The 57,671-nt window shown below is 40.0% G+C and carries 48 protein-coding genes and 1 riboswitch (1 of these 49 running past the window's edge); of the genes, 37 read left to right on the top strand and 11 right to left on the bottom strand.

Annotation, left to right across the window (positions count from 1 at the left end):
- The 3 genes from PL9631_RS04595 to PL9631_RS04585 all read left to right on the top strand — a co-directional run.
- Positions 1-361, top strand: partial view of a ribulose bisphosphate carboxylase small subunit gene (locus PL9631_RS04595; RefSeq protein ID WP_083617520.1) — the end only. The gene continues 1,586 nt to the left of window position 1, outside the view; only the last 361 of its 1,947 coding nucleotides appear in the window; its start codon lies off the left edge, out of view; the stop codon is at positions 359-361.
- A gap of 57 nt (positions 362-418) precedes the next feature.
- The gene (locus tag PL9631_RS04590; RefSeq protein ID WP_083617518.1) at positions 419-1,138 is read left to right on the top strand and encodes an LbetaH domain-containing protein; all 720 of its coding nucleotides are present in this window, start codon (positions 419-421) and stop codon (positions 1,136-1,138) included.
- 281 nt (positions 1,139-1,419) lie between these two features.
- Positions 1,420-2,184 (top strand): carbon dioxide-concentrating mechanism protein, encoded by a 765-nt coding sequence (locus tag PL9631_RS04585; protein WP_083617517.1) that lies wholly within the window; start codon positions 1,420-1,422, stop codon positions 2,182-2,184.
- A gap of 142 nt (positions 2,185-2,326) precedes the next feature.
- Here the strand turns inward: PL9631_RS04585 and PL9631_RS04580 are convergent, their stop codons facing one another.
- The 3 genes from PL9631_RS04580 to PL9631_RS04570 form a co-directional block, all read right to left on the bottom strand.
- Positions 2,327-2,500, bottom strand: a complete 174-nt coding sequence (locus PL9631_RS04580; RefSeq protein WP_083617515.1) for a 2-oxoisovalerate dehydrogenase E1 subunit beta — start codon at positions 2,498-2,500, stop codon at positions 2,327-2,329.
- A 65-nt stretch (positions 2,501-2,565) separates the two neighbouring features.
- Complete coding sequence (locus PL9631_RS04575) at positions 2,566-2,979, bottom strand: type II toxin-antitoxin system VapC family toxin (RefSeq protein WP_083617514.1); 414 nt, start codon at positions 2,977-2,979, stop codon at positions 2,566-2,568.
- Complete coding sequence (locus tag PL9631_RS04570) at positions 2,972-3,205, bottom strand: hypothetical protein (RefSeq protein WP_083617513.1); 234 nt, start codon at positions 3,203-3,205, stop codon at positions 2,972-2,974. The genes PL9631_RS04575 and PL9631_RS04570 overlap by 8 nt, the downstream gene beginning before the upstream one ends.
- Positions 3,206-3,641: 436 nt before the next feature.
- Between PL9631_RS04570 and PL9631_RS04565 the strand changes: the two genes are divergently transcribed.
- From PL9631_RS04565 to PL9631_RS04545, 5 genes are all read left to right on the top strand, one after another.
- Entirely contained in the window at positions 3,642-6,785 is a 3,144-nt protein-coding gene (locus tag PL9631_RS04565) for an nSTAND1 domain-containing NTPase (RefSeq protein ID WP_083617511.1), read from the top strand.
- Between the two features lie 119 nt (positions 6,786-6,904).
- Positions 6,905-7,258 carry a hypothetical protein gene (locus tag PL9631_RS04560; protein ID WP_083617509.1) on the top strand — a complete coding sequence of 118 codons (354 nt, stop codon included), beginning with the start codon at positions 6,905-6,907 and terminating at the stop codon, positions 7,256-7,258.
- A 75-nt stretch (positions 7,259-7,333) separates the two neighbouring features.
- Entirely contained in the window at positions 7,334-7,855 is a 522-nt protein-coding gene (locus PL9631_RS04555; RefSeq protein WP_083617507.1) for a hypothetical protein, read from the top strand.
- Positions 7,852-9,336, top strand: coding sequence for a hypothetical protein (locus PL9631_RS04550; RefSeq protein ID WP_083617505.1), 1,485 nt, complete (start codon positions 7,852-7,854; stop codon positions 9,334-9,336). Before PL9631_RS04555 ends, PL9631_RS04550 begins: the two co-directional genes overlap by 4 nt.
- A 55-nt stretch (positions 9,337-9,391) precedes the next feature.
- On the top strand, positions 9,392-11,089 hold the full coding sequence (locus PL9631_RS04545; protein WP_083617504.1) for an NAD+ synthase: 1,698 nt from the start codon (positions 9,392-9,394) through the stop codon (positions 11,087-11,089).
- A 119-nt stretch (positions 11,090-11,208) separates the two neighbouring features.
- Here PL9631_RS04545 and PL9631_RS04540 read toward each other — a convergent pair whose 3' ends face one another.
- The gene (locus PL9631_RS04540) at positions 11,209-12,144 is read right to left on the bottom strand and encodes a LysR family transcriptional regulator (protein WP_083617501.1); all 936 of its coding nucleotides are present in this window, start codon (positions 12,142-12,144) and stop codon (positions 11,209-11,211) included.
- A gap of 83 nt (positions 12,145-12,227) precedes the next feature.
- Between PL9631_RS04540 and PL9631_RS04535 the strand changes: the two genes are divergently transcribed.
- The 14 genes from PL9631_RS04535 to PL9631_RS04470 all read left to right on the top strand — a co-directional run bounded on the left by PL9631_RS04535 (position 12,228) and on the right by PL9631_RS04470 (position 29,246).
- Positions 12,228-12,617 (top strand): hypothetical protein, encoded by a 390-nt coding sequence (locus PL9631_RS04535; RefSeq protein ID WP_083617499.1) that lies wholly within the window; start codon positions 12,228-12,230, stop codon positions 12,615-12,617.
- A 522-nt stretch (positions 12,618-13,139) separates the two neighbouring features.
- Entirely contained in the window at positions 13,140-13,538 is a 399-nt protein-coding gene (crcB, locus tag PL9631_RS04530) for a fluoride efflux transporter CrcB (protein ID WP_083617497.1), read from the top strand.
- A gap of 59 nt (positions 13,539-13,597) precedes the next feature.
- The gene (crcB, locus tag PL9631_RS04525) at positions 13,598-14,005 is read left to right on the top strand and encodes a fluoride efflux transporter CrcB (RefSeq protein WP_083617495.1); all 408 of its coding nucleotides are present in this window, start codon (positions 13,598-13,600) and stop codon (positions 14,003-14,005) included.
- Positions 14,006-14,332: 327 nt separating this feature from the next.
- Positions 14,333-15,142, top strand: a complete 810-nt coding sequence (locus PL9631_RS04520; RefSeq protein WP_231516641.1) for a ligand-gated ion channel — start codon at positions 14,333-14,335, stop codon at positions 15,140-15,142.
- 6 nt (positions 15,143-15,148) lie between these two features.
- On the top strand, positions 15,149-15,607 hold the full coding sequence (locus PL9631_RS04515) for a chemotaxis protein CheW (protein WP_083617493.1): 459 nt from the start codon (positions 15,149-15,151) through the stop codon (positions 15,605-15,607).
- Positions 15,608-15,681: 74 nt separating this feature from the next.
- Positions 15,682-17,280, top strand: a complete 1,599-nt coding sequence (locus PL9631_RS04510; RefSeq protein WP_083617491.1) for a methyl-accepting chemotaxis protein — start codon at positions 15,682-15,684, stop codon at positions 17,278-17,280.
- Positions 17,281-17,421: 141 nt separating this feature from the next.
- Positions 17,422-18,726: a CheR family methyltransferase gene (locus tag PL9631_RS04505; RefSeq protein ID WP_083617489.1), complete on the top strand. Its 1,305-nt coding sequence runs from the start codon at positions 17,422-17,424 to the stop codon at positions 18,724-18,726.
- A gap of 1 nt (position 18,727) precedes the next feature.
- The gene (locus PL9631_RS04500; protein ID WP_083617487.1) at positions 18,728-20,437 is read left to right on the top strand and encodes a HAMP domain-containing methyl-accepting chemotaxis protein; all 1,710 of its coding nucleotides are present in this window, start codon (positions 18,728-18,730) and stop codon (positions 20,435-20,437) included.
- A 17-nt stretch (positions 20,438-20,454) separates the two neighbouring features.
- Positions 20,455-21,195, top strand: a complete 741-nt coding sequence (locus tag PL9631_RS04495; RefSeq protein ID WP_083617486.1) for a chemotaxis protein CheW — start codon at positions 20,455-20,457, stop codon at positions 21,193-21,195.
- Positions 21,196-21,508: 313 nt separating this feature from the next.
- The gene (locus PL9631_RS04490; RefSeq protein WP_083617482.1) at positions 21,509-23,767 is read left to right on the top strand and encodes a hybrid sensor histidine kinase/response regulator; all 2,259 of its coding nucleotides are present in this window, start codon (positions 21,509-21,511) and stop codon (positions 23,765-23,767) included.
- Between the two features lie 94 nt (positions 23,768-23,861).
- Positions 23,862-24,896, top strand: coding sequence for a chemotaxis response regulator protein-glutamate methylesterase (gene cheB, locus PL9631_RS04485; protein ID WP_083617480.1), 1,035 nt, complete (start codon positions 23,862-23,864; stop codon positions 24,894-24,896).
- 231 nt (positions 24,897-25,127) lie between these two features.
- Positions 25,128-25,472: a hypothetical protein gene (locus PL9631_RS04480; protein WP_083617477.1), complete on the top strand. Its 345-nt coding sequence runs from the start codon at positions 25,128-25,130 to the stop codon at positions 25,470-25,472.
- Between the two features lie 112 nt (positions 25,473-25,584).
- A complete protein-coding gene (locus PL9631_RS04475; RefSeq protein WP_083617475.1) occupies positions 25,585-26,946 on the top strand; it encodes a hypothetical protein in 1,362 nt (453 codons plus the stop codon).
- 134 nt (positions 26,947-27,080) lie between these two features.
- Positions 27,081-29,246 (top strand): EF-hand domain-containing protein, encoded by a 2,166-nt coding sequence (locus PL9631_RS04470; RefSeq protein ID WP_083617474.1) that lies wholly within the window; start codon positions 27,081-27,083, stop codon positions 29,244-29,246.
- Positions 29,247-29,444: 198 nt separating this feature from the next.
- Here the strand turns inward: PL9631_RS04470 and PL9631_RS04465 are convergent, their stop codons facing one another.
- Together PL9631_RS04465 and PL9631_RS04460 are read right to left on the bottom strand one after the other, a co-directional pair.
- On the bottom strand, positions 29,445-30,176 hold the full coding sequence (locus tag PL9631_RS04465) for a hypothetical protein (protein WP_083617472.1): 732 nt from the start codon (positions 30,174-30,176) through the stop codon (positions 29,445-29,447).
- Between the two features lie 464 nt (positions 30,177-30,640).
- On the bottom strand, positions 30,641-31,135 hold the full coding sequence (locus PL9631_RS04460) for a hypothetical protein (RefSeq protein ID WP_083617469.1): 495 nt from the start codon (positions 31,133-31,135) through the stop codon (positions 30,641-30,643).
- 131 nt (positions 31,136-31,266) lie between these two features.
- Here PL9631_RS04460 and PL9631_RS04455 point away from each other — a divergent pair, with 131 nt between their 5' ends.
- The 4 genes from PL9631_RS04455 (at position 31,267) to PL9631_RS04440 (ending at position 35,460) form a co-directional block, all read left to right on the top strand.
- Positions 31,267-32,154 carry a LysR family transcriptional regulator gene (locus PL9631_RS04455; RefSeq protein WP_083617467.1) on the top strand — a complete coding sequence of 296 codons (888 nt, stop codon included), beginning with the start codon at positions 31,267-31,269 and terminating at the stop codon, positions 32,152-32,154.
- Positions 32,155-32,202: 48 nt separating this feature from the next.
- Positions 32,203-33,141, top strand: a complete 939-nt coding sequence (locus tag PL9631_RS04450; protein WP_083617465.1) for a bestrophin family protein — start codon at positions 32,203-32,205, stop codon at positions 33,139-33,141.
- Positions 33,142-33,234: 93 nt separating this feature from the next.
- Positions 33,235-35,082: a pentapeptide repeat-containing protein gene (locus PL9631_RS04445; RefSeq protein WP_083617732.1), complete on the top strand. Its 1,848-nt coding sequence runs from the start codon at positions 33,235-33,237 to the stop codon at positions 35,080-35,082.
- A gap of 60 nt (positions 35,083-35,142) precedes the next feature.
- Positions 35,143-35,460 (top strand): hypothetical protein, encoded by a 318-nt coding sequence (locus tag PL9631_RS04440; protein WP_083617462.1) that lies wholly within the window; start codon positions 35,143-35,145, stop codon positions 35,458-35,460.
- A gap of 118 nt (positions 35,461-35,578) precedes the next feature.
- Here PL9631_RS04440 and PL9631_RS04435 read toward each other — a convergent pair whose 3' ends face one another.
- Positions 35,579-36,718 (bottom strand): RusA family crossover junction endodeoxyribonuclease, encoded by a 1,140-nt coding sequence (locus PL9631_RS04435; RefSeq protein ID WP_231516640.1) that lies wholly within the window; start codon positions 36,716-36,718, stop codon positions 35,579-35,581.
- 75 nt (positions 36,719-36,793) lie between these two features.
- On the bottom strand, positions 36,794-37,540 hold the full coding sequence (locus PL9631_RS04430) for a 2-phosphosulfolactate phosphatase family protein (protein ID WP_083617460.1): 747 nt from the start codon (positions 37,538-37,540) through the stop codon (positions 36,794-36,796).
- A gap of 124 nt (positions 37,541-37,664) precedes the next feature.
- Between PL9631_RS04430 and PL9631_RS04425 the strand changes: the two genes are divergently transcribed.
- The 8 genes from PL9631_RS04425 (at position 37,665) to PL9631_RS04390 (ending at position 47,885) form a co-directional block, all read left to right on the top strand.
- Positions 37,665-38,870 (top strand): lipid-A-disaccharide synthase-related protein, encoded by a 1,206-nt coding sequence (locus PL9631_RS04425; RefSeq protein ID WP_083617458.1) that lies wholly within the window; start codon positions 37,665-37,667, stop codon positions 38,868-38,870.
- 16 nt (positions 38,871-38,886) lie between these two features.
- Positions 38,887-40,317 (top strand): D-alanyl-D-alanine carboxypeptidase/D-alanyl-D-alanine endopeptidase, encoded by a 1,431-nt coding sequence (dacB, locus tag PL9631_RS04420; protein ID WP_083617456.1) that lies wholly within the window; start codon positions 38,887-38,889, stop codon positions 40,315-40,317.
- 120 nt (positions 40,318-40,437) lie between these two features.
- Positions 40,438-41,292 carry a formyltetrahydrofolate deformylase gene (gene purU, locus PL9631_RS04415; protein WP_083617454.1) on the top strand — a complete coding sequence of 285 codons (855 nt, stop codon included), beginning with the start codon at positions 40,438-40,440 and terminating at the stop codon, positions 41,290-41,292.
- Between the two features lie 29 nt (positions 41,293-41,321).
- Entirely contained in the window at positions 41,322-41,867 is a 546-nt protein-coding gene (locus tag PL9631_RS04410) for a hypothetical protein (RefSeq protein WP_083617452.1), read from the top strand.
- Positions 41,864-42,922, top strand: a complete 1,059-nt coding sequence (locus PL9631_RS04405; protein ID WP_083617449.1) for a M20/M25/M40 family metallo-hydrolase — start codon at positions 41,864-41,866, stop codon at positions 42,920-42,922. Before PL9631_RS04410 ends, PL9631_RS04405 begins: the two co-directional genes overlap by 4 nt.
- Before the next feature lie 10 nt (positions 42,923-42,932).
- Positions 42,933-44,744, top strand: coding sequence for an ABC-ATPase domain-containing protein (locus PL9631_RS04400; RefSeq protein ID WP_083617447.1), 1,812 nt, complete (start codon positions 42,933-42,935; stop codon positions 44,742-44,744).
- Between the two features lie 76 nt (positions 44,745-44,820).
- Entirely contained in the window at positions 44,821-45,945 is a 1,125-nt protein-coding gene (gene wecB / locus PL9631_RS04395) for a non-hydrolyzing UDP-N-acetylglucosamine 2-epimerase (RefSeq protein ID WP_083617728.1), read from the top strand.
- A gap of 139 nt (positions 45,946-46,084) precedes the next feature.
- A riboswitch (cyclic di-AMP (ydaO/yuaA leader) is annotated at positions 46,085-46,235 on the top strand.
- A 321-nt stretch (positions 46,236-46,556) separates the two neighbouring features.
- The gene (locus tag PL9631_RS04390) at positions 46,557-47,885 is read left to right on the top strand and encodes an ArsB/NhaD family transporter (RefSeq protein WP_231516639.1); all 1,329 of its coding nucleotides are present in this window, start codon (positions 46,557-46,559) and stop codon (positions 47,883-47,885) included.
- On the opposite strand, the gene PL9631_RS04385 is transcribed toward PL9631_RS04390, so the two are convergent.
- Positions 47,882-49,927, bottom strand: coding sequence for an adenylate/guanylate cyclase domain-containing protein (locus PL9631_RS04385; protein ID WP_083617444.1), 2,046 nt, complete (start codon positions 49,925-49,927; stop codon positions 47,882-47,884). The genes PL9631_RS04390 and PL9631_RS04385 overlap by 4 nt on opposite strands.
- Before the next feature lie 403 nt (positions 49,928-50,330).
- Between PL9631_RS04385 and PL9631_RS04380 the strand changes: the two genes are divergently transcribed.
- Both PL9631_RS04380 and PL9631_RS04375 read left to right on the top strand, forming a co-directional pair.
- Complete coding sequence (locus PL9631_RS04380; RefSeq protein WP_083617442.1) at positions 50,331-51,554, top strand: peptidoglycan-binding protein; 1,224 nt, start codon at positions 50,331-50,333, stop codon at positions 51,552-51,554.
- A 14-nt stretch (positions 51,555-51,568) separates the two neighbouring features.
- Complete coding sequence (locus PL9631_RS04375) at positions 51,569-52,888, top strand: dicarboxylate/amino acid:cation symporter (protein ID WP_083617440.1); 1,320 nt, start codon at positions 51,569-51,571, stop codon at positions 52,886-52,888.
- Here PL9631_RS04375 and PL9631_RS04370 read toward each other — a convergent pair.
- Both PL9631_RS04370 and pckA read right to left on the bottom strand, forming a co-directional pair.
- Positions 52,839-53,642, bottom strand: coding sequence for an aspartate/glutamate racemase family protein (locus tag PL9631_RS04370; RefSeq protein ID WP_083617437.1), 804 nt, complete (start codon positions 53,640-53,642; stop codon positions 52,839-52,841). The two genes, PL9631_RS04375 and PL9631_RS04370, sit on opposite strands and share 50 nt — an antisense overlap.
- A 156-nt stretch (positions 53,643-53,798) precedes the next feature.
- On the bottom strand, positions 53,799-55,526 hold the full coding sequence (gene pckA, locus PL9631_RS04365) for a phosphoenolpyruvate carboxykinase (ATP) (protein ID WP_083617436.1): 1,728 nt from the start codon (positions 55,524-55,526) through the stop codon (positions 53,799-53,801).
- Positions 55,527-56,120: 594 nt separating this feature from the next.
- On the opposite strand from pckA, the gene PL9631_RS04360 reads away from it, so the two are divergent.
- Positions 56,121-57,545 (top strand): NADP-dependent isocitrate dehydrogenase, encoded by a 1,425-nt coding sequence (locus tag PL9631_RS04360; RefSeq protein ID WP_083617434.1) that lies wholly within the window; start codon positions 56,121-56,123, stop codon positions 57,543-57,545.
- Positions 57,546-57,671: the final 126 nt, after the last annotated feature.

Below are 57,671 nucleotides of genomic sequence, written 5' to 3'. Positions count from 1 at the left end.
AGAAATTATTCAGCGTCCCGATGGCAAAGTAGCGCCAACGGCTTCGGCTTCGGCTCCGGCTTCCACCAGTCGTCCTAGTCCGGCAACGGTCAGCAGTGGCAAACTAGATAATAGCGTTGCGGATCACGTTCGGGGTCTATTAGCCAAAGGCTACAAAGTTGGCACAGAACACGCGGATGCTCGTCGCTTCCGTACCGGATCTTGGAACAGTTGTGCTCCGATTCAATCTAACAATATCTCCGAAGTGATGGCAGCTTTAGACGGTTGCTTGAACGAACATCAAGGTGAATATGTCCGGTTAATCGGGATTGACTCAAAAGCCAAGCGTCGGGTACTGGAGGAAATTATCCAACGTCCCTAACATTCCTCTATAAAGGGGATTGAGAATTAAAACGCAACGCTAGAGGTTCGAGTAAAGATGAACATATCGCCACCGCAACTCCTAAACCCAGATGTTTATGTGAGTGGCGATGTCACAATTGATCCCGGGGCTACCCTAGCACCCGGGGTGATCCTACAAGCGGCAGCCGATGGTCAGCTTCGGATCGCTGCGGGGGTTTGTATCGGTCGGGGGGTGATTATTCAGGTTTACCAAGGTATCCTAGAGATAGAGACAGGTGTAGTCTTGGGTTCGGGGGTGTTGATTCTGGGGGCGGGAACCCTGGGGGAAAATGCCTGTATTGGTTCAGAGACAACGATCTTGGAGAGTTCTATTGCATCTCAACAAGTTGTTGCCGCGGGATCTTTAATTGGGGATCGCTCTCGTGTATTAGAACCCCAACAGGTATCTCCGCCAGTGCAATCTGCTCCTGAACCCGCGATCATGTCTCCCTGGTTTGAGGAGCCTGCTCCAGTTTTAGACTGGGTATCCCCTACCTCTGTACCAGAGATTACCCCGGTATTGGACGAGATCCCGGCTCAACCGTCGGATATTCCGCCCAGTCCTGCTGAACCGGAAACGGTTGTCCCCTCTAACCCAGAAAAATCGGAGGAAACGGCTCTGGTTCCCCAGTCCCCAGCATCCTCGGAACTGTCATCTGGGCCCCTTCCTCCGGTCATCTATGGAAAAGAACATCTGAGTCATTTATTAGATACCTTGCTTCCCCATCGCAAAGCCTTCAATCAATCCCAGAGTTGAATTACAGGGGAGTAGGGGAGTAGGGGAGGCAGGGGGAGCAGGGGGCACTTCGACAGGCTCAGTGGCCGCAGGGGAGGCAGGGGAGGCAGGGGAGGCAGGGGAGGCAGGGGAGGTAGGGAAAGTCAACCATTACCTATTAACTATTACCTATTACCCATTACCCATTACCCATTACCCATTACCCAAAACCAATTCGTAATTCGTAATTCGTAATTCGTAATTCGTAATTCGTAATTACCCATAACCCATACGCCACATCCGATCTATCGGAATGATTAAAAATGGACGCAAACAGACGAAATTCCGGCCCTTCTGAACGGTCAAACCAGACCGATTTTAGAGATATGGCTTTGGGTTTAGTTTCCACCCAGAGCTTCCCGGCAATTGTGGGAACGGCGGATATGATGTTAAAGTCCGCCGGGGTTCATTTAGTGGGCTATGAAAAAATTGGTGGGGGACACTGCACAGCAATTGTCCGGGGGAAAATTTCCGAAGTGCGTTTGGCGGTGGAAACCGGAGCGCAAACGGCTAAACAGTTTGGTCAATTTATTTCTAGCTTAGTAATTCCTCGACCCTTTCCAAATTTAGAACTGGTGCTTCCGATTAGTTCCCGTTTATCTAATCTAACCAATGGGGCGGGTCATCGTTTAAGTAATCAGGCCGTGGGGTTACTTGAAACTAGGGGATTTCCGGCGATGGTGGGGGCGGCGGATGCCATGTTAAAGGCGGCGGATGTGAGTTTGATGTCTTATGAACGGATTGGGGCGGGGTTGTGTACGGTGATTATTCGGGGCCCGGTGTCCGATGTGGCGATGGCGATAGAGGCGGGAATGTTTGAAGCTGAACGGATTGGGGAATTAAACGCTGTAATGGTGATTCCTCGACCTTTGGAAGATTTGGATCAAACCTTACCTTTAGCCAGTTGTTGGCTAGAACAGCGTCAACCTTTGAGAGTACCAATTAGTGTGAAGGAACAGGAGAAAGAACTGGTAGAAATCCCCGATTTCCAAAAGTTACCGACTCCGGCTCAAGAAGAATATCTGTGACTATCTTGGTAAATCGAATATAGCTTTCGGTTTGATGGCTAACTTCATAACCCAACCTTCTGAGGGCTTTTACTAAATCTTGACCTTGATCAATCTCTAGGTAATTTCACGAAGCAATTACCTTTTACTGAACAATATGCAGTTAAATTATTTTAGGACGTAATATTTGATCAGGAAAATGACAGTGAACAGCATCTTTTATTTCTTGTTTTAAGATTTCTAAATCATCAGCTTTGGTAATAATTGATTCCCCTAATTCCTGGGCAATATAACCCCCTTCAATATCAGATTCTACTAGGAAAATGATTTCCGTCATGGCTTAAATAACCTTTAGGTGCAGGATGATCGCAGTTTCCCTAATTCTATCACTCAAGGCATGATCTAGTTTTTTAGTAATGCTCGAAATCCGGCTTGCTGGAAATGAGTATCAGCAGTTAGAGCATCAGTAATTCCTCGATTCCGCATGACGATAAATGACAGACAATCTACTAAACCCCATTCTTTATCTTTGCGCTGTTTAAACAAATCGAATCCAGCCATATACAAATCATTGGTCAACAATACAATTTCCACATGGGGATCGGCTTCGAGGGATTCTAACAGTTGGATGGCACCCATTCGGTATTTAGATTTAGAAAGTGCATTACCAATTTCTAGTAAAATAGCTTGAGTAGTGACTAAACGGGCTTGACTAGCTTGCAGTTGATCAGCCAATTGAACAGCCCGTGCATGATTTTGATCTGTAATTGAAGAAAGCGCGATGGCAAAGGAAGTATCTAAAAAAACTTCATTCATGATCAGAAACAGTTTCCCCATATAAATACTGATCAATTTTCTCAGACCAATCTGGATTGCCTTGTAGCTGTAGGGACTGAGCGGTTTCAAGAAATGTTTTAGGGGGCTGTTTTTGGGGTAATATTGTTTCAACAATAATTTTAACCCTTGTACCGATATCTAGGTTTAAGGGAGATTCCAGTTGCAGAGATTTACCATCAAATATGGCATTGATTTCTTGAATCATAATGATTAAAATGCTCTCAAGCAAGTTTTTTGCTGATTTAGATTAATCCCATCATAGCATTTTAATTCCTGGGCAATATACCCCCCTTCAACATCAGATTCTACTAGGAAAATGATTTCCGTCATGGCTTAAATAACCTTTAGGTGCAGGATGATCGCAGTTTCCTTAATTCTATCACTCAAGGCATGAAAAGCAACGATTAAACGATTGAAATTTAGCAATTAATCAAACTAACTCGACTCGATAATTCTCGACAACCCACAAGCGATATAGAAACCGGGTTTCTGCGTAAATTTATTGTTTACCACCGACAATCTTGTAGAGAAACTGGGTTTCTCCTCTCAAATCTGGTACTTAAGGTTGATTATTTTATCTAGGGATGGTTTAGGGTATACTTGATATCAAAATCTTTCAGCCTGAGTAGCTTTAATCATACATGAACCGACAGGCGTTGGTAGTCGGCATTAACCGATATCCTGATCTGGAAAATTTGAAAAGACCGGCTTTCGATGCGGAGGCGATCGCCCATCTTCTCGAAACCTACGGCGGTTTTAAGGTACGCCGATTACCTGCTGGTGTTGCTGATCAGAAATTCAAGGTAAATCCTAAACCTGGTTCTGTAGAAGAAATAGTTAATATTAAGGTATTAGAAGAAGAAATTCTCCAACTGTTCGCCATAGGAGAAAAAGATTGCCCTGATACAGCCTTGCTGTTTTTTGCTGGACACGGTTTGCGAAAACCGAGAGGTTTAAAAGAAGGATTTTTAGCTAGCAGTGATACTAATCCTGAGCAAGAATTATATGGTTTGGCTTTAAATTCACTGCGAGATATTTTACTAGAAAGTGATGTTAAACAGCAGATTATCTGGCTGGATTGTTGTCATGGCGGCCAATTTATCGACGTATTAAATAAAGCCGATCCAGGAAATGCAGGCAAGGTGCGCGATCGCTGTTTTATTGCTGCCTGTAGTGCTTCGGAAACTGCTTACGCCACTGGCAAACATGGCGTACTAACTAGCCTTCTTTTACAAGGACTCGATCCGCAGCCGCGTCAAGTTGGTAAGTGGATAAACAACCTTTTTTTAGCAGATTTCGTTAACCAACAAATACAAACGAATGAATACTGGCGAAACTTTCCTCAGCGTCCAGTTTTTAACAATTCTGGCGGAGCAATTCAACTCATCCAGGGAGTAAAAATTGATAATATAGAAGCAGTTAGTAACCAACAACCTGATATTTGTCCCTACAAAGGTTTGCAAGCGTTTGATTTTAACGATACTGATCCTAAGTATTTTTACGGTCGCACGGCATTAACTGGCGAGTTAATTGAAAAAGTAAGAACCGGGAATTTTTTAGCAGTTCTCGGCCCTTCGGGAAGCGGTAAATCTTCTGTTGTGAGGGCGGGATTGCTTTATCAATTAAAATTAGGACAGCGACTTTTACAGAGCAAACAATGGAAAATCTTGCCCGTGATTCGACCCGGAGAATATCCACTGCAAAGTTTAGCAGAAGCCTTTGCCGAAGGCAATAAAACTGCCTTACGTTGGCTTAAGGATGCACTCAATCAAAATGGGGCTGTAGCACTACAAGAGTTTGTAGCAGATGTTGAAGCAGAACGGGTATTTTTGGTAATCGACCAATTTGAAGAAGCGTTTACTCTGTGTCAAGGAACTGCGAAACAAGAGGCAGAACGTCAACAGTTTTTTGAGTGTTTATTAGGAGCCTTAGATAGCACTGAAAATAAACTTTGTGTTGTTATTACCATGCGGGCAGATTTCTTGGGTAAGTGTGCCGAACAGGAATATGCCGGACTTGCCAAAAAGATTCAAGAGCATTTGGTAACAGTTACACCGATGACTTTTGAGGAGTTAGATGAGGCGATTTGTGAACCAGCAAAGCAGGTAGGTTTAGAAGTAGAACGTCGGTTAGTCACCCAGATGATTGTAGATGTGAAAGATTCTGCGGGTAGTTTGCCACTATTGCAATTTTCTCTTACAGCACTCTGGCAGCAGTGGCATCAACAATGGCAACAGGGAAAACCAGGATTATCTAATCAGCTTACTCTTAATTCTTATAACGAATTAGGGGGTTTAAAGGGAACGCTAGAAGAACAAGCTAATAAAGTTTTTAAGAACTTATCGACAGCGCAAAAGGAGATAGCCAGGTGGATTTTTATCGAGTTAACACAGTTGGGAGAAGATACGGAGGATACTCGTCGCCAAGTCACGAAATATCAATTAGTAGAAACTTTGGGAAGGGGGGAATATTCAGAGGATCTGGTTGAGGAGGTGATCGGGATTTTAAATGATGAAAAAGCCCGGTTAATTGTTACCAGTGAAGAAAATGGAGTGCCAGTGGTTGATATTGCCCATGAAGCGTTGATTAGACATTGGGATAAGTTGTGCGAGTGGGTGAATGCGGAGAGAGAAGCGATTAAAGTTAAACGAGATATAGAGAAAGCAGCGAAGGAATGGGAAAGTAATGATTGCCGTACTGAAGACTTATCTTTATTCTGGTTGGGGCGGAAGTTAGAAAGAGCTAATAATTTTTTGTGGAGGCTTCCTCTTTCTTCTCTTTGTGAGCAATTTATTGAAGTCAGCGAAACTATTCAGGACTTATTGTTTAATATAGACTATTCCGAGCTAGAAAAACCTTTCTATGTAAGAAAGCTAAAATACTGGAGAATTGTTGAGGAAGTCGCTCATTTAGGTTTAATTACTACTGTTCGTTCTTCAATTTTGGATGTCCCAAGATTTCGACTGGGACTTTTACTTTGGGATTCAGATAGCATAGAATCAGAAGTTTTGAATTCTGACAGAAATTACGAATCTAAAATACTTCAGTATCAAAGAGCCATTTTACAGGTTGTTTCACAGGAGTTTCCTCTGCTTATGACAACTCAAAAAGAATTTCAATTATTGCAAAATATTTTAAGAATTGATCAGGAAGATATCGCCCAAATAGAGCAAAGGATTTATTCTAATAAACGCAATTTTATACCTGGCAATGACTTTATTGATGTTACTGTTAAAAGAATAGACGGTTGTTTTAGAAAAACTGTTGATATCCCGGCTGATATGATAGTTTCAGAATTTATATCAGCGGCGCAAGAAGTAGCAAATTTAGAGGGTGTACCGTGTCATTTAATTTTGGAGTATAATAATTTAATACTTTCTCCTTCAATGACTTTTAAAGCTCTCGGTGTACTGTCAGGTGACGTTCTTATTCTCAGTCGAATCGTAGGAGGGGGTGGCGGAATCCAGATTGATTCCCATGAGCAATTTGAGCCTGAAATTTTACATTATCCTACAATTGAACAAATTACCATCACAGTGATGACTTATGATGGGTTAAGAAAAGCTGAAACAGATGTGCCTATTAATTTTATAGTAGAAGATTTGATGCTATCAGCATCAGATCATTTTAATCTTTCACGCGATCTCCTTGACTGTATAGTTTTAAAGCGCACTAATATCCCTTTAAATGGTTTTATGACTCTTAAAGATGCGGGTGTACAGTCAGGTGACATTCTTACGCTCATTCCAATATTAGCAGCGGATGGTGATCCCGCTTTTTTATGATTCAGAGAACGCGATCGCCCTTGATCCTTTTTCCGAAACGCGATCGCGCTCTTCTGCTCAGAATCAGCATCGGATAAAAGAAAGGTTATAATTAATAATTAACTAACTTTGAACCAGATATGACTACAGTTGCGATCGTGCCTGTATTTAATACCAACGGTGAGAAATCTTATCGCGCTATTGCCGGAGATCAACAGTCTGTTGGCACAACTGCGGGTCAATCTTTAGATGGTTTGACTACTTTATTAGGCGAAACAAACTTCAGTGCCTTACTAATTATTCAAAGATTTAACCCCGATGAATTGTTTACTGCCGAACAACAAAAACAATTATCGGAATTAATGAATTTGTGGCGTGCCGCACGCGATCGCGGACAAACCCTTTCTTCCAAACAACAAGCAGAATTAGAAACTCTTGTCGAAGCCGAACTTAAAGCGGCTACATTTCGGACATCGGCTCTTGTAAAACAATGATAAATAATAACAAGAATGCGATCGCGTCTGATTCTACTATAATTAAGAGCAATTCTAACTGACTTTACTCCCATCATGAGCCAACCACCTGCTCTCCCTACTCTCCTGGCCCTGCTTCTGGCAATTAGAGATCCAGATGTCACCCTTAACTCTGACCAGCAAGAGGAACTTTTTACAATAGGAGAACAGCTTCAACTCAATCCTGAAATGAGGGACAAAACCCACGCTAAGTTAATGTCTGTGATTGACTCAAACCCTAAATTAAATGAAAGTTTTACCAAGTATCAAACAGCATTAATTAGTTTTCTAGCAACAGAAAATAGTGAAAATTTAGATTACTTGCCAACTTCAGAAGAAGTGTTAGAGGCACTTCAGACTGGTAATGAATCCAGCCAAATAGAAAGGCGAGGTGTCAAACCTAAAAAATCACAACGCTCTCCAAGTCTCACAATTATTAATGATATTGTTGTTCCGATTCTCAAAAGCGATAATCCGCCGGAAGTTAGCAAAAGTCTGTTTCAGCGTCTATTAGAAAAGTTGTCACAATCTTCTACTGATTCAGATACTCAACCACCAACATTACTTCCTCTAATATGAAAGATCATCTGATTTACCCCACAATTGACCTCTATCTCTACGATTTGCGTCAGGGACTAGGGCAGGATTTGGCTACTCGGAAAGAGAATGAGCTAGTATCTTTAAATAAATTGCCTCCCTCTTTACAAAACAAGATTAAGGCATCTCCCCCGCATGAAAAAATGGAGTGGGAAACAGAATTTGTACGGTTATTAACAGAAGAATGCGAATTTATAGAACCGCTCAACCTTCCGTCTGAATATAAAGCTAAATATGAAGGATATTACTATCCGGTGCAACTGAGTGATACTGATGCGCTGATGGTTGACTGTTCGGTGAGCGATCGCACTTCTAATACTTCTATTCAAGAAATAACAACGCTTAAAAAAATTATAGTTAATCAGGTTATCAAAAATCAAGGGGGTAGCTTAGGGCAAACTTGGTTAATTAGTGGTCAAATCCCCTCAACTATTAAAATAGAAGATGTTGAAAACTTGGCTCAAAAATGTTATAATTTGCTAGTAGAAAAAGAAGCAGATTCTCAAGGAAAACCCCAAGGTGAGGGAAAGTTATTAGGGGGAAGATTCTTTGAATGGAATCCCCATAATTTAAACGATACTCCTCAAAAAGCACTCGATGATTTACAGCAAAAAAATCCTCATGTAATCATTATATTATATCCCGACTTAAAGGCAATAGAAAATGCAGCAGAATTAATTGATCACTGGATGCAATTGTTTTGCCATCGCCATAAAATTCTTTGGGCTTATGTACAAAGTCGGCTCGTTAAACGACAGTTAGAAGCTGAATTTGTAGAGGTTCAAAATTACGTCAAAGAGTTTAAAACTCAAGGATACGAAGGATTTAATCTGAACGAACTTAGTCAAAAAGTCAGTGATGCTGATAATCTATTTTCTGATTATGCCATCAATCTCAGTTATTTAGAATTTCAGAGAAGTACGATTGAAGTTAATCTGGATAGCTACCGCCAACAGCTTAAAGAATTAGTTGCTAAAGTATGTGAAAAAAACCCAGAATATGAAGTAAAATGCTTAGAGCAGTTTCATTCCTACGCTCGAAATAAATACTTAAAACAAGTTAATAAAGACTCGGAAAATCTGAGTGCGGGGTTAAAGATGCTAGAAGTTGCAGTCAACTTAATTCGAGTTAACTTGCAAGTCAGAGAAGCAAAGAGCGATCGCACATTTCAAAATACACTGGGTATTGTGGGTGCGGGTTTAGCTGCGGCTTCTGTAACGGCTTCAATTTCTGGACAATTCCCCTATGTTGTTGAACCTGCTACTATTATCAATTCAGGGGAAGTAAAAGCGACTGTAGAGCAGAATTTAGGGCAAGTTTTGAGGAGTTTGACAATTCCAGAATCTTGGTTAATGCCCTCTATTTCACTGGTTTTGAGCCTGATCATAGGCTTGATCGTAGCGGGGTTAACGGGGTTAGTTATCGGGTTGCTGGGATTAGGGAATCATGTTAAGAAGAAATAAGCTATTGAACAGGTTAATAAACTCATCTGAGTGAATATCTTACTTAAATTTGACTATGAAAATTGCGATCGCTCAACTTAACCCCACCGTTGGAGACTTAACCGGAAACGCCCAACGGATATTAGAAGCAGCCGAAAAAGCCTTTACCGCCGGATGTGATTTGTTATTAACTACGGAATTATCTTTGACGGGATATCCCCCGCGAGATTTATTGATTCGTCCTAGTTTTATTCAAGCAGCAACGGAAAAGTTAGAGCAATTAGCAAGAGATTTACCGTCAGCAATTGCGGTATTAGTAGGAACAGTTCAACAAAATTTAGACTATCAAAAAAATGGGGGAAACCCGATTTATAATAGTGCAGCGTTATTAGAACAGGGTGAAATTAAACAATATTTTCAAAAGCGATTATTACCAACCTATGATGTTTTTGATGAAGATCGATATTTTGAACCGGGGTTAGAAAGTAATTTTTTTGTTTTAGAAAATTCTGGAGATAGAATTAAAATTGGGGTGACAATCTGTGAGGATTTATGGAATGATGAATCATTCTGGGGTAAACGGAATTATGCTTGTAATCCTTTAGCAGAATTAGCCGAGAAAAATATAGATTTAGTGGTTAATTTATCGGCTTCTCCCTATCAAGTGGGAAAACAGAAATTCAGACAATCTTTAATTAGTCATAGTGCAAAACGGTATAATATTCCGATTCTATATGCGAATCAAGTGGGGGGAAATGATGATTTAATTTTTGATGGTTGTAGTTTTGCATTTAATAGAAATGGCGATAAAATATTAAGTTTAAAAGATTTTGATACGGATTTTGAGATTATAGAATTTGATTCAAATATACAAGATTTAACTGCTATTTCTGCCCAAAACCAGGAAATAAACTTAACTGAAAGTGAGGATCAAGAAATTTGGTTAGCGTTGGTTTTGGGGGTAAAAGATTATGTGCAAAAGTGTGGATTTTCTCAAGTTATTTTAGGGTTAAGTGGGGGAATAGATTCGGCTTTAGTGGCTGCGATCGCAACGCAAGCATTAGGCAAAGAAAAGGTTTTAGGGGTGTTAATGCCCTCTCCCTATAGTTCCGATCATTCGATTCAAGATGCCTTAGAATTAGCGAATAATTTAGGAATACAAACCCAAACTTTACCCATTGGGGATTTAATGCAAACCTTTGATCAAACCCTAGAACCCATGTTTGCAGAAACCCCATTTGGGTTAGCAGAAGAAAACCTGCAATCGCGCATCCGAGGCACATTATTAATGGCGGTTTCTAATAAATTCGGACATTTGCTATTAACCACAGGAAATAAATCAGAAATGGCAGTGGGATATTGTACCTTATATGGCGATATGAATGGGGGATTAGCGGTAATTGCCGATGTGCCGAAAACCCGGGTTTATTCCTTATGTTCTTGGTTTAATCAATATCATGGGAAAAACATTATTCCTGAGCATATTTTAACAAAACCGCCGAGTGCAGAACTCAAACCTGGACAGGTCGATCAGGATTCTTTACCCCCCTATGAAATTTTAGATGATATTCTATATCGTTTAATTGAAAAACATCAATCCTTAGCTGAAATTGTGGAAGCAGGACATCAAGAATCGGTGGTTCAGAAAGTGATTAAATTAGTAATGATTGCGGAATTTAAACGCCGTCAAGCTGCCCCAGGATTAAAAATTAGCGATCGCGCTTTTGGAACCGGATGGAGAATGCCTATTGCTAAAATATTGAGTGAATTCTAATAATTTTATATTGTTTTTTATTAGGACTTACGCAGAATACCCAATTATACACCATCTGTAGGGGCGAACGGCTGTTCGCCCCTACTAGATATGGTTGTTTTGCGTAAGTCCTGTTTATATTAGATATCTTGAGTTTGGATTCTGATTAAATCCCGTAGCCACATTTGAAAGGGAACATGATCAGAATTCTTAGACCAAATTTGCATATAGTTGTACTGACCCAAATCAATTGGGGGATCAAATATGGTGATCTTAGCTATACTGGCAAATATTAAAGCAATCCGACGGGGTAAAGTCAAAATCATATCGGTTTGACCCACAATTAGAGCCGCAGATAGGAAATGGGGTAACTTTAACCTGACTCGACGTTCGACTCCCAATTCTTCTAAAATGCGATCAACATGACTTTTAGATGATTTCTTAATTGAGTTAATGGGTAAGCCTGTAATCGTAATTAAAGCGTGGGGCCAAGCAATGTAGGATTCCAGAGTAATCCCTTTTTTAATAATAGGATGTTCTACCCTAACAATCGAGACAAAATCCTCCGTAAATAAATTTTCATATCCAAATTCATTAGTTTTATCTAGGTCTACTATCCCCAAACCGAGATCAAGCTCTCCATTTTTGATCCGATCCAAAGTTTCAGGATGCCAGTCATAACATTCGATATCAATATAAGGATTCTTCAAAGAAAGTTCTCTCAAAACTGAAGGCAAGATCACAGTAGTGGCGTAATCTGAAGCGGCGATCCGAATCGTCCCCCGAGCTAATTCCGGGATGAAAATTGGTTCTGTAACTAACTTTTCGATATCAAACAGGATGCTTTCTAGGGATAGTTTCAAAGCTAAAGCCCTAGGCGTAGCCCGCATTCCCGCAGATGAGCGCTCTAGCAAGGGATCGTTAAACATTTTTCGGAGTCTTTTTAAAGCATGGCTAGTTGCGGATTGACTTAAATTCAATTTTTGGCTGGCTTTAGTAACGCTATTTTCCTCCAGTAGAACTTTTAAAATTGTTAACAAATTTAGGTCTATTTGCTTAATATCGATTTGCTGCATACCTATAATTAAAAATATTCATTTTACAAAAGAACCAAGTTAACCTGATAATTCAACTTGTATTTACAAATAGGAATTTTTTTATGACTGAATTTAACAATGGCAGCCTCAAAGGTGGCTTCGGATTTCAAGATCAAGGTACTCGTAAAACTACCAATCCTGATGGCACTGTTTCTACTGTATCCTATTCTGCTTTGAGAACAGCTAATTTTGATGGTAATGGAGCTCATACAGGTAAGGGTTTTGTTAGCATTGACGGGCAGGAAGTAGGTTATAGCGTGACAGGGACTTACAAAGTTGACAATGATGGCACATTCTCTCTGGATGCTACCCAGTCTTATGAAGATGGAAGACCATCTCAACCATACAAACAGTTTGGTGTAGTGATTCGCGGTGGTAATGAAATCCTTGTAATCCAAACAACTGATGGTAAAAACCAAAGCGGAAAATATCAGAGCCAGACTAATTATTAAGAGAAATAAAGAGAATTTTTAAGTCAAAAGATTAAATTTATCCTTACCTCCGTCAATCTTATAGCAACCGCCAAGGCAGTTAGGACACCAGACGGATCTTGGAACCCAGACAGTGAAGTATTTTCCCGCCTGTTCCCTGCTATAAAGTTGCTTTGACGGAGATTTTTCAATTCACAGAAACCTGATTTTGTATCCAAACACTAAAAATTTAGATTGACAAATTTAGGTCTATTTGCTCAATATCGATTCGCTGCATATCTATAATTAAAAATATTCATGTAGCTAAAATAAAAATTTCTAAATTTCATGGGACAATGGCAAAGTACAGGTGAAAGTTGTTTGAATTTCAAAAACAAACAACTTTTTTGGGAATAATGAAATAAATGAAACTGATGTTGATAAAGATAGAGGATTCTTGGTTCTCTAAAAACAACATTTTGTGCTTCCAGCTACGTTTATATCATAAACCCAAAATCTCCCCAAAAAACGGAAACTTACTTAGTATAGGGTGAATATTAACCAATGTCAGACATAACTAATGTTTTAGCGATCGCAGCCGGGGCAGTTCCTGGGGCAATATCTCGGTATCAAATTACCGAATGGACAAAAACCAAATTTGGAACCAAATTTCCCTACGGAACATTTGTGATTAATTTAACTGGATGTTTGGCGATGGGTTTCTTCTTCACCATTTCCAAAGGAATTACAGGCTATCCTAAAGAATTAGATTTACTGATTAGAACGGGATTTTTAGGCTCTTACACCACATTTTCAACCTATGGCTTTGACACCCTAAGTTTATGGCGGAATAAAGAAACCTTTCCCACGGCTTTTTATTGGGCTGGGAGTGCAATTTTAGGGTTAGGAGCAGTCATGGTAGGAGTAGCACTTGCCAATATTGTTGTAGTCCCAACCTCATAAATAGGTTGAAATTTAGCTGACAAAAAACCGCAAATCCTCAATATTTTAGGCAAAAAACAATGGAATTTTTGAAAGGACGTTATTCCCTGGCTATAGCCATCGGGGCGATTTTTGGTGCATTGAGTCGTTTCTATTTCACCGAAGCCGCCAAAGCAATTTTTGGCAAAGATTTTGGCTTTTATGGAACATTCTTTATTAACGTCACCGGCTGTTTATTGATTGCTTATATTTTGACTTTAGCGATCGAGAATATTCGGTTGATCTCCCCGGAATTCCGACTAATGACGACAACGGGTTTCTGTGGTGCCTATACAACCTTTTCGACTTATGGGTTAGAAACCAATGGTTTTTTAACCAAAGGCGATACCACGACGATGTTACTTTATTTTGTTGGCAGTGCGGTAGTGGGAATGATTTGTGTCCAAATCGGTGTTTTATTAGCAAGAGCAAGTCTGCAAAAGACTTAAATTGCGGCGGTTTGTAGTCAAATGAGGCAGGCTGACAGTGGCTGTAATCCTAATTAGTAAAGGAGTTGATGGTTGAGGGAAAATATTTCTAAACTTCAGCATTCTGCTGTTAAAGCAGTGATCAATAAATTATATCTAATTAGTTGCTTGCTGACCGTTAGTTTTAGTTGCTGGATCTATCAAATTTTGCCAGTTCATGCGGAGGCTTTGACCCCGCCCAAAACCTGTCAAATTGGAGTTTATTTGACATCATTGCGAGATTTTAATCCAGCAGAGAACTCATTTGCTGCAAATTTCTGGATCTGGAGTGTCTGTCCTTTTGAGAATATGAAACCTTTAGAAACCCTGAAGGTTTTAGATAGTAAGGAAGTTAGCAAAAATTACGACAGGTTTTCGCGGAATGAAAATCTGTCCGATCTATTTGGATCGAGTACAAATGTCTTCTGGTCTGGACAGGAAATTAGTACAACTCTCTATTACAACTGGGACACAAATAACTATCCATTTGATCGCCATGTATTGCAAATTATACTGGAGGAAACCCAGTTAGATGCTTCTAGTTTCGTTCATACCCCAGATTATGCTGGCTCCAGCTATCAGAAAGATATGAATTTGGCGGGTTGGAGAATTACAGATTTTAGGATTTCTCAAGTTAATTTTCCTTATCAAACTAGCTTTGGTAATCCGTCCATTCAAAAAGATCCCAATTACCGTCGTTCGCGCATCGTGGTTTCAGTTACGATTAATCGGGAGAGCAAAGTTAGCTTCTTTAAACTTTCTTTGGGGGTTTATGCCGCGGTAGCACTGTCAATTATCACATTGCTGCTGGATGAAGATTTTGGGGATCGAATGGGTATTTTTGTCGGAACTTTGTTTGCCGTTTTAGTTAATATGCAAACAGCAACATCCGAGTTAGGAAGTAGTAATTCCGTCACCCTGATTGATTTCATTCACATCATGGCAATTATTTACATTTTCATCACAGCCAGTCTGCTAGTTTATACACGATTTTTAAGCGAATCAGAACAGGAACAATTGTCACGGGATTTAATGCGACGTTTTGCTGTTCCAATCCTGTCCGGTTCATTTGTTGTTCTTAATATTGTTGTTATTGCTCACGCAGCAATCGTGGGTTAAATAAAAATGCTAATTCTACTTTTCTACGCTGGAAAAGACCTGTTTGCGATTAGTAGTTCCTATATTGTTGAGGTAATTCCGCGAGTTAGTTTCAGGAAAGTACATCATGTACCCGAATATGTGGCGGGTTTATTTAATTACCGAGGAGTAATTCTTCCCGTGATTGACATAAGCCAATTAATCCAAGGAACTCCAGGGCGATCGCACCTCAGTACCCGAATTATTATTGTTAAATATCCTAACCAGAAAGGAGTACCACAATATTTAGGTCTGATGGCCGAGCGGGTAACGGAGACTCTAAATATATCAAGTACAGACATTAAAGATTCCAGTATTCGAGTTGATGAAGCACCCTACTTAAGTGGCACAATCATTGATGAAAAACGGATTATTCAATGTCTTCAGCTTGAGAAACTTTTCAGCGATGAACAACACGCTTACCTGCTTATGGGTGAAAAAACTTAATTAAACAGGAGTTCTAATTAATTCGTAATTCCCAATTCGTAATTCGTAATTCATAATTCCCCATTCCTAATACCATGTTTAACAATATTACTAACCGCCTGATCCTAGGCTTCTCTGTGCCGATTCTGTTTCTAATTATCCTAGGCTCCATGCTGTTTTCCGGCATCGGAAACCTAGTCCAATTGCAGTTAGACTCAAAGCAAGCAGGTGATCACATCAGCAGTACAGATGCCTATGCTTACGATGTCGCCAGGATTATCGCCAGTATCCGAGGATATGCTCTTTATCCGAAAGATCCTTACTATCGCGGGACTTATGATAAAGCCAGAGAAAGTATGCTGGCGAACAAGCAGGAATTGGCAACAATTGCCGATCCACAGACGCGAGAAGCTATAAACGCCATGATCCAGATTGGTGATGAGTACGATAGCGTTGCAGCAGGTGTTTATACCCTAGTCGATGCCGATAAACTGAACGAAGCCAAACAACAAATTTTAATTCCTCGGATTGCCAGACTAGCTGAAGCCAGCGAGCGGGCGCATACAATTCTTGAAGCTAAACTAAATGATAATTTACTCCAAGCCCAAAAAGCCAAGCAGTTTCAGACTTTGCTAATCATTTTAGGAACCCTAGTAACGATTGTGGCAAGTCTGGCGGCAGCCTTTATGATCACATTGCCCATCCGACGAGATCTACCCAAGGTGGTGAAAGCAGCAGAGCAGATTGCTGAAGGAGATTTACAACAAACCCTTGAAGTCAGCAACGATACTACCGAAATTGGTAAGTTGATGGCCGCGTTTCACTATATGTCCAAAAAACTGAATACACTGATTCTCCAGATGCAAAAGTCAGGAGTCCAGATCAGTACATCTTCCACTCAAATCGCCGCCGCCGGAAAAGAATTAGAAGCCACCGTTGTCGAGCAACTGGCTTCCACCAATGAAGTCAGCGCCACCTCCCAGCAGATTGCCGCCACCTCCAAAGAATTGGTCAGAGTCATGGAGCAGGTGACACAGATGGCACAGTCCACCGCCACCTCCGCCGGAGCCAGTCATAATGACCTAAATCGCATGGAAACCGTCATGCGCGAACTTTCCGGTGCCACCACCAGCATTACTAGCAAACTAGGGGTAATGAATGAAAAGGCAAATAATATTAATAGTGTGGTGACTACTATTAATAAAGTGGCTGACCAGACTAACCTGCTTTCGCTGAATGCCGCGATCGAAGCCGAAAAAGCCGGGGAATATGGGGCGGGGTTTGCGGTGGTCGCTAGGGAAATCCGTCGCTTGGCCGATCAAACCGCCGTCGCCACCTTAGAAATTGCTCAGATGATTAAAGAGATGCAATCAGCCGTTTCTTCCGGTGTGATGGAAATGGATAAATTCAGTAAATCCGTGGTTGATAGCGTTGCCGATGTCAGCAAAATTAGCGAGCGGGTGACTCAGGTAATTGAGCAAGTACAAGGATTGACCCCCCGCTTCGAGCGAGTGAGTCAGAGCATTGAGGAACAATCCCAGGGAGCGCAACAGATTAGTGAAGCCATGGGGCAACTCAGTCAAGCATCCCAGCAGACAGTAGACTCTTTACGAGAGACAAACAGTGCCGTAGAAAGGCTTGACGAGGCAGCAAATGGATTGCGCAGAGAAATTGCTAAGTTCAAAACCGCCTAGGCTGGGATATAGACACTCTTGCAATAGGGAAGAAATAATTTATTCTTCCTACTCCCCTACCTCCTCTACGGCCACTGAGCCTGTCGAAGTGCCCCCCGCCTCCCCTGCTTCTTCTGTTCCCCGTTCCCTGTTCCCTGCTATATGGTATTAGATAAAATCGCCAGATTGTTAAGCCAAACCATCGGCTTAGATCCCGATATCGCCAGCCCTAGCCAGATTGCCAGATCTGCCGAGACTCGTCGAGTCAGATGTAAATTACCGGATCTGGAAAGCTATTGGGCAAGGTTACAAACCTCCGCGACCGAATTAGAGGAACTGATCGAAATTCTGATCGTTCCCGAAACTTGGTTTTTCCGAGATGGTAAACCCTTTGATTACCTCAAAACATACATCACCTCAGAATGGCGACCGTCGCCAAACCGCAATATTTTGCAAGTGCTGAGTGTGCCATCTTCTACAGGGGAAGAACCTTACTCCATAGCGATCGCTTTACTCGAAGCGGGTCTGCATCCCAAACAGTTCCAGATCGATGCCATCGATATTAGCCATCGATCACTGGCAAAAGCAAGGCGGGGAGTCTACACTAAAAATTCCTTTCGGGGCGAGGACTGGAAATTACGAGCACATTACTTTCAGCAAACGGAGCAGGGTTATGAACTCCCTGAATCTATTCGTAAGCTCGTTAATTTTCAGCAGGGGAATGTCTTAACCGCCCTTGCTCTGACTCAAAAGCAATACAACATTATCTTCTGTCGTAACTTATTAATCTATTTGAAATCCGAAGTTTGCGAACAAGTATTAGCAGCCCTTGATCGCTTGCTAATCCCCTCTGGACTAATGTTTGTGGGAGCGTCTGAAACGGGAAAAATTGTCGCAGACCCCTATAAATCCATCCGTCAGCCCTTCACCTTTGCCTATCGCAAGCAAGAGGGAACAGGGGGAGCAAGGGGAGCAGGGGAGGTAAGGGGCACTTCGATAGGCTCAGTGGCCGCAGGGGGAGCAGGGGGAGTATGGGAGAAGGGGAGAAGGGGCGAAATAATTAACACCCCGACACCCGACAGCCGACACCCGACACCTATTAACAGTCAACAGTCAACAGTCAACAGTCAACCCTCTATTAATTTACAAGCCGTGAGACAAATGGCGGATGAAGGGCGACTAGCAGAGGCAACTACCCTTTGTCAGAGCTATTTGAGTGATCATCCCACCAGTGCGGACGCTTATGTTCTTTTAGGGGAACTCTATCAAGCTAACCAACAAAATAGGCAAGCGGAACAGTGCTTTCAACGGGCTATCTATCTCGATCCCAATTCCTATCCCGCTTTAGTTCACTTAGCATTGTTGAAAGAAAATCAAGGCGATCCAGTTGGAGCAAACCTTATTCAGCAGCGAATTTCAGCCCTGGGATCACGGTTTCAGAACAGACGTTTAGAAGGGGAAACCTAATATGTTCAAAAATCAATCCATGCAGGCTCGCCTGATTGTCGCTTTCATCTTTATGGGGCTTCTGGTGCTAATTGTCGCCTTGGTCGGTCTGAGTGGCAGTTCTCGCTTGAGTAAGCACATTAATACCTTAGCCAAGAATAATGTTCCTAGTATTTCTGGGCTGTGGAAAATTAACGAAGGAAAAACCCAGATTCAATCATCAGAAAGGGGTTTGCTGGATATCAATTTGACCAAAGAAGGGCGACAAGATGAAATCGGTCGCATGGATAACGCTTGGAAGCAAATTCAAGAGGGATTTCATCAATACGAAGCGGCTCCTAAGTCAAGCGAGGAAGAAAAGAAAGTCTATCAAGAATTTTTGAATCAGTGGGATGTGTGGAAGAAAGCCCATGATCAGTTCTTGAGATTGAATCTTCGGTTCGAGAGTCAGGGAAGTGTCAATGTATTGGACAATTTTACTGGAGGATTTCAGCCCGTAGACTCTGGATTAAAAGCCCTGGAAAACCAAGTTGAGGCAAACCGTCAACCATCTCAAGCGGTAACGAATCTGCTATTGACATTGTTAAAAATTAATGAAGACTTGGCATCCCAAACCGAAAAAATCTCAGAACAAGATGTTTCTCAAGTCGGATTTTGGGCTTTTGTGGCGATTATTATTGGGCCGGGAACCGCTATTTTATTTGGAATTTTCTTTAGTAATACCATCGCTAAACCACTTGGGGCAAAGATTGCCGGGGTCGTTGATATTGCTCACCGGATTTCATCGGGAGACTTAACCAGTGAAATTTCCCTAGCCGAGCAGCAAGATGAAGTTGGGCAATTACAGAATGTTTTTTACACCATGAATAAAGACCTGAATGCCCTAGTTAATCGCATTCAACGCTCAGGAAATCAAATCACCAGTTCTACCGACCGAATTACAGCTTCTGGCAAAAACCTTGAAGCAACCGTAGCAGAACAGGTGGCTTCAACCAATGAAGTCACAGCAACGGCCCATCAAATTGCCACGACCTCAAAGCAATTAGTGAAAACAATGGAGCAGGTGGCTGTCATGGCAGAACAGACAACCATAGCCGCAGGTAACAGTAAAGACAATCTGCATCACATTGATTCCGTGATGCGCCAGTTGTTAGAAGGGACTAAGGTAATTTCTTCTAAGCTGGAAGTTATGCACCAACGGGCTAATAATATCAGCCAGGTGGTGACAACGATTACAGTTGTAGCCGATCAAACTAACTTACTGTCCCTGAACGCCGCCCTCGAAGCGGAGAGAGCCGGAGAATATGGGGCGGGGTTTGCGGTGGTGGCCAGGGAGATTCGGCGATTAGCTGACCGCACCGCCGTTGCCACTTTAGAAATTGAGCAGATGATTAAGGAGATGCAATTAGCCGTGTCTATTGGTGTCGCTGAGATGGATAAGTTTACGAAATCCGTCGTTAACAGTGTCGAAGACGTAGACCGCATTAGCGACCAAGTGGCGGAAGTGATTCAACAGGTACAGGGATTAACCCCTCGCTTTGAGCAGGTGAGTCAGAGCGTTGATGAACAATCTCAGGGAGCGCAACAAATTAGTGAAGCAATGGAACATCTGAGTCAAGCATCTCAACAGACGGCCGACTCGTTACGAGAAACCAGTCATGCCTTAGAACAGCTTGACGAAGCAAGTCATAGCTTAAAAACAGAGATTTCACGATTTAAAGTAATAGTATAAAAATAAGGAATTAAATCATGGAAAGTTATATTGATACGGTATCTATCATACCTGATAATTCTGACCCTCCAACTCTCAATGATTGTTGGAATAAAATTGGGGTGATGGGCGATCGCTCCTGTGGCGAACTCAAGACCGTGATCCACTGCCGAAATTGTAAGGTTTACTCTGCCGCGGGACGCAGCTTATTAGAGCGTGAGGCTCCACCCGAATATCTCCAAGAATGGACGGATATCTTATCAGAAGCTTCCACCCAGGAAACCGAAGTCGGAGAAGGCACGTTAGTTCGGGCGACAGACACCCTTTCCGTGATCATTTTTCGTCTGGGTAACGAACGATTAGCATTGCCCGTTAATATCCTCCAAGAAGTCACTCCTCTCTACACGATTCATACCGTCCCTCACCGCAGAAACTCGGTATTTTTGGGATTAATCAATATTCGCGGTGAAACCCTGCTCTGTATTTCGATCAGAGACTTGCTGGGCTTAGAACCCGTCACCGAATCCGTAGATTTCTCGAATTCGATTAATCCCCAACGGATGATTGTAGCGGGGAAAAATGAGAACAAGTGGGTTTTTCCTGTGGATGAAGTTCATGGAACCTATCGCTTCCATCTCAATGAGTTTAAAGACGCTCCCGTTGTCATTTCCAAGGCATCAGAAGCTTACACCAAAGGAGTCGTGACCTGGCAAGGCAAGAAGATCAATTTTTTGGACTCCGAACTCTTGTTCTACACCCTAAGTCATAAGGTTTTTTGATGGAGCAGGGGAGGCAGGGGGGTCATCGGTGTCAACTTAATGCTAAAAGCCTTGAACTAAATTTCAGGCTCAAAGCTAAAACCCGTTAAAACGGGTTAGGAAAGACAGTTTTAGTCATCTTTAGATGACTTTAGCTTTTAGCCCGAACTTTAGTTCAGGGCATCGGGAGCTTAAATTGACACCAATAACCCCCCTGCTTCTCCTCCTGCTCCCCCTGCTCCGCCCTGCTTCTCCTCCTACTCCCCCTGCTCCCCCTGCCTCCCCTGCTCCTCCTCTCCTCCCTGTTCCCTGTTCCCTCTTTTAGGAGTTCTGTATGAGTGATGATTCGATGATCGAGCTATTTCGCCAAGAAGCTCAGACGCAGGTTGCGATCTTGACTCAGGGACTCCTGATCTTGGAAACCAATTCCCAATCCGAGGAAATCTTACAAGCCTTAATGCGAGTCGCCCATTCCATTAAAGGTGCGGCTCGGATTATTTCTCTGGATGCGGTGATTAACTTAGCCCACTGTATGGAAGATTGTTTTGTAGCAGCACAGAACAAGATTATTACCTTGGGCCCAGAACAAATTGATGTTTTACTCCAAGGCGTTGACTTATTTCAGGCTGTCAGTCAAGTCCCCGAAACCGATATGCTTTCTTGGCTAACTGAAAACATTGGAGAGTTTGAGGCCTGCTGTGCTGCAATTAGAGCATTGCTACCTCCAGATTTTAACGCTCGATCATCCTTAGTCAACGTTGATCAGAGTTCGGAGATTACTCCAACTCCTCATCAAGAAAAGGTCGCTTTAGAAGCAATCACTATCCCCAATGATCGGGTTGTGCGGGTTAGTGCCGAGAATTTGAATCGAATTATGGGGCTCGCGGGTGAATCTTTGGTTGAAGCCAATTGGCTGCAACCCTTTGCCGATTCCTTTACGGCCCTCAGATACCGCCAATTAGAGCTTTCCCGACTTCTGGAAACCCTCCATACTGCCTTAGCGAATACGGCGATTAGTCCTGAAAGCCAACAGGTTGTGGATACGGCTCGACAGAAGGCCCAAGAATGCCGGGAAATTCTCACGGATCGTTTGGGTGAACTGGAACTTTATGCCCGTCGCACCACTAACTTGAGCGATCGCCTTTACCGAGAAGTAATCGCCTCCCATATGCGTCCGTTTGTGGATGGGGTACAGGGACTTCCGCGCATGGTTCGTGACCTCTCCCGACGATTAGATAAACAGGTGAAATTCCAGATTGTTGGTCAGTCTACCCTAGTTGATCGAGATATTCTCAAAAAACTAGAAGCCCCCCTGACTCACATGATCCGCAATGCCGTTGATCATGGGATTGAATCTCCAGAGGAGCGTGAGGTATCAGGGAAGCCCGTTGAGGGGACAATTCGCCTGGAAGCGTTTCATCGCGGTGGAATGCTGGCGATTAGTGTTTCTGATGATGGTAAGGGCATCGATCCCAATTACATTCGTCAACATATTGTCGATCGCAATTTAGCTTCATCGGAAACGGCGGCACAACTGACGGAAGCTGAAATCATTGAATTTCTGTTTCTCTCTGGATTTTCGACCACTGACCAAGTGACGGAAATTTCCGGGCGAGGGGTGGGATTAGATATTGCTAAAAGCATGGTGCAAGAGGTGGGTGGCACTATCCGTGCTGTCTCTCAATTGGGAAATGGAACCAGTTTTCACTTTCAGCTTCCCCTGACGCTATCGGTCGTGAGGACGTTGATTGTTACTATTTCTGATGAACCTTATGCCTTTCCCTTGGCACGGGTGGATCGAATTGTTAAACTCGACAAGTCTGAGATTTATGTTGTTGAAGGTCGCCAATATTTTACCAAGGATGGTCAAAATATTGGGTTAATTGCCGCCCACGATATTTTAGATTTGCCTGAAACACTCCCCGATTCCGATGCCCTTTGCGTTGTTGTGATTAGTGACCAATCTAACGCTTATGGTCTTTTTGTAGATGAGTTTCTCGGTGAGCGAGATTTGGTGGTGCGTCCCCTTGACCCCCGTTTGGGTAAGGTTCGGGATATTAGTGCCTCTGCTTTGATGGATGATGGCTCCCCGGTTTTAATTTTAGATGTTTCTGATTTAGTCCGAACCATTGACAATATGCTCAATAGTGGTCAATTAAGACCTGTTGATGTTAATAAAGCCACAAGCAAAAAAGGCAGTGATGTCAAAGGTATTCTGGGCAAACATAAACGAATTTTAGTGGTGGATGATTCAATTACGGTGCGAGAAATGACCCGGAAACTGTTACAAAATCGGGGCTATGATGTTGATGTTGCTGTGAATGGTATGGATGCTTGGACGGCTATTCGCAGCAATTCTTATGATTTGATTGTTAGCGATATTGATATGCCTCGGATGAATGGGATTGAATTGGTGAAGCAAATTAAAGAACATCCTAAATTTCAGGTTATTCCTGTAATTATTGTTTCCTATCGCGATCGCGAGGATGACCGCATTCAAGGCATGGAAGCCGGAGCAAATTATTATCTGACCAAAAGCAGCTTTCACGATGATACATTAATCAATGCAATCATTGATCTGATTGGCAGATAAAAGGCTGAATTCCCCATTCGTAATTCGTAATTCGTAATTCGTAATTCCCAATTCCCAATTCCCAATTCGTAATTCCCTGTTCCTTGTTATAAAGATGAAAATTGCGATTGTTAATGATATGGCTATGGCAGTAGAAGCACTCAAACGAGTGGTTTTAACTGTTCCCAATTATCAAGTTGTCTGGATTGCCCGCGATGGTAAAGAAGCCGTTGACCGTTGTGCAAAAGATACTCCTGACTTGATTTTAATGGATTTGTTCATGCCCATTATGGACGGTGTGGAAGCGACTCGCCAGATTATGCAGCAGAGTCCCTGCATCATCTTGATCGTGACGGCAAGCGTGGGAAACCATGCCGGAAAAGTGTTTGAGGCGATGGGATATGGGGCGCGTGATGCGGTGGATACTCCGATTTTAGGAACTCAAGGAAGCTCAAATTCTCACCAACCCTTACTTGCCAAAATTGTCACCCTCAGCAAGCTGATTGGCAAATCATCGACCCCCTCCACGCCTGCACTCCAAACCTCAAAACTGACTTCATTCTCTAAACCCTCTACCCTACTTCCTCGGCTTGTGACCATTGGTTCCTCAACGGGTGGGCCAAAAGCTTTAGCCACGATTCTCTCCCGACTTCCTGCCAATTTTGGGGCGGCGATTGCCATTGTCCAGCACGTCGATCAGCAGTTTTCTGCGGGTCTGGTAGATTGGCTGAATCAACAAACCCCTCTGACGGTGCGATTAGCTAATATTGGCGATCGCTTAGAAAAGGGTATTGTCCATATTGCCGGAACTAACGATCATCTGAGTATCCGTTCTGATCTCACATTATATTACACAAAAGAGCCTGTTAATTATCCTTACAGACCCTCTGTAGATGTGTTTTTTAAGAGTCTTGCCCAACACTGGCATCATAAAGAAATTGCTGTATTACTGACGGGGATGGGACAAGATGGTGCTGATGGACTTAGGGTTTTACGTGAGACTGGATGGCATACGATCGCTCAGGACGAAAAAAGTTCGATTGTTTATGGGATGCCTAAAGCCGCTGTTCAGTTAAATGCAGCCGTTGAAGTTTTGCCTCCTGAAGCGATCGCTAATACTTTAATTCAGCGAATCAATAAGGGTAGTTAGTTAGGCTGAAGTTTATCCTAAAATATTCCTCTAGTCAACCTTTTTTCTGTTCTAAAATTTTTTAATAAATTCAGTATTTTTACTTAATTTTACCTCTCCAATTGAACCCATATAAAAGTTAAGATTGGGGTCAACTCAAATTAAAAATTAGTATAGATTTAAAGGGCGATCGCATGGTATTCTATACAGATAGATTCATTCTAATATCACCTAAGAATCCTACTATCTACCATGAGCAAGAAAAAATTAATCGATGCTGTAGAAAAACTGTCAAAGGAAGCCCATCGCAGTCAAGAAGAACAGTTTTTTATTAGAATGCTAAAACAGGTTTGGCAAATTGACTGGTCTGTTCCTCCATCTGAGGTCTGGCGTAATCTGACATCCCGAAATCAAGACTATTTCTTTGGTTTTATGGAACTCGATGATGGAGATGAAAGAGAAGAAAACTGGTTACTCGGCTCTTTAGATGCGATCGTTGAGTCGTTGATTGAGAAAAATAGCGATAGTCAATGGAAAATTAAAATTGTAAACACCATTGATGAATTAAATCAATTGCGTTTAAAGATTCAAAAGTAAAGGCTGATATAGCAATCCCAAATAGGTTGTAATAATTTATAACTGACATGAAACGGCCAGAAGTATTATCTGGTGTTGCCCGTGCCCTATTCCCTTTTCCCTTTTCCCTAATATGATAGCGTTAGATTGGCGACTCAAACCCGGATATTTAAACGAAGGTTGCTCAGATTTTGAATCTGTACACATTTTGCTGGGATATTTTATCGCAAATCGTCATTCACCAACCCCCTTACCCAATAAGTCGCTGCTCACGGAAAATGAAGCCTTTGAATGGGGAAAAGGCAGACCTTTAGAAAAGGTGATTAACTGTCAGTCAGATTTTGAATTTCTGATGCAGCATCCTCGGCTTTTTCGGAATGCGATCGCGATTATTGAACCTTGGGAACACGTTGGTTATAATCCTTTAGGGGAGCACGTTCGAGCCTCTCTAAATGTTGCCTATATTGCTCAAACAATTGCGGACTGTGACTCAATTTTGTTTCCTTTATGGTCATCAGGATTACTTGATCCTGAAACAATTATTCCGGTGATTTCTTCAGGGTTGGCGGTGGTTGTGGAAGGCGGAGATCCATCAGTCCGGGATGCTTCTAGCTTTGCAGGAAGCCAATCTTCTCTCGCAGATTTACATTTATTTGTGGAAAAGTTACTGTTATCTCGAACACCCACCAGTGCCCCCGCAATTTTTATTTGTTTAGGACATCAATTAGCTGCCCAAGGACACATTAATCTGATTCAAAAGGCGGTGCAACAGGTGCTAGATTTAAGCCAATTAGAGAACGATTCATCAGGAAAAACCCTCAAAGCCTTGCAAAATGTTTGTCAAGAAATTGAAAGGATTGGGAATTCTCTTTCTGTTAAGAAAAAGAATGGTAATATCGTAGCTCGAAGTTGGCATGATCCTGAATTTGCTGTGGGGCCAAACGAATTTAAAGAAGTGGGCGATCGCCAGTTACATCATTATGAATCCCCTGATAGCGAAAGTTCAGGAATTCCCCAAGAATTAATTACAGTTCATGAAGTAACCGCCGACGAATTTGAAGGAGTGATTGATACTTCCATCGAATACGAACACGAACTAAATATTGCCATGTTTCACTCAGATGAAGTGAATGAAGAAGCAATTCTCTTTGCAAATTGGGCCTATAGATTGCTCCATGATACGATAATTTCCCATCGCCATATTCTCGCCGGAAGTCCCCTATCTTGGCTGATGCAAATGCCTTATGCGATAGAAATTCTGTGTTCAACAGCCCATGAAGATGAAATTCTCACCGAATGTTCTGCTACCTGTATCAACTATAAAGATTTTGAAAGTAAGTTAATTCGGCGCTCCTTTACTTGTCAATTTCACCCGGAATTGTTATCAGATTTGAGGTCAGTAGGTTTTCGCAAACATCCCGAATATTCTGAACTTAAAAAAGATGATGGAGCGAGGTTATTTGCACGGCTTTTATATGCAGGAATGCAGGAATAAACCCGAAAAAACACCTTGCTTAAAGAACCTTAATTAAAAGTTACAATAAAGGAAACGAAATGCCTAAAAAGTGTGATACGATGTTTTGGTACTAAGTTTTATCGTAATCAAAAAAAAGCAACAGGAAATTAACTATGTTAGCCAATATTAGTGAACGTAAAATTCATCAATTGCGATGGGTACTTAGCATTGGTTGGCTAATCTTAATTTTCTCCCTCTTTTACGATCCCTTAACACCTTGGCTAACTTATCCAGATAATACTCTTAGCCCTCTAAAACTTAATTTAGAAAACTGCGTAATAGTTCAAGGAAGTTGTTTAGAAGAAGCCCCGTATGCTTTGGGCGCACCCATATTTTGGGGAATAATAGTTCCTTCTAGTATTTTTATTTTGCTAGTTTTTGGACACGAGTTTTGGCGACGGATTTGTCCTTTATCTTTTATTTCTCAAATTCCACGAGCTTTACAATGGCAAAGACAAAATAAAAGTGTTAATCATAAAACAAACAAGGTAAAAACTGAATTAGTTAAAGTATCGAAAGATTCTTGGTTGTTTGAAAACGCTATTTATTTGCAATTTAGTCTGTTTTTTTTGGGATTATGTTCTCGAATTTTGTTTGTTAATTCTAATCGTTTAGCTTTAGGAATCTTTCTTTTGGGGACTATTGTAGCCGCTATTGTAGTGGGTTATTTATATGGTGGTAAGTCTTGGTGTCACTACTTTTGTCCTATGGCTCCAGTACAGAAAATTTATGGTGAACCTAGAGGATTATTAAATAGCACTGCCCATGAAGATAATGAACAAAAAATAACCCAATCTATGTGTCGTATTATCAGTAGAGAGGGTAAAGAACTGAGTGCTTGTGTCGCTTGTACTAATCATTGCATGGATATTGATGCGGAACGTTCTTATTGGGAAAATATTACCCAATCCAATCGACAATGGTTATACTATGGTTATGTGGGTCTAGTGATTGGTTATTTTACCTATTATTATCTATATGCAGGAAATTGGGATTATTATATTTCTGGAGCTTGGGCGCATGAAGAAAACCAATGGGCAAATTTATTAAAACCTGGTTTTTATGTATTCGGACAAGCAAGTTTTATTCCTAAATTAGTCGCAGTTCCTTTAACTTTGGGAATATTTACTTTAGGTGGATATTGGCTCGGCAAAAACCTCGAAAAACGTTATAAATCTTATTTATTAAGAAACACCAATTCTGTAAATATTGAAATTATCCGCCATCGACTTTTTAGTCTCTGTACTTTTTTTATTTTTAATTTCTTCTTTATCTTTGCTGGTCGAAACTTTATTGCATTGTTGCCATTATTTTTCCAATATCTATTTTCTGTTTCGATTGCTATTTGCAGCACGTTATGGTTATATCGCACATGGGAACGTAGTCGAGATATTTACTTAAAAGAAGGGTTAATCAATCGTTTGCGAAAACAATTACAAAAACTCAAGCTGGATATTTCTCGCTTTTTAGAAGGGCGATCTCTAGCTGAATTGAGTACAGATGAAGTTTATATTTTAGCAAAAGTTCTGCCTGGGTTTAATCAGGAGAAACGGTTACAAATCTATAAAGGAATTTTAAGAGATACTCTTGATGAAGGTTATGTGGATGTAAGGGACAGCTTGGTCAACTTTAAACAAATGCGTTTACAATTAGAAATCTCCGACCAAGAACACGAAACTATTATCACAGAATTAGGAACAGAATATCCAGACTTATTTTCTCCTACAAAAATTCATAGTAGGGAAAATCTGTTGCGGTTAGCTGGTTATCGGGAAACTCTGTTAGAAACAATCCTCAGTTCTTGGCACAATCAACCCGATAAAGCCAAAATAGCAGAATTATTAAAAGCATTTACTGGACAATTTTCCCTTGAGGCTTTAGAAGATGTCTTACAAACTTTATCTCCTGAAGATTTGAAAACTGTTTATACCATTAGAAAACAATACGGTATTACTCCAATGGAAGAAGAAGATGCTTTAAAACATACTGATTCAGAGCAACTCTGGAAAGCGATCACTAATCAACTAAGTTTACTAAATAATTTAGATTCAGAAACAAAAATTTTAGAACTATTTCAAAAATTTGATGCAGATCATTCTGGTTACATTACTATGGAAGAATTGAAACTATGTATCCACCATAATATAGATTCTAATGTTACTGATACTCAAATCGAAGCCATGTTCAAATTAGCGGATACTAGCGAAGACCAACAAATAAGTTATGAAGAATTTTGTGACATTTTAGCAGTTATTGGTTTTTCGTCATTGAAAAACTGAAAAGTAAATTAACAAATTTTTTTCTCCATTAAAGGCAGAGATTAAATCTTTTAAATCTCCCAAATTTGTTAAAAGATACCATCCTTCTTCCTCGCGCTTCCCTATTAGACTAATCATATTTTACCGCAATTTGGCTCCATTCCCTCTAGCTAAGGTTTTTGACGGGGTTGTCACCCCGTGAGCTATTTCCTGCTATATTTAAAAGGCTTGGCCTGTGAGTGCATTATTCGATAGTTCAGTGGGTATTGCAGTTGATTTACTAGAGAATAGATCAGATAAAACTGAACCCGGGCTACGTTCGAGTTTAATTGAGACTGAATCCAGTGTTCCCGCTAATCCCAATGCTTGAGCATTATTGAGAATTGTGCTAGTTAAATTTGTGGTAATATCTTGATAGAAATCGTTAGGATTGGGATAATTTGTGAGAAAATCTGTAGCAAAGTTAGCCAGGGGAATAATATCGGGGAAGGTTCCTAAATTATCAACATGATTAATATTAATCGTTGCATCTGCAACCGTTCCCCCCTGAACAGGTATTAACAGATCTTGGAATTGGAGTTTCACAAGTTGATCAGAATTTCCTGTTGCAGTTTGAATAGATTGACTAACAAAAGGATAGGGCAACACACCAACGGGTTCACGGAGAAGTTCGACGGATAGAGCGTCAAATGTTCCAGCAATTCCCAGGGTTTGGGAATTATTAATAATTGCTTTAGTTAAATTATTGCTAATATTTTGATAGAAATCATTGGGATTGGGATAATTCGTAAGAAACTCTTTAACAAAGTTGGTGACAGGGATGATATCGGGGAAATTTTCTAAGCCGTTAACCTGATCAATACTGAGTACGACATCGCTAACTGTGCCGCTTTGAACGGGTACACCCAGATTTTCTATTTTAAGCCGCAGAGTTTGGTCAAATGTAGCCATAAAACCTCAAAACTAAAGACATGGGTAGTCTAGCATCCTTTGTTATTTTTTAGATGTATATACGTAAAAGTTATACCCCCTATAACTTTTACGGATTGGGCTTTTTAGGTATGTTTGATCTTAGCTGTTCTCACAGTAGAACCAGACACAACATTAACGGAATCACCCGTCTGGATTCTACAATTACCCTGATCTCAACCTCAATATAATTACCTTTGATCCTGCTATTGCTTAACTCAGGGCTAACACAATTCCTATTTTATAAGATTCCTAAATTTAAACATTAATCAAATGTATTTTTAAGCTATAATCCTTTATGATTCTAAGATTTATATTGCCTTTATGGGCAATCCACCCGATAATTTAGGGAATGCAAGAGTAATGACAAATTTAGATCCGGTAAAACTTAAATTTTCCCGCCCACTGATTGAGGTGGGTAGGAAAATATTATTAGTCTCTAATTGTTACCGACCAGCATCTTCTGATGTGATCAAAACTCGCTGACCGAATTCTCCAATCTTAACAGACATACCATCGGAACCATGGAACTCATAACGATCAACAACACCACTGGTTTCAGATTTATTGACTGAAGCAATTTGAAATGTAGGTACATATTTCTTCAGTGCTGTCATTACCGCAGGAGGAACTTCACTTTCGGAAATATCACGTTCTACTTCTTCAATACCACCGTTAGTATAAACATCGACCTCAACTTTCTTCCCGTTTAGGGTGCCTTCAATTTCAATGACGGGTAAGCCATTATCACCCAAATCCCAGTTAGCCATTGTCCATTTGGCATTAGGAAGTGCCCGTTTAGCAGAAAGCAAAACTTGAGGGGGAACATCTTTGATCTGAATATCAACATTTTGTGCTGAGACGGAAAATGTCCCAGTTGTCAATAGTAAGAAACCCGCTAAAATAATTGTCGAACAAAACCCTTTGAATACTTTAAACATGAATTGGAGTCCGTAAAAAATCAGGAATGTAGTTAATCTACCATGCTTGTATTAGATTTTTCTTGAGATAGGTATGCTTAAAAATAATAGAGCTATAATTATAAAACATACGGATTTTTTTGAGGGTGTTTATGGAATTACGTCATCTTAAATATTTTGTTGCTGTTGCAGAAGATCTTAACTTCAGTCGTGCTGCTGTACGGTTGTATATCTCACAACCTGCGTTAAGCCGCCAAATCAAAGATCTTGAAAATGAACTGAGTGTTATGCTATTTTTAAGACAATCGGATGGATTAAAACTCACAGAAGCCGGGAAATTTTTTCTCGAACAAGCTAAAGATATTTTGAATCGTAGTTATGTTTCTGTGCAAACCATTAAGGCTAATTACACCAATCAAGATCAACCTCTAGTGATTGGCTATATCCCAACCATCCTCCAGAGTTTTCTAGGTCAAACCCTACAGAGCTTTGGACTTGCCTATCCTCAAGTTGCTGTAAGTTTTCGGGAGATGTCGCCAAGTGAGCAAGTTAAAGCGTTGCGAGATGGCGGAATTAATATTGCCTTTATGGGTAATCCACCCGATAATTTAGAAGAAGAATTTATGGTCAAATGTATTAAGAAAGTGCCTATTATTGCTCTGCTATCCAATCAACATCCCCTGGCAAATCAAGCCTCAATTAATCTAGCTGAACTTGCATCGGAAAAATTTATCGGGATGTCTGAAGAAACGTTTCCAGGGCGAAATGATCGTATCCATGATGTTTGCCGTTGCGCTGGCTTCATCCCCAATCTACATCTATTTGCTGATAGTCATGCCTCAATGATTGCTTTGGTTGCCACAGGGCAAGGGGTCGCAATTATGCCGAGCGAGGCAGAAGCATTGCCCCATCCTCAAACGGTATTTGTAAAGCTCAACCATCCCCTATACTACTCCCGCTCAACTGCGGTCTGGAGGAAAGAAACACCCGCTAAATATTTAGATAAATTTTTAACAATTCTGTTGAATTATGTTGAATAGTTGTATATAATTATGGTCTACTTATCTTTTGAATGTTAATCAAATTTCATGATCAAATTAATTAAAAACTCAACTTGGTTAGACTTAGCAATTGATTTAAAAAACTCGGTTATTCTAGCTATTTGGCGGCGAGTAATCGGTACGATGATCTTTGCTTTACTGATCACCATTGCCTATCACCAAGGATATGCTGTAAATCAACCGATTCTCTCCACTTTAATTCCTGGAATCGTTCTGGGATTATTATTGGTTTTTAGAACAAATACAGCTTATGACAGATTTTGGGAAGGTTGTAAACTTTGGTATGACTTGATTAATGCAGGTCGAATTTTGTGTCGGAATATTTGGACAATTGTTCCCACAAATAATGCTGAAGACTTAGGGAAAAAAATAGCTCATATTAGATTAGTTGGTATATTAATAATAGCTATTAAATTGCATTTGAGAGATGAAAGTATTGATGATAATATAGCAGTATTAATGAGTCCAGAAGATTATTTAGAACTTCAAAAAGCCAATAATGTTCCCCTGAGAATTATTAATTGGTTTGCCGAATATTTTCGCCAGCTTTATTATGACCAGAAAGTCATTCCCTATAGATTTTTTATTGAACTCAATCGCTCTTTAGACCAAATTATCATGTTATTGAGTGGTTGTGAACGAATTTTAAACACCCCCCTTCCTAGACCTTATTCAATTCATCTCAAACATTTATTATTGTTATATTGTTTTGCTTTGCCTTTTCAATTTGTCAAAGAACTAGATTGGTTTACTATTCCGGTTGTGGGAATTATTAGCTTTGCCTTATTAGGAATAGAAGACATTGGTGTAGAAATTGAAAATCCTTTCGGTTATGATCGCAATGACTTACCTTTAGATCAATTTTGCCAAAAACTACAAGCTGAAATCGAAACAGAATGGGTTGATTTGAATATTTTTACACATAAAAATAGTGAGATTAGGGAGTCAAATGGTCAACTAATTTAAACCCATTGCTTAACTAAAAAAAAGGTTATTATTTCCCAGGTATTTAGCAGAAATGAGTCATCAAATCGAATCAGGATAATCCTAATCATGAATATGAAATCATCTTATTCAAATTCACCTATTGAACTTGTTGAAACGAGCTTTGAGAAAATCAAGCCCCGCGCGGTCGAATTTGTCGCTAGTTTTTATGAAAATCTGTTTGCAGCTTATCCAGAAACTCAACATTTATTTGGAAAAACTGATATGGATAAGCAGGGAAAAAAACTGCTTAACTCTCTAATTCTATTAGTTGAAGGTTTACGCACACCTGAATTGTTAGTTCCCATTCTCAAAGATTTAGGGGCTAGACATAAAGGCTATGGCACAGTTGCAGAATATTATCCCCTTGTCGGCGACATTTTATTACAAACTTTTGCCGATTATTTGCAAGAAGATTGGACTCCCGAAGTTGCACAAGCTTGGCTTGAGATTTATACAACTACCTCTAATTTAATGTTAGAAGGTGCAGGGGTAGATATTTCTCAGTTAAGCCCACAGCCAGAGATAGAAAACCCTCCCTCACCGCCTCAAATATCCATTTCCTTAGCTAAAGAAACAACCCCACAATTATCGACAACTGTACAAATAGAACTTGTTGAAACCAGCTTTGAAAAAATCAAGCCCCGGGCGGTCGAATTTGTCGCTAGTTTTTATGAAAATCTGTTTGAAACTTATCCCGAAACCAAACGTTTATTTGGTAAAATTGATATGGAGAAGCAGGGTAAAAAACTCCTAAATTCTCTAATTTTATTAGTCGAAGGTTTACGCACACCGGAAGCGCTAATTCCTGTTCTCAAAGATTTAGGAGCTAGACATAAAGGCTATGGTACAGTTACAGAATATTATCCCCTTGTCGGTGACATTTTATTACAAACTTTTGCCGATTATTTGCAAGAAGATTGGACTCCCGAAGTCGCACAAGCTTGGCTTGAGATTTATACAACCACCTCTAATTTAATGTTAGAAGGAGCCGGGGTAGATATTGCTGTAAAATCAGAAAAACCGGAAATCAAAGCTATACCCTTTCCCTCAACAACAGGGGAAACTGTCTCACCCAAAGCGGGGAAAATGGGTACAGGGAATACGACGCCTGAGCAACGTAATTTAAGTCCAGTCCTGAGACTGATATTACAACCTCTAAAACCCATTCAAAATAGTTTTAAATATAGTTTACAAAAAATTAATCAATGGTTTTGGGAGTCACCAACTTGGTTAGTCGCTCTTATCATTGTTTCTGTTTTGGTTGGAGTCTTACTGATTAGTCCCGAAGGTTCGTTTGTCGCTAGAATTTTGGGAGCAGTTGAAGGTATTAGTATAATCGCAGCTTTAATTCTATATGTCAAAGAAATTCCTGACCGAAAAAAAGAATTTCATTATCAAGTTTGGAGTGTAATTGATGCGGCTCATGGTGTTAAAGTTAGCCCAGCCAGAATTATTGCTTTACAAGATTTGAATGAAGATGGAGTTACTTTAAATAATTTAGATCTACCCGGAGCAAAATTAGTCAGAATTAATCTTCCTAAAGCTGATTTGAGCGAAGCTAATTTAACTAAATCCGATCTGAATCATGCTGATCTAAATCATGCTAATCTGGGAAATGCTTTACTAGCTCGCGTCAACCTGACGGGGGCTAATTTGAGTTATGCTAACTTGGGTTTTGCTAAACTAAGTTATGCGAATCTGAGTAGTGCTAATTTGAATTATGCCAACCTAATTTGTGCGGATTTAAGGGATACAAATTTGAGTGGGGCAAATCTCAGCAACGCAAATCTGAGTGGTGCAGATATGAAAGATGCTTATTTAACAGGTGCGAACCTCAGAGGTGCTAATGTCAGTGAGTACGACTTGCGTGGAGCGTATCTCAAAGGTGCTATAATGCCTGACGGATCAAAACATCCTTAATCCTAATAATACCTGATCAGTTCTTTTGGCATAAACCTGTAAAAAAAGGAATAAAAATTCATGGAATTTAACAAAAATACCCTAGCCCAAACAATGGCTTTTTTACTCTCAATTCCTCCTGAAAGTAATTTAGCTAAGTTACTAAAATTATGCTTAGTGACTCAATATAATGGGGAAAATTTAGGTCAAAATGCTTTGGAAAAAAGCCAGGAATTAATTATCAACCCCACGGATTTACCCTATTGGATACAAGAAGTGATTCAAAGTAATGATAAAATTACACCGGAAGAATGGCAAGCTTTTGGACAAATGAATTTAACAGAGACTCAGGATTTTATCAATACTTTATTGGAAGAATTAAATAATTTGAAATTGTAATATTAATACAATGGGATGATAGGGATTTACAGCAGCTAATCATTTAAGAATTAGGGAACAGGGAACAGGGAACAGGGAACAGGGAATTAGAAATATGTAAATAATTATGTTTGGGTGCTTATAAGGGTTCTATTTCAATACTAACCCCAGTTTTTTTAGCATCGGGATCAAATTCAACAGTTAACTGAGGTAAACAACTTAAACGGTCATCAATTAACACCCCCGCACCATTTAAGGTTAAAGCATCCAAACAAGCACCTGCTAAATTATCAATATCGGAATTGGTGCGATGATTTCCGAATAACTTGATTACAATTGCTGCTTTGCGTAGGGGGAATTTATGGGTAATATTTTGTTCTGAAATTTGCCGATAAATTTCTACTTCTGCATGATTTCGCCAAGCGCGATAACGGGGCGGTAAATAGGTTCCATTCCGAGTCACTCTAGGACGAGCTTTCGGAACAACAACCCCAGGAATCATTAATTTAATAATTTCTGCGGATTTTTTAGGAGGTTTTGGCAGGTCAATGGGTGGAGTTTCGGGAGGATTAATAGCAGTAAATTCAACATCAATACTGGATTCCGTGGGGTTAATTTGAATGCGAGTAACAGGAGATTCTAATACTTCTAATTCTTCTGGAATAGTCGGGGTTGATTCACTTAAAATTATCTCCGATTCTGGTAGAGAGGAGCCACGGCGCGTCTGGGTATTTAATAAGGGCAATTCAGGTTCTAAAGATAGAACTTGAGGAGATTTTTCCGAACTATTTTCAACTTCATCCGTTAAATTTTTAGCTTGAGAATAGGGTAAAATTGGAATAACTAGGGTTTTTGTCGGTTCAGATTTGGAATCCATGGCTAAAGAAAAAATACCTGGATTTACCCCGGGCATTTTCCGGGCAATTTGCATATACATCGTGGCAGTTTGTTGGGAAAAGGTAAAATGTTCCTGAAACCAAACTTGCCAATGTTCCGGGGATAATTGCCCTTGAACGTGCAGTAACCATTCTCCCGCATTCCTAGCATGAATCAAGGAGGTTTGTGGGGCATCTAAACACTGTTTGTGTTCTTGATTAATCCGTTGAGCAAAATCATCTAAAGTCGGTAAAGGAGGCTGAGAATCGCTCAGGACTTGTAAATAGGTAGATAACATTAAATAAAAGTTTTGAAGTGCAACGGGGCTGCGATAAAAAATTTCCCCCATCGATAAAAATGGGGAAGTTACAGAGTCGGAATGGGGGTAAAAGGGTTGATTCAACTAGGATAATCAAGATAATGATTAATTCAGGCTATTCAGCTAAGTTGTAACATCTTTTATCCAAAATTATCGGTTTTATTTTTTGATGTCTGACTTAACTAAAACTCCTGGTTCTTTCTGCATGGGTAATACATCTAAAATATCGGTTTGAGCGCAATACTGCAAGTCTTCATAACAGCCCAAACGTAATAACCGTTGACCATGACTGGCATGATTTAACAGTTCAAACAGCTTGTTTTGCCATTGGGAATAAAGGGCAATAGCCGCGAAAACCTCATCATTTCCCGCACAATCATCTATGGGATGACCTATTTCATTGAGTAAATTTTGGGCCACTGCTCCCGCACAGGCGGTATCTTCGAGGGAAAAACTGCCTTCCCAACCGGAACCCAATACCCAAACGGTTTCCGGGTTTTCGGCGAGTAAATAGTCTACAACAGCCCGTCGATTAATAAAAGCGGCCGTCAAAACCACAGGGGAGGCTTGTACCCGTTCTAAACTGCGGGTTCCGTTGGTGGTGGTCATAAACAGTCGTTTGTCGGTGACGAATTCCGGGGTACAACTCAGGGGAGAATTACCTAAATCAAACCCTTCGACCTTGGCCCCACCCCGCTCACCGACCCGGATGCGTTTATCGGCGGGCCATTTATCGCTAGTTTGCATCAATGAATCAATGTCGCTGAACACCTGCACAGCCTCGGCTCCGGCGTTTAAAGCGGTGGCGATGGTGGTGGTGGCGCGTAACACATCTACGACGATGGCACAGTCGGGCAGAACATTCGCAGGGGCTAGTTCAGGAGTATGATAGACAAAAAATTTCACGGTTGGGGCTATGCTAGGTAAAATTATCAGTTTTTATTCTACATACAATTTGATCAAAAATTGATCATTAGATTAATTAGGCCTTAAAATTACTAATATTTTTAGGCAACTATAGCATAATTTCATGAAGAATCGACGAATTTTATTTTTAAGTAATGGTCATGGTGAGGATACCTGTAATGGGGAGATTATTAAGGCGTTATTATCCTTAGATGCAACGGTTGAAATGGCAGCTATTCCTATTGTGGGAGAGGGCAATATTTATCAGGGGTTAGGTGTGCCGATTCTGACCCCGACTCAAACTATGCCATCGGGGGGATTTTTGTATATGAATCCTTGGGTTTTTTTCAAGGATATTGCATCGGGTTTAATGGGTTTATTAGGCAAACAATTACAAATTATCGGGCAACGGGCTAGGGATTATGATATTTTAATGGTAACGGGAGATATTGTGGTAGCTGCGATCGCCTATTTTACAAAAAAACCTTATATTATTTTTCTATCTGCCTATTCGAGTTATTATGAAGGTAAACTAAATTTAGGGTTGATTTTGCCTTTTTTGCTCAAGTCTCCTCGCTGTTTAGCTGTGTTTACCCGGGATCAGTTTACCGCAGAGGATTTACAAAAACAAGGGATTAAAAAAGCTCAATTCGTAGGGACTCCCATGATGGATAATCTTACCCCAAAAGGAGTTAATTTAAACCTTGATTCGGAATCTCTAATGATTGCTCTCCTTCCTGGTTCTCGCCTTCAAGAAGCTAGAAATAATTTAATCTTGCTGTTAAAATTAGTTGAGATGATTGATAAAATTAGTTCTCGAAAAATTCAATTTAGAGTAGCTGCGGTGGCTAGTTTAATGACGGAATTAGATGAAATTGCACTATCTTTAAATTGGCAACATCACAACGGCAGATTAACTGATCAAAAGGGTTTAGAAGTTATTTGTTATTCTGATAGTTTTGCCGATATTTTAAATAGGGCTAATTTAGTCATTGGTATGGCGGGAACGGCCAACGAACAAGCTGTAGGTTTGGGAAAACCTGTGATTACAATTCCGGGTAATGGCCCAGCATTTACCTATCGATTTGCCGAGGCGCAATTAAGATTATTAGGATTATCCATTCAACTGATCGGAACCAAACCCGCAGATGATACTATATTAAACCAAGCCGCCCAAAAAGTCAATCAAACCTTACAAAATAGTGAATATTTAAAATTATGTTTAAATAATGGAGAACAGCGCATGGGAAAACCAGGAGGAAGTTTGCAAATTGCTCAGTTTATTAGAAACCGGGTTTCTTCAAGAAACCCGGTTTCTGGGAACCTATAAAAAAGTGTAAATGATCATGAAAAAATTCTTCTTCAGTAGTTTAATCTCTCTATTGAGTTTATCTCAACCCGTTTGGGGTCAAACTAATTCACCCACTACAAAAATTTGTCCTGCGGAATTAGAACCTGCGATTAATGCGATCGCAAATCGTCCTCAATTTCAACAGTCTCGGTGGGGAATTTTAATCGAAACTCTCACTAAAAATATAACCCTTTATAATCGAGATAGTCAACATTATTTTATTCCCGCTTCCACGGCTAAACTTTTAACAACCGCCGCCGCCTTACAAAAATTAGGAGCAAATTTTAAGATTAGAACTTCGGTTTATGGGGATGCTCAAGGCAATATTTATATTGTCGGCAGAGGCGACCCCAGTTTAACAGAAACTCAGCTAAAAGATTTAGCCCAACAGTTAAAAAAACGGGGAATTAATCAGATTAATCAATTAATCGCTGTAGATGGTTATTTTACGGGTTCACCCATTCATCCGACTTGGCAATGGGAAGACGTACAAGCGGGTTATGGAGCTCCCATTAATAGTTTAATCTTAAATCAAAATTCCCTGGACTTAAAACTAACTCCTCAAGCCGTAGGACAACCGCTAAAAGTCACCTGGGTACGACCCGAACAATCAACGGGATGGACAATCGAAAATCAAACTAAAACCGTTAAAGAAAATGAACCGGAATTTGTGAGAATTGGGCGAGATTTCAGCCAACCGATTATTAGAATTTCAGGACAATTAAGAGTTAATGGAGAACCAGAACAAGTTTATGCGGCTGTTATCGAACCAACCAATAATTTTATCCAACAATTCCAGAAAATATTACTAAATTCTGGAATTAAAGTATTAGAAACCTCAATAGCTTCTAATTTTGCCCATCCCCAGGAAGAATTAGCCTTTGTGGAATCTCCTCCTTTATCAGAATTAATTAAAACCACTAACCTAGAAAGTAATAATGTTTTTGCCGAATCTTTATTAAGAACATTAGGGGCACAAAATTCCCGGGTTGATAGTGTGGAATCAGGACTCAAAGAAATTAAATTAATTTTAAATCAATTAGGAATTAATCCCAATGCTTATCAACTATTTGATGGTTCAGGACTCTCCCGAAATAATTTAGTTACTCCTTTAGTTTTGGTACAAACATTGAGAATAATGGCGACTTCTCCCATTGCAGAATTATATCAAAATTCTCTGCCTATTGGGGGAGTGAGTGGAACCTTAAAAAGACGCTTTACAGATAATTCTGCCACGGGAATTGTACAAGCCAAAACCGGAACTATGACCGGAGTTACCTCCTTATCCGGGTATATTTCTCCCCCAGATTATCAACCATTAGTCTTTAGTATTACCATTAATCAAACTAATCTATCTACCCAAGAACTCAGACAAGCGGTGGATGAAATAGTATTACTATTAACACAATTAAAATCCTGTCCTTAAACCGTTGTTGCGCCGTTGTTGCGCTTAAGCGCATCTTATTATTCTATTTTAATCAAGATGTGCTGAAGCACAACAACGTTTGGTATAATATTGATTATATTTAATCAATAAAAGTTTAGGATGAACCCACCCACAGCAACTTTATTAGTTTCTTGTCCCGACCAAAAAGGTTTGGTGGCTAAAATTGCTAATTTTATATATTCTAATGGGGGAAATATTATTCATGCCGATCAACATACGGATTTTAGTGCTAATATTTTTTTAACCCGTATTGAATGGCAATTAGAAGGATTTAATTTACCGAGGGAGGTGATTTCACCGGCGTTTAGTGCGATCGCAAAACCTTTAAATGCGAATTGGGAATTGCGTTTTTCTGATACCATTCCTCGGTTATCAATTTGGGTAACAAAACAGGATCATTGTTTATTAGATTTACTCTGGCGATGGCAAGCAAAAGAAATTATTGCTGAAATTCCTCTAATGATTAGTAATCATGAAAACCTCAAACCCCTTGCCGATCAGTTTGGGATTAATTTTCATCATTTACCCATGACAGCAGAGAACAAATTAGAACAAGAAAATCAACAATTAGAACTTTTAAAACAACACCAAATTGATTTAGTAGTTCTCGCTAAATATATGCAGATTTTAACCCCTCAAATTGTCGATCATTTCTCCCAAATTATCAATATTCATCATTCCTTTCTGCCCGCTTTTGCCGGAGCAAATCCCTATCAAAGAGCCCACGAACGGGGGGTTAAAATTATTGGTGCCACAGCCCATTATGTGACCGCAGATTTAGACGAAGGGCCGATTATTGAACAGGATGTCGTGCGGGTCAGTCACCGGGACACCGTAGCAGATTTAATCAGAAAAGGCAAGGATTTGGAACGATTAGTTTTAGCTAGGGCGGTTCGTTTACACTTGCAAAATCGCGTGTTAGTCTATGGAAATCGAACCGTTGTTTTTGCTTAAGTTGTCGGTCAAAAGTAAGGAATTATCAAATGAGTCAAACCTTAGAAGATTTACAGATAGAATGGAACGCCATTCAAGCTCAAATGGATGCGGTCAAAGCTGAATACGATGGGTTAAGAAGTAAACGTTCTAACTTTCATGTCAGCATTTTATTATCCTCTGATTCTTCCCCAGAATCCTTAGCTTCCTTAAAACAACAGGCCCAAGATGAAGCCCAGAATTGGTCATTAAATTTACAACAACTTGACCAAGAAATTCAAGCCACTCGTATTAAATTAAGACAAATTCGGGCTAAATTAGCCGTTAAACAAGCTCAAATTTATCGATTTCAAGCTCAAAAAAATTGGATTGAACTCAAAAAAAATTACGACAGAATTAATCAATTATCTAATCGTTTAGAAGAAGAAATTCTTTTATTCTATAAAACTGCCCAAAACTTTGACCCTATTTCTGAAGAATGGATGCCTAAACATCCTCAATTATTGGAATTAGAAGTCACGAATATTCCCTATATTAAAACAGAGGAGAAACAATTTAAGCTAATTAGTAAACCGATTAATTTTAATCTGGAATGAAGCTAAAACAGGGGCTGACTATTTTTTTGTGGGTAGGAATTGCGATCGGAATTATGGTCGGATGTTATTCGGGATTACCCCAGGATAAAATAGAGCCAATCTCTGTTCATTCTCAACCTCAAATTACACCTTCTCCCGCCTTAATTTCTCCCCAACTGAAGACAATTGATCGCCCTCAACTCTGGAGTCATATTCAAGCGTTGGTTGGAGAAAGATCCCGAGAGTCTGATCGAGAATGGGTGCGAAATTATTTAATCAAACAATTAGAATTATCTAACTTTTCTCCCAGTTTACAATCTTTTGATCAGGGTGTTAATATTGTAGCTGAACATCCGGGGAGTAATCCCCAAGCTGGAGTTATTTTATTAGCGGCTCATTATGATACAGTTCCCAATTCTCCGGGTGCGGATGATAATGCTAGTGGGGTAGCTGTAATTTTAGAAATTGCTCGTTTATTGGCTCAAAAAAACAGCCCTCGTACCTTAAAAATCGTCTTTTTTGATCAAGAAGAAGTTGGACTTTTAGGCAGTTTTGCCTTTACGGAAAAACCCGAGAATTTGATCAATTTACAAGCAGCAATTATATTAGATATGGTAGGTTATGCCTGTCATGTAGCGGGTTGTCAAACCTATCCTTCAGGAATTGCTGTAACTCCCCTTTTAGAAGCCGCCGGAATAGAATTTCCCGACCGAGGAGAATTTTTAACCGTAGTGGGAGAAGTCCAAAATTTAGCGCTATTAAAAGTGTTTCAACTGGTCGATCAATCTTTGAGAAAATCTGCTAGATTTCCGCCCCTGGTTAGTCTCCCCATTCCCTTAAAAGGTCTAGCCACACCGGATGTTTTACGCAGTGACCATGCCCCCTTTTGGTATCAAGAAATTCCGGCGGTTTTAATTACTGATACGGCAAATTTGCGATCGCCCCATTACCATCAACCCAGTGATACGATCGCCAATTTAGATCCCAACTTTTTTGAAGGATCAGCCGAGATCATTTATAATGTTGTTTATCAACTTATGAACTATCAAACCATCGAGTTAAAACCAACAAATTAACATTTTAACGATGAATACAAAAGAAAATCTACGACAATTATTATTCGATCTGGATAATCGAGGTTATAAAGCTTATAAAGATATTGTAGGAACTTATGAATTTCCCAATTTTACCCTAATTATTGATTACGTTCAAGGCGATCCCTTTGCTGCACCCAGTAAATTCCGTGTTCAAATTCCCTCAAAAATTGCGGGATTTTCCCCAGAATTATATCGCACCCGCAGCCGTGAAATTGCCCTAAGAGACTATCTAATTCGTGAATTTGATCAAAATGCCATCGAGATCAGTAGCCATCGGGGAACGGGCAAAAGTGGCATGATTGCAGTCACAAAAATGGGTCAGGAAATATTAGAGCGGACAGCCGCTTCATTCATTAATATAACCGCCCCTTCTCCTAAACCCGTAATTAGTGGAAATCAAGTATTACAACGCGCCCATCCAACCGCTTCCACTTCAGAAAAAGGCGTAGAAATGCGTTTTTTTGTCGGACTTCCTGCCCGGGGAAGGAATATTTTAGGTCGTCAAGCCGCGATGATGATTTGTGATGATATTCCCACCCTTGTAGACCGATCTTTAAGATATGACAATTTAGATGCAGAGGCGATTAAACGTCATGTTGAAACGGCAGAAGATGCCGATTATATACGAGAACAATTAACCGAAAAAGCCTTAGTTGCCTTTGTCGCCAATGGTTCAATTTTACCTCGCCAAAGTGGGGTTGATAGTCACCCTTTAGCTGAAAATGTGATTACGTTTCAATCCCCAAAATCCTTAGAAGTAGAGTTTAATTGTCCCAACCAAGGATTAATAAAAGGCATGGGGATTCCTCAAGGAATCACGTTAATTGTCGGAGGCGGTTATCATGGCAAATCGACCTTATTAAAAGCGATTGAATTAGGGGTTTATAATCATATTCCTGGGGATGGTCGGGAATTTGTGGTTACTAATTCGGCGGCGGTAAAAATTAGGGCGGAGGATGGTCGCAGTGTGGCGGGAGTAGATATTTCTGCATTTATTAATCAATTACCTCAAGGTCGTTCGACAACGCAATTCTCAACAGAAAATGCCAGTGGAAGTACCTCCCAAGCTGCTAATATTATGGAGGCATTAGAAGCATTAGTTTTAGCCGAAAATTCTCCCTCAATTCCGGCGGTCTTATTAGTAGATGAAGATACGGCCGCCACTAATTTTATGATTCGCGATCGCCGTATGCAAGCCTTAATTGCTAAAGATCAAGAACCCATTACTCCTTTTATTGATGAAGTCCGCCAACTTTATACCGATCATTCTGTCTCTACGATTTTAGTTATGGGAGGGAGTGGAGATTATTTTGATGTGGCGGATCAAGTAATTGGAATGGAGAATTTTCAAGCCATAGAATTAACGGAAAAAGCCAAAGAAATTGCCCAGCAATATAGTACGGGTCGCAGTTTAGAAGGCGGAGAAAACTTTGGTGTAATTCGTCCTCGTATTCCTCTGGCCGAAAGTTTAGATCCCAGTCGGGGACGTTGGGATGTGCGGGTAAAGGTTAGGGATGTGGATGAAGTGTTATTTGGAACCCAAGATATTGATCTTTCTGCGGTGGAACAATTGGTTTCTCAAGACCAATTACGAGCGATCGCGGCGGCTATGGTTTATGCTAAACAACAGTATATTGATGGAGAAAAAACCCTACCCCAAATTTTAGATCAAATTATGAATGATATTGCCACCAAAGGGTTAGATATAATTGCCCCCTTTCCCCAGGGAGATTTAGCAATTTTCCGACGATTTGAATTAGCCGCGGCTATTAATAGAATTAGAACCTTAGAAGTCAAATAATCTTAAATTGCTCCTCCCTGCAAAATGGGAAGATAGCCCAACTTTAATTAATTCTCAAATTCATTTATTAATAATTATGTCCCCTATTCCTCTCAGAGTTACGGTTGTTCTAGGTACTCGTCCAGAAGCGATTAAATTAGCCCCTGTCATTCAACAGTTAAAACAAACCTCTGGATTTGATACTCAGGTTATTTTAACGGGTCAACATCGGGAAATGGTGACGCAGGTAATGACGTTGTTTAACTTGACCGCCGATCACGATTTAGACATCATGCAAGCGCAACAAACCTTAACGGATATTACTTGTAGAAGTTTACGCGGATTAGAAGATCTATTTCAACAATTAAATCCCCATTTAGTATTAGTTCAAGGAGATACAACAACGGCTTTTGCTGCGAGTTTAGCTGCTTTTTATCAACAAATTACCCTGGGTCATGTTGAAGCGGGATTACGCACCAATGATCTATTTAATCCCTATCCAGAAGAAGCCAATCGGCGGTTAATTTCTCAGCTAACCCAACTCCATTTTGCCCCCACCGATCAAGGGGTTAAAAACCTGAAAAATTCAGGGGTTTTAGGAGAAATTCATCATACGGGAAATACAGTTATTGATGCTTTATTATCCGTTGCTAAACAACAACCTCAACTCAATATTCCTGAATTACAAAATAGTCCCTATCGGTTAATTTTAGCAACCGTTCATCGGCGGGAAAATTGGGGAGAACCCCTGGAGGAAATAGCAGAGGGATTCCTAAAAATTCTGAATGAATTTCCTGATACTGCCCTATTATTACCCTTACATAGAAATCCAACGGTTCGGGAACCGTTAACCGCCAGATTAGGGAATAATCCCCGGGTCTTTTTAACTGAACCTTTAGATTATACCGAATTAGTAGCGGCAATTGATCGCTGTTATTTTGTATTAACCGATTCCGGGGGATTGCAAGAGGAAGCGCCCAGTTTAGGAAAACCCGTATTAGTATTAAGAACAACCACCGAACGCCCCGAAGCCGTGGAAGCAGGAACCGCTAAATTAGTGGGAACAAAAGCAGAGGATATTTTTACAGAAGCGAGTATTTTATTAACGAATAAAATCGCCTATCAAAACATGGCAAATGCGATTAATCCCTTTGGAGATGGTCAGGCTTCGGAACGCATTATTAATATTATTAAAAAATATTTTGAGCCTGTCAACTCTTAAACCAATTACGAATTACGAATTACAAATTACGAAATTTAGTGGAAAACTGCTGTAAGTGCAACTCCATCCCAAATTTCGCCAACTTTGGCCCCTGATGTTGCACAAAATTGAATAAGTATGTTAGATTAACCTACCAAGTAGAGTCAGTCAGCCTAATCCACTCTTTTTGAATCAGGGAGGAGCGGGGGAACCACTTTTAGGGGCTTATCTTCGATTGTTTACGATTGTCGAGAAGGACATCTCTCAGTCCTAGCCCGTCAGCTAACCCCGTCGGCTGTGAGAGAAGACTGTTGATCGGCAAAGTTTTGATCATTGCCCTCACCGGAATTCTAAAAAAATCAGACTCTGTTATTGATGTTCAATTCGTGATGGTTTTGAACATTTGAGTTAAACACGCTTTTAATAGTGTGTAAAGGTCATAGAAATGGCTAGGTTTTGTTGTTTGCCAATTTTGAGCAATTACAGCATTAATTCTCCATTTTAAAATTAAAAAGGTACAGGGTTTAAAGAACACTAATCCTAAGAAATTTTGGCTGTTCTTTCAATTAACTGTCCCATGTCAAATTGTTTAAACGTCTACTAATTTTAAACTGATGCTATCAATCGAAACAATGAACTCTTTGATTGCTGGAATAACCTTTGTTGGGGTGATTATCTTGATCATGGGGGAGTGGTTACATCTGACCATTGCCGCCTTTTTAGGGGCTCTGATTCTGATTTTTTTCCATGTCATGACCTTGACCGAAGCTGTTAGTTATATCAGCCAAAGTTATTCGACTTTAGCCTTGTTTTTTGGTGTCATGGTTTTAGTCCGTTGCTTTGAACCGACTAAAATCTTTGATTATTTAGCCGTTAAAATGATTTTGATGGCTAAGGGAGAAGGTAAACGATTACTATTAGGAATTGTGGCATTAACAACTCCGATTTGTGCCATGTTACCCAACGCCACAACGGTAATGTTATTAGCGCCTTTAATTCCCCCCATTGCCCAGGATTTAGGGATTGATTTTGTCCCCCTATTAATTTTAATGGTTTTCATTGCTAATAGTGCCGGATTATTAACCTTAGTGGGAGATCCTGCCACATTTATTGTCGGAGATGCGATTAATATTAGCTTTGTTGAATACCTACAACGCCTGAGTATTGGGGGAGTATTAGCAGTCGCCAGTGTGGTAATTTTATTACCGATTTTATTCCGCAAAACCTGGAATACCAAATTTGAACATTTAGAAGATTTACCCCATCCTAAAATTAATCATCCCCGGATTCTCGCCATTGGGGGTTTAATTATTCTGTTTGTCTTCATCTTTTTTGTGATTGGAGAAACCCTACCCATTCCTATTTCTCCGGCGGCGGTGGCGTTATTAGGAGCCGCTTTAGCTTTGATGTTAGCCCATCATAGTAACATTGATACCGTTAATAATATTTTACGAGATTTAGACTGGAGTACCTTGATTTTCTTCATGTCAATTTTTGTTTTAATTGGGGGATTAGAAAAAACTGGGGTAATTAATAGTTTATCAGGACTCCTAGCAGTTATTTTAGGAAAAAATATTGCTCTGGGTTCAATTTTATTGTTAGTAACAGTAGGGATTATTTCTAGTGTTGTACCTAATATTCCCTTAGTGGTGGCGATGGTTCCTCTGTTAAAACAATATTTAGTTAATGTAGGATTTGTCGGTGCAGAAGTTCTTGACCCGGCTTTTAACGGACAATTTCCCCCGGAAGTATTACCGCTATTTTATGCGATGATGTTTGGGGCAACCTTGGGCGGAAATGGCACATTAGTCGGAGCTTCTTCTAATATTGTCGCCGCCGGAATTTCCGAACAACATGGACGGACAATTTCCTTTAAAACCTTTCTTCATTATGGAATTCCAGTCATGGCTGTGCAAATATTCGTGGCGATGTTATATGTCACGTTTGCCTTCTTAATTTAAACCGAGGTCACAACCCTAATTTCTTCTTTCTTCCAATCTAAAACCGCGTAAACTTCTACGGATTTTTGGCGACCTTTAACTTTAATTTCACCTAAACTTTTCAGAATAATCTCATGATGATCGGCGATGGCGGCGGCTGTTGACTCATTAATTAAAATGGTATATTCCGGGTATTCTTTCGTTAAGGTTTCCAAGCGCGCCGCCACATTTACCGCATCCCCAATCACCGTATATAATAACCGTTCTAAGGAGCCAATTTGTCCTGCAACAACTTCTCCGCTACTAATACCAATTCCCGCTTGAATCGGAACTTCACCGCGTATAATTCGCCGTTGATTTAGTTCTTCTAAACGTTCACGCATGGTTAATGCCGCCGCCACGGAACGCCATTCTGTTTCTGCTGGGGATAAAGGCGCTCCAAAAATTACCACAATTGCATCCCCAATAAAATTATTTACATATCCACCCCAAGGACGAATTGCATCGGTCATTTCGGTTAGATATTCATTTAAAAATGCCACCACTTCTTGGGGTTGCATCTGTTCCGATAGGGTAGAAAAATTGCGAATATCGGTAAATAAAACCGATACCCAACAGAGTTCTCCTCCTAATTTTAATTGACCTTGTAATAATTTTTCTCGCACTTCCGGGGAAACCACACGGCCAAAAATATCCCGTTCCCGCTGTCTTTCTCGAAGTCCCACAATCATATTATTAATCGAATGGGTTAAAATGCTTAACTCCTGACAGGTTTCAATTTCTAGTTTTTTGACTTCTAAATCTCCATTTTCAACGCGATGAGTCACTTCTTTAATCTGATTAATCGGTTTAACCAATAATTGATCACTAAGGGTGATTACTAAACCCGTTGTTCCTAAAATCAATATTATTACAAACCCCAATAAAATTTTATTATTTTTTTTGATTGTTCCCATGTATTGATCTTCTGGAATTACTGTTCCGATGAACCAATCTAATTGATTCATTGGGGTTACAGCGCGAGTGAGAGAGATATAATAATATTTACCATTCTGGGGATTTTTAGAGATCCACTGTTGAGGACTACTAAACAGTTTTAGATCTATTGCTCGTTCTTCTAATATTTTTACAGCCATCTGAAAATAGGGATTTTTAGAATTTTTTAAAAGTTGAAGCTGGGGTTCATCTTGCCCTTTAATTTGAATTGGAGAATGCTCATTGGGATCGGTGGAAGCAATCATTTCTCCTTGGGAATTAATCACAAAAACCTCAATATGTGATCGCCCTTTTTGTTGTTCTTGTAAACGTCGAGAAATTTGTTTAAATTCAAAACCTACACCAATCACGCCTAAGAGTACAGATGGGTTTTCGACCCGCCAGTAGATGTTATTTGTTTGTTCTTCATAAAGTGCGATATTAGAGTCAATTCCAGGGGTATTGGTAGAGCGATAAACATAGACTGTCCAAGCCGCTTGACCTGGGGTTTTCAGTGCATCTCGATACCAAGGACGACCCGGAGTATACCAATTCGGTTCTTCAATTTGGGTGGTTTTAATTAATTGCAGTTTTTGGCCTACTAATTCATAGTGATCTGTTGTTTTAATCGCTAATTTTCTTTCTTCATCCCATTGACGAAAATGCAGTTTAAACGTATTTTGCTTTTCAAAAGCTTTTGTTACCCGTTGAGCACCGACATAATCCCCATTCGGATAGGCAAATTGCACAAAGGAAAAGTCGGGATTAGATTGCAGAATACTTAAAAAAAAGCGATCGCGTTCTTCAGGATTATTAATATCTACTATATTACGGTTAATGGAATTTCTAACAAAATCCTGGGTATAGTAAACATTCTCGAATAAATCAGTAAATTCTTTTAATGTTGATAGGGCAATTTCTTCGTTGATTTGAGCAACAATTTTAGTAATATTTTTTTTAGAGGTAAAAAACCAAGGAAAATAAACAATTGCCGTTGTAAAGCTGATGGTTAAAACAATAAAACCAGTTAACATTGTTTTTAAACTTATACTGGTTTTTGTTTTCTGTTGTCCTGTGATTTTTTTCATGGTTATCTGGCGATAAAATTCAGTAGATTAAATAAATTTTTCTGTTTTTATGACTGAAATCCGGTAATTTATCAAGCCGAGGTGTTCCAGTGTGAAAGTTTTAAATTAGATGCTTTAGTTTAATATAACTCTATAGAATAGAGTAGCTAATTCATTAATCTATTACCCTGAAATGATTTTGATCAATTAATACTGGATTAGATCAAGTTCACTTCCTAATCCTATTTGAGCAAAATCGACTGACATATATTATTATATCTGATTTTTTGGATAAGAGTCCGCAAAATCTCAGAATTTATGCCCAATTCCCACATAAAGATGTGGAATTTACCGGACGAAGTTATGAATTTTTAGAAGAATAGCACAACCAGAGTATAATAGGATTTAGAGTTTGGAAAATAATATGTCAATTCCCCCTAGTAGGAAGCAGACATTCATAAAATTGATCGGGATTATTTTTTGTATAGCAACCATTGTAGCCATCCTGGTGACAACGGGAGATTCTGCCATTTCAACTAGCAATATCTTATCGAAGGAAACAACAGGAAAAACTGCCGAAACCCAGGCAATATCTGTCACTTTTCAATCTAATCTCGATCAACCATTACCCACTCCTAACAGTCAGGGAAATCAAGTCATCGACTTACAAACTCAATTGAAAAAACGAGGATATTACCCTGGTGCATTAGATGGAGTTTATGGAGAAGGGACACAAGAGGCTGTTTATAATTTGCAAGTCAGTATGGGCTTAGAGGCAACGGGAATAGTTGATCCTCAAACTTGGCAATACCTCCAGCCCAATGATAGCATGAAAGCTGAGGTGGCTTCCACCGTCGGGTTAACCACTTCCTCTGTTGGTTTGTCCCCCGACCTGCAAACGATTGTAGATCGAAATCAGCTAATTGTTGCTATTTTAGGAATTGATAGTCCTCCATTTTTTGTCAAAAATAAACAGGGTAATTTAATCGGGTTAGATATTAAAATAGCCCAAGATTTAGCCACGGCTTTAGGTGTTTCTGTCAAAATAGATCGGACGGCTAAAACATTTAATGATGTCGTGGATATTGTCAATTCTCAAAAAGCCGATTTAGGGATTTCTAAACTAAGTCAGACTTTGGCCAGAGCCAAAATGGTTTCTTTTTCCCGTCCCTATTTAACCTTAAGGCATGGTCTATTAATCAATCGTTTACAATTAGCAAAAGCGTCAAAAGGGAAAGATACGGTTGATTTTTTAAAGAATTTTGAAGGCAAAATTGGGGTGATTAAAGGATCATCCTATGTGGGATTTACCAAAGAGAAATTTCCCCAAGCTCAAATTGTTGAATTTACGACTTGGGAGGATGTAATTAAAGCCGCAATCAATGGTGATGTTTTAGCAGCCTATCGGGATGAATTGGAAGTAAAAAAAATTATTCTGAATCAACCTAATATAGCATTAAATTTTAAAACAGTTGCCCTCTCCGATAGTTACGATCCGATTGCAATTGCCCTTCCTTGGTCAAGTGAGCATCTTTTACAATTTGTTAATCTCTACCTAGACTTGAACAAAATCAACTATACCGTTGATAGTCTGATTGAAGAATATTCCGATATATTTGGAAAAGCTGGACAACCAAAACAACAATAAATATTCTCCTGAAAATGCTGAAAAAATATTTCAATTTTGAACAATTATTCAAAATATTGCGTCATCCCTTGGCGATTGTTCCAGGAATTATATTAGGGCTATATTTTGGCATATTCCAAAAAGAAATAGCCGCTTTTTTAACGCCCTTTGGCAATTTGTATTTAGCCTTATTAAAAATGTGTGTTTTGCCGATATTATTCTCGGCGACAACCATGAGTGTTGGGCGGTTAATTAGTAGTCAAGACACTGAGAAATATATCAAACGCATTCTGCTGGTTTTTTCTGTGGGACTATTAGCCTGTAGCGTCATTGGTATGACCCTAGCCATCGTTACTAATCCAGGGGGAAATTTAGATGAATCAACTTTAACAGCTTTAGGGGTAATTGTTAATTCATCAGAACTAGATTTAGAAGTCTCTCTTAGCAGTGATAACCCTAAACCAGAAGAAACTTCTATGTTAATCTCTTTTTTATTCAACTTAATTCCTGACAATATTTTTTCGGCTTTGAGCGAGGGTAATACCCTAAAAATTTTGTTTTTTTCAATTATTTTTGGTATCGCTTTAGGGTCGGTAAAAGAATCATCATCTTCTAGCTTGTTTCTGCTTCTTGATACTATTTATAAAAGTTCAAAACAATTAATTGATTGGCTGATTCTGCTCTTACCTTTTGGCTTATTTTGTCTATTAGCCAGCCAAATTGCTAAAACTGGGTTTGGAATTGTTCTGGCTATGGGTGATTTTGTAGGAGTGGTGATTCTTGCCTATGCTTTAATCTATTGTCTCAGTACCTTAGTGGTTTCTCAACAAGCTAAGACTTCCTTCAAGAATGTCTGTATAGCTTTAAAAGAACCCACCATATTAGCCCTAGCAACCCGAAGTAGTTTTTCCTGTTTACCCTCCTCTATTTCCTCCTTAACTGAAATCTTAAAATTTGATCTGCAAACGGTTGATTTAGTCACTCCCTTAGCGATTACAATTTGTCGATTTGGTTCCGTTACTTATTTTGCGATATCTTCGGTTTTTATTGCCCAGTTGTATAACACATCCTTGGGTTTATCTGGTTTTTTAATTATTATTATTGCCTCGATTTTTGCGGGCATGGCAACGTCAGGGACAACGGGGGTTTTAACCCTAACTCTATTAGATTTAGTCCTAAAACCCTTGGGATTACCCTTAGAAGCAGTATTAGTCCTATTAATTGCCATTGACCCGATTATTGACCCTTTCCGAACTTTGTGTATTGTTCATACTGCGATCGCATCAACTGCGGTTATTGCCGATACTAGAATTTTAGTTGAATATCCAGTAATAGATCAAGGAGAAATGGTCTAAGTTGCACCATATCCCAAGCTAAATCTAAAGTAATTTCGGCCATAATTTTCATCGGATCAACCCAAATCAAAGGCAGATCTGTTAAATAATCAAAACCTACAGAAAGTTCTGTGCATCCAGCAATCATTAATTCTGCACCCTGATCTGCTAACCAATGAGTCGCATTAACTAAGATTTCTAAAGCTGGGGCAGAAACTTGAATTCCTGTGGCTTTAATTCCCCAAATCGGATGATAAATGGCATTCATAATCTGGTTTTGTAATTCCGAATTTAAGGGAGGTTGAATCGAATTCAGTCCCAATGCGCTTAGACTGTGGTGATAAAGTTGGGTTTTGAGTGTTCCTGTTGTTGCTAAAACCCCAATATTTTGATATTGCGGATAATGGGTGTGAATGAATAGGCTTGTAGACTTCATCCAATGAATCCAAGGGATCTCTAATTGAGGTTGAACTTGATCATAAAAAGCATGGGAGGTATTACAAGGAACCACTAAAAAATCAGCCCCGGCGGTTTGTAAAATTTTGCCATATTTAACTAACCAGGGGGTGCAATTTTCCGCCTCTCCAATAATACTTTTAGTCCGATTCGGAATATCCGTAGCATTAATTAAAAACCAAACGGGATGCTCTTGATCACAACGGGCTCCTCGCGCTTGATTTAAAGCAATTAAGTGACGCTCTAATTCAATATGAGCTAAAGGCCCTAACCCACCAATAATTCCCGGAATTGCCTGTTGTTTGATTAGCTGGTTCATAGATTAAATACTCACCTTTTATGATCAAATCTAACCTGAATATAATTAAACCGGAAAAACACAAAATTTTTAACTTCTGAAAAACCTAAAAACCTTTCGCTCCAACAGCAAAGGGATTAATAGAATTGAGGGCCCAAGCCCTCACTACAGATGAACTTAATTAATATTGGGTTGAGCTTCCAGAACACTTTCAGGAACTCCTTCAAATTTCTGGAAGTTTCCCACAAATAACTGGGCTAATTGTTTAGCCTGTTTTTCATACTCTTGGGGATCTTTCCAAGTTTTGATCGGATCTAAAATTTCATCGGGAACCCCGGGAATAGTTTCGGGAACTAACACTTTAAAAATCGGATGGGGATTAAATTTTACCGAATCCAAATCTCCATTCACCGCCGCCGATACCATGGCGCGAGTATGGGCAATGGCGACTCGTTCACCCACACCATAGGGGCCGCCCGACCACCCGGTATTAACTAAATAGACCTTAGTTTCTGGGTGTTCTTCCAAACGTTTCCCCAATAATTTGGCATACACCGACGCGGCTAGGGGGAGGAAACATTTACCAAACCCGGCGGAAAAGGTGGCTTCTGGGTCTTTAATTCCCCGTTCGGTTCCCGCGACCTTACTGGTATAACCGGACATAAAATGATACATCGCCTGTAATGCCGTCAGTTTGGCGATCGGAGGTAACACACCAAAGGCATCTGCGGTCAGGAAAATAATAGTTTTGGGATGGCGACCGACGCCCGGAATCACCGCATTGGGGATATATTCGATGGGATAGGCAACCCGGGTATTTTCCGTCAAGCTACTATCATCAAAATCAGGAATACGGGTATCATGATCTAAAACCACATTTTCCATTAACGCCCCAAACCGAATCGCATCCCAGATTTGGGGTTCCTGTTCCCGACGAAGTTTAATAGTTTTGGCGTAACAGCCGCCCTCAAAGTTAAACACCCCATGATCTGACCACCCATGTTCATCGTCCCCAATTAAATAGCGGTGGGGGTCAGCCGAGAGGGTAGTTTTTCCGGTTCCCGATAGACCAAAAAATAGGGCGGTGTTTCCGTCAGCATCCATATTAGCGGCACAGTGCATCGGTAGCACATCGGCTTTGGTCATGAAGTAATTCATCAGGGAAAATACGGATTTTTTGATTTCTCCGGCGTATTTAGATCCCCCAATAATCACCATTTTTTTTGATAAATTTAGAACAATAAAAGCCTCACTATTAATCCCGTCATCTTCGGGATCGGCGTGTAACCCGGGAACCGCAATTACGGTAAAATCGGCATGGTGGGTTTTAAGTTGTTCAGGAGTGGGGCGAATAAACAGTTGTTGTGCAAATAAACTTTGGGACGCTCTTTCGGTAATCACTCGCACTCCATATCGATATTGAGGATCAGCACCAACATAACCATCAAAAATATATAAATCCCGTCCCTGAACATAAGACCGCACTCGACGACACAGACGATCAAAATTAAATTCTGGGATGGGAACATTCATTTGGCTCCAGTGAATTTCCTCCCGACTTTCGGCTTCATCCACCATATATTTATCATGGGGTGAACGTCCAGTATATTTTCCGGTTTTCACACACAGTGCCCCGTTAGCACTCAAAATCCCTTCGGTGCGAGCAATCGAGTGTTCTACTAAAATGGGAATGGCTAAATTTCGATAAACATGACCCAGATTTCTCAGTCCTAATTCTCCTAAACCATAATCAGATAATTCTAATAAAAGCGGTTGTTCTGTATATTGTGTCGGGGTATGATTTGTGGGAAAATCCCCTTGCTGATCGGCTAATCGACTATTAACTAATGTGGGGGAAGACACGTCTTGATAGGGGTTTTGATGAATGGAGCTAGTGGTTTCCATGGTGACAATCTCCAGTAGATAAATATTAAATCTGAAGTTTTCTGAAATTAGGATTAATCAAAAAAGGGTAAAAAATCAATAACCTGTTGAAGTGACAAACTCAGTTTGAAGCCAGTCACTTTTCTCCAACTGATTCGTTTATGTCTGGGTTGGGATTGCCAGTCTAACCCCGGCAACACAGCATGACAGATAACTGGGATATAAATATTCAGAAAAGAAACAACGAGTTTGATATTTAATCTCTAGTTTAACCCTTTGTCGGTCTCTAATCCAGATTGAGTCGAAAGTTAATCAATTTCCATTAGCCTTCGCTACTAATCATCATACACAGGTTTGAATTTTTGAATATTAACTTTTTTTAAAATATTCTTGTATTTTTCTTTCAATTGTTTAAGAAATGATGCTAAGGTGCGGCTTTTGCCTCAAAATTTTATCCTTAGCCAAAAATGTCACAATTCCCTGATATAAACACTAAAAAAACAACACACTTGTACTTATTTTAACAGAAAAACTAAAAATTTTCAGTGAATAATAGGGATCAGTGTAAACAATCATGACAAAATAGGGAAAATTTATTTTCCACCTCTTAGGAATATGTACGACAAAATCACTCCACCGACCACAGGCGAAAAAGTTACCTTCAAAAATGGCGAACCCATTGTCCCGAATAATCCGATTATTCCGTTCATTCGGGGAGATGGGACAGGAATTGACCTCTGGCCAGCCACGGAAAAAGTCTTAGATGCGGCCATCGCTAAAGTCTACGGAGATCAACGTAAAATTAGTTGGTTCAAAGTCTACGCTGGGGACGAAGCCTGCGAACTCTACGGCACTTATCAATATTTACCCGAAGACACCACCAACGCCATCACGGAATATGGGATTGCGATTAAAGGGCCATTAACCACTCCCATCGGCGGCGGAATTCGGTCTTTGAATGTGGCTTTAAGGCAAATTCATGATCTGTATGCCTGTGTGCGACCCTGTAAATATTATACTGGAACCCCTTCCCCCCACAAAACTCCTGAAAAATTAGATGTGATTATCTATCGGGAAAATACCGAAGATATTTATTTAGGAATTGAATGGCGAGAGGGAACGGAAATCGCCGAAAAATTAATTAATTTTCTGAATACGGAGTTGATTCCAGCGACTCCTGAACATGGTAAAAAACAGATTCGTCTTGATTCTGGAATTGGGATTAAACCCATTAGTAAAACAGGCTCTCAACGGTTAGTTCGTCGGGCTATTTTTCAAGCGTTGCGTCTACCTAAAAATAAACAAATGGTGACGCTGGTGCATAAGGGTAATATTATGAAATATACCGAAGGTGCCTTCCGTGATTGGGGTTACGAACTGACAACTACAGAATTTCGCAGCGAATGTGTGACTGAACGGGAATCTTGGATTTTAGGGAATAAGGAAACAAATCCTGATCTTTCTATTGAAGATAATGCCAGAATGATTGACCCGGGTTATGATTCCCTAACCCCTGAGAAAAAAGCCGAAATTTGTCAAGAAGTTGAAGGAGTTCTCAACGCTATTTGGGAAACCCACGGTGAGGGGAAATGGAAAGAAAAAATTATGGTCAATGACCGGATTGCGGATAGTATTTTCCAACAGATTCAAACCCGTCCCGATGAATATTCTATCCTGGCTACAATGAATTTAAACGGGGATTATTTATCCGATGCTGCTGCCGCCATGGTCGGGGGTTTAGGTATGGGGCCAGGGGCTAATATTGGCGATGAATGTGCTATTTTTGAAGCCACCCATGGCACTGCACCCAAACACGCGGGATTAGACCGAGTGAACCCAGGTTCTCTGATTTTATCGGGGGTGATGATGTTAGAGTATATGGGTTGGCAAGAAGCCGCTGATTTGATCAAAAAAGGTTTAAGTGGTGCGATCGCAAATCAAGAAGTCACTTATGATTTAGCCCGGTTAATGGAGCCCCCGGTTAAACCGTTGAAGTGTTCAGAATTTGCCGATGCTATTATCAAGCATTTTGATGATTAATTAATTCTCTATGGGGTGGGCTATGCCCACCTTTATGGGTTTAAATATCACAATCTTCCTATTTTAACATTGATTATTGTCTGTTTTTAAATTGTTCAGTTGGGTTCCATACCCGCCGAGTGTGAA

Origin of the sequence: Planktothrix paucivesiculata PCC 9631, from assembly GCF_900009265.2 — a bacterium.
GTDB lineage: Bacteria > Cyanobacteriota > Cyanobacteriia > Cyanobacteriales > Microcoleaceae > Planktothrix > Planktothrix paucivesiculata.
This window is presented reverse-complemented; position numbering and strand designations above follow the sequence as displayed.

Excerpts from the sequence above, each read along its gene's own strand:
- PL9631_RS04590 (WP_083617518.1), top strand. The coding sequence starts at position 419 with ATGAACATATCGCCACCGCAACTCCTAAACCCAGATGTTTATGTGAGT.
- PL9631_RS04585 (WP_083617517.1), top strand. The coding sequence starts at position 1,420 with ATGGACGCAAACAGACGAAATTCCGGCCCTTCTGAACGGTCAAACCAG.
- PL9631_RS04580 (WP_083617515.1), bottom strand. The coding sequence starts at position 2,500 with ATGACGGAAATCATTTTCCTAGTAGAATCTGATATTGAAGGGGGTTAT.
- PL9631_RS04575 (WP_083617514.1), bottom strand. The coding sequence starts at position 2,979 with ATGAATGAAGTTTTTTTAGATACTTCCTTTGCCATCGCGCTTTCTTCA.
- PL9631_RS04570 (WP_083617513.1), bottom strand. The coding sequence starts at position 3,205 with ATGATTCAAGAAATCAATGCCATATTTGATGGTAAATCTCTGCAACTG.
- PL9631_RS04565 (WP_083617511.1), top strand. The coding sequence starts at position 3,642 with ATGAACCGACAGGCGTTGGTAGTCGGCATTAACCGATATCCTGATCTG.
- PL9631_RS04560 (WP_083617509.1), top strand. The coding sequence starts at position 6,905 with ATGACTACAGTTGCGATCGTGCCTGTATTTAATACCAACGGTGAGAAA.
- PL9631_RS04555 (WP_083617507.1), top strand. The coding sequence starts at position 7,334 with ATGAGCCAACCACCTGCTCTCCCTACTCTCCTGGCCCTGCTTCTGGCA.
- PL9631_RS04550 (WP_083617505.1), top strand. The coding sequence starts at position 7,852 with ATGAAAGATCATCTGATTTACCCCACAATTGACCTCTATCTCTACGAT.
- PL9631_RS04545 (WP_083617504.1), top strand. The coding sequence starts at position 9,392 with ATGAAAATTGCGATCGCTCAACTTAACCCCACCGTTGGAGACTTAACC.
- PL9631_RS04540 (WP_083617501.1), bottom strand. The coding sequence starts at position 12,144 with ATGCAGCAAATCGATATTAAGCAAATAGACCTAAATTTGTTAACAATT.
- PL9631_RS04535 (WP_083617499.1), top strand. The coding sequence starts at position 12,228 with ATGACTGAATTTAACAATGGCAGCCTCAAAGGTGGCTTCGGATTTCAA.
- crcB (WP_083617497.1), top strand. The coding sequence starts at position 13,140 with ATGTCAGACATAACTAATGTTTTAGCGATCGCAGCCGGGGCAGTTCCT.
- crcB (WP_083617495.1), top strand. The coding sequence starts at position 13,598 with ATGGAATTTTTGAAAGGACGTTATTCCCTGGCTATAGCCATCGGGGCG.
- PL9631_RS04520 (WP_231516641.1), top strand. The coding sequence starts at position 14,333 with ATGAAACCTTTAGAAACCCTGAAGGTTTTAGATAGTAAGGAAGTTAGC.
- PL9631_RS04515 (WP_083617493.1), top strand. The coding sequence starts at position 15,149 with ATGCTAATTCTACTTTTCTACGCTGGAAAAGACCTGTTTGCGATTAGT.
- PL9631_RS04510 (WP_083617491.1), top strand. The coding sequence starts at position 15,682 with ATGTTTAACAATATTACTAACCGCCTGATCCTAGGCTTCTCTGTGCCG.
- PL9631_RS04505 (WP_083617489.1), top strand. The coding sequence starts at position 17,422 with ATGGTATTAGATAAAATCGCCAGATTGTTAAGCCAAACCATCGGCTTA.
- PL9631_RS04500 (WP_083617487.1), top strand. The coding sequence starts at position 18,728 with ATGTTCAAAAATCAATCCATGCAGGCTCGCCTGATTGTCGCTTTCATC.
- PL9631_RS04495 (WP_083617486.1), top strand. The coding sequence starts at position 20,455 with ATGGAAAGTTATATTGATACGGTATCTATCATACCTGATAATTCTGAC.
- PL9631_RS04490 (WP_083617482.1), top strand. The coding sequence starts at position 21,509 with ATGAGTGATGATTCGATGATCGAGCTATTTCGCCAAGAAGCTCAGACG.
- cheB (WP_083617480.1), top strand. The coding sequence starts at position 23,862 with ATGAAAATTGCGATTGTTAATGATATGGCTATGGCAGTAGAAGCACTC.
- PL9631_RS04480 (WP_083617477.1), top strand. The coding sequence starts at position 25,128 with ATGAGCAAGAAAAAATTAATCGATGCTGTAGAAAAACTGTCAAAGGAA.
- PL9631_RS04475 (WP_083617475.1), top strand. The coding sequence starts at position 25,585 with ATGATAGCGTTAGATTGGCGACTCAAACCCGGATATTTAAACGAAGGT.
- PL9631_RS04470 (WP_083617474.1), top strand. The coding sequence starts at position 27,081 with ATGTTAGCCAATATTAGTGAACGTAAAATTCATCAATTGCGATGGGTA.
- PL9631_RS04465 (WP_083617472.1), bottom strand. The coding sequence starts at position 30,176 with ATGGCTACATTTGACCAAACTCTGCGGCTTAAAATAGAAAATCTGGGT.
- PL9631_RS04460 (WP_083617469.1), bottom strand. The coding sequence starts at position 31,135 with ATGTTTAAAGTATTCAAAGGGTTTTGTTCGACAATTATTTTAGCGGGT.
- PL9631_RS04455 (WP_083617467.1), top strand. The coding sequence starts at position 31,267 with ATGGAATTACGTCATCTTAAATATTTTGTTGCTGTTGCAGAAGATCTT.
- PL9631_RS04450 (WP_083617465.1), top strand. The coding sequence starts at position 32,203 with ATGATCAAATTAATTAAAAACTCAACTTGGTTAGACTTAGCAATTGAT.
- PL9631_RS04445 (WP_083617732.1), top strand. The coding sequence starts at position 33,235 with ATGAAATCATCTTATTCAAATTCACCTATTGAACTTGTTGAAACGAGC.
- PL9631_RS04440 (WP_083617462.1), top strand. The coding sequence starts at position 35,143 with ATGGAATTTAACAAAAATACCCTAGCCCAAACAATGGCTTTTTTACTC.
- PL9631_RS04425 (WP_083617458.1), top strand. The coding sequence starts at position 37,665 with ATGAAGAATCGACGAATTTTATTTTTAAGTAATGGTCATGGTGAGGAT.
- dacB (WP_083617456.1), top strand. The coding sequence starts at position 38,887 with ATGAAAAAATTCTTCTTCAGTAGTTTAATCTCTCTATTGAGTTTATCT.
- purU (WP_083617454.1), top strand. The coding sequence starts at position 40,438 with ATGAACCCACCCACAGCAACTTTATTAGTTTCTTGTCCCGACCAAAAA.
- PL9631_RS04410 (WP_083617452.1), top strand. The coding sequence starts at position 41,322 with ATGAGTCAAACCTTAGAAGATTTACAGATAGAATGGAACGCCATTCAA.
- PL9631_RS04405 (WP_083617449.1), top strand. The coding sequence starts at position 41,864 with ATGAAGCTAAAACAGGGGCTGACTATTTTTTTGTGGGTAGGAATTGCG.
- PL9631_RS04400 (WP_083617447.1), top strand. The coding sequence starts at position 42,933 with ATGAATACAAAAGAAAATCTACGACAATTATTATTCGATCTGGATAAT.
- wecB (WP_083617728.1), top strand. The coding sequence starts at position 44,821 with ATGTCCCCTATTCCTCTCAGAGTTACGGTTGTTCTAGGTACTCGTCCA.
- PL9631_RS04390 (WP_231516639.1), top strand. The coding sequence starts at position 46,557 with ATGAACTCTTTGATTGCTGGAATAACCTTTGTTGGGGTGATTATCTTG.
- PL9631_RS04385 (WP_083617444.1), bottom strand. The coding sequence starts at position 49,927 with ATGAAAAAAATCACAGGACAACAGAAAACAAAAACCAGTATAAGTTTA.
- PL9631_RS04380 (WP_083617442.1), top strand. The coding sequence starts at position 50,331 with ATGTCAATTCCCCCTAGTAGGAAGCAGACATTCATAAAATTGATCGGG.
- PL9631_RS04375 (WP_083617440.1), top strand. The coding sequence starts at position 51,569 with ATGCTGAAAAAATATTTCAATTTTGAACAATTATTCAAAATATTGCGT.
- PL9631_RS04370 (WP_083617437.1), bottom strand. The coding sequence starts at position 53,642 with ATGAACCAGCTAATCAAACAACAGGCAATTCCGGGAATTATTGGTGGG.
- pckA (WP_083617436.1), bottom strand. The coding sequence starts at position 55,526 with ATGGAAACCACTAGCTCCATTCATCAAAACCCCTATCAAGACGTGTCT.
- PL9631_RS04360 (WP_083617434.1), top strand. The coding sequence starts at position 56,121 with ATGTACGACAAAATCACTCCACCGACCACAGGCGAAAAAGTTACCTTC.